A 55,617-nucleotide genomic window follows, 5' to 3' on the forward strand; every position below is an offset into this window, starting at 1 on the left:
GCGCGGTAATGGCAATGCAGATGGCCGCCGTCGCGCAGGGCTTTAACGGCATCTGGCGTACCGGGCCGCTGACCGGGAGCGCCGCCGTGCGGGAAGGCTTCTCCTGCGGTGAACACGATAAAATTGTCGGCTTCCTCTATCTCGGCACCCCGCAGCTTAAAGCCTCCAGCACCATTAGCGTGCCGGACACCACGCCTTTCGTCAGCCGTTTTTAATTACACGCGCTAAACTGTCTGGATTCTGAGCATCCGCCGCAGAATTCAGACAGTCATACTTACCTCTTTATGGAATGAGCGCTACCATAGCGCGATTGAGATGACAGGAGACGTCCATGAGTGAGCAAACCATTCGTTTAACGCAATACAGCCACGGAGCCGGTTGCGGTTGTAAAATTTCCCCGAAAGTGCTGGAGACCATCCTGCACAGTGAACAGGCGAAGTTTGTCGACCCGAACCTGCTTGTCGGTAACGAAACGCGTGACGATGCAGCGGTTTATGACTTAGGTAACGGCACCAGCATTATCAGCACCACTGACTTCTTTATGCCGATTGTCGACAACCCGTTCGACTTCGGACGCATTGCGGCCACCAACGCCATCAGCGATATCTTCGCGATGGGCGGTAAGCCGATTATGGCGATCGCCATTCTGGGCTGGCCGATTAACACCCTCCCGCCGGAGATTGCCCGCGATGTCATCGAAGGCGGACGCTTTGCCTGCCAGCAGGCGGGTATTGCCCTGGCCGGTGGTCACTCTATCGATGCGCCGGAGCCGATCTTCGGCCTGGCCGTCACCGGCGTGGTGCCGACCGAACGCGTGAAGCGCAACAGCACCGCGCAGGCGGGCTGCAAGCTGTTCCTCACCAAGCCGCTGGGCATTGGCGTACTGACAACCGCCGAGAAAAAATCCCTGCTGAAGCCCGAGCATATTGGTCTGGCAACGGAAGTGATGTGCCAGATGAACCTTGCCGGTGCGGCATTCGCCAGTATCGACGGCGTGAAGGCCATGACCGACGTGACCGGCTTTGGTCTGCTGGGACACCTCTCTGAAGTCTGTCAGGGCGCGGGCGTGCAGGCGCAGGTCCGGTATCAGGATGTGCCGAAGCTGCCGGGCGTGGAAGAGTACATTGCTCAGGGCGCCGTTCCGGGCGGGACGCAGCGCAACTTCGCCAGCTACGGCCATTTAATGGGCGAAATGCCGGAAGCGTGGCGCAATCTGCTGTGCGATCCGCAAACCTCCGGCGGCCTGCTGCTGGCGGTGACGCCGGAAGCAGAAGCTGACGTTCAGGCAACGGCGGCCGAGTTTGGCATCACCCTGACGGCCATTGGCGAGCTGGTGACCGCCCGCGGTGGCCGCCCGATGATTGAGATCCGTTAATTCGATGCGGTTGTTTATTGCCGAAAAGCCGAGTCTGGCGCGAGCCATCGCCGACGTGCTGCCCAAGCCGCATCGCAAAGGTGATGGCTTTATCGAATGCGGTAACGGGCAGGTGGTCACCTGGTGTATCGGTCACCTGCTTGAACAGGCGCAGCCGGATGTCTACGACAGCCGCTACGCCCGCTGGAATCTCAACGATCTGCCGATCGTGCCGGAAAAGTGGCGTCTGCAACCGCGTCCTTCCGTCACCAAACAGCTCAACGTCATTAAGCGTTTCCTGCATGAGGCGACGGAAGTGGTCCACGCGGGTGACCCGGACAGGGAAGGGCAACTGCTTGTCGACGAAGTGCTCGACTACCTGGAGTTGGCACCGGATAAGCGCCAGCAGGTGCAGCGCTGTTTAATTAACGACCTCAACCCGCAGGCGGTGGAGCGCGCGATTTCGCGCCTGCGCGCCAACAGCGAATTTATTCCCCTGTGTGTCTCCGCGCTGGCGCGTGCTCGCGCGGACTGGCTGTACGGGATCAACATGACCCGCGCCTACACCATCCTGGGACGCAATGCGGGCTATCAGGGCGTACTCTCTGTTGGGCGTGTTCAAACCCCGGTGCTGGGGCTGGTGGTGCGTCGCGACGAAGAGATCGAAAATTTCGTCGCCAAAGACTTCTTCGAAGTCAAAGCGCATATCGTCACGCCGAAAGACGAACGCTTTACCGCCGTCTGGCAGCCGAGCGATGCCTGTGAGTCATATCAGGACGAAGAGGGGCGGCTGCTACATCGTCCGCTGGCGGAGCACGTGGTTAACCGCATTACCGGCCAGCCCGCGATCGTTACCAGCTATAACGACAAACGGGAATCAGAGCCCGCACCGCTGCCGTTCTCCCTTTCGGCGTTGCAGATCGAGGCCGCGAAAAAGTTTGGCCTGAGCGCGCAGAACGTGCTCGATATCTGCCAGAAGCTCTATGAAACCCACAAGCTGATCACCTATCCGCGTTCGGACAGCCGCTATCTGCCGGAGGAACACTTCGCCGGACGCCACTCGGTGATGAATGCCATTGGTGTCCATGCGCCGGATCTGTTGCCGCAGCCGGCGGTAAACCCGGATACCCATAACCGCTGCTGGGACGATAAAAAAGTCGATGCCCACCACGCGATAATCCCGACGGCGCGCACCAGCAACGTCAACCTGACCGACAACGAAGCAAAGGTCTATAACCTGATCGCGCGTCAGTATCTGATGCAGTTCTGCCCGGACGCGGTTTTCCGCAAGTGCGTTATTGAGCTGGAAATTGCCAAAGGCAAATTTATCGCCAAAGCGCGTTTCCTCGCGGAAGCGGGCTGGCGCACGCTGCTCGGCAACAAAGAGCGTGACGAAGAGAACGACGGCACGCCGCTGCCGGTCGTAGCCAAAGGCGATGAACTGCTGTGCGAAAAAGGCGAAGTGGTTGAACGTCAGACCCAGCCGCCGCGCCACTTCACCGATGCGACGCTGCTTTCGGCCATGACCGGGATCGCCCGTTTTGTGCAGGATAAAGATCTGAAGAAGATCCTCCGCGCCACCGACGGTCTGGGTACGGAAGCAACCCGCGCGGGGATTATCGAGTTGCTGTTTAAGCGTGGTTTTCTCGAGAAAAAAGGGCGCTATATCCATTCGACAGAGCCGGGCCGGGCACTGATTCACTCCTTGCCAGAGCTGGCCGCCAGACCGGACATGACCGCGCACTGGGAGTCGGTGCTGACGCAGATCAGCGAAAAGCAGTGCCGTTACCAGGACTTTATGCAGCCGCTGGTGGGGACGCTTTATCAGCTGATTGATCAGGCGCGCAGCACGCCAGTGAAGCGATTCCGGGGGATGGTTGCCCCGGGTGGCGGGGCGAAGAAACCGTTCAAAAAGAAAAAAAGCGCAGCCAAAAATACCACCGCTTAAACCGTAGGCCGGGTAAGGCGAAGCCGCCACCCGGCAAAAAGCAGCTCTGCGGCCTGAAAAAAGCCCGGTGGCGCTAACGCTTACCGGGCCTGCAAGGGCGAGAATGCAGCGAAACTAAATCACACCCTGCCCGATCATCGCATCGGCCACCTTCACGAACCCGGCGATGTTGGCGCCGCGCACGTAATTGGTCTGTGAAGCCTCACCGCCGTACTCCACGCAGGCATGGTGAATATCAAGCATAATGTGGTGCAGACGGGCATCCACTTTCTCCGCCTTCCAGCCCATTCTCGCGGCGTTTTGTGCCATTTCCAGACCGGATGTTGCCACCCCGCCCGCGTTCGCCGCCTTGCCTGGCGCAAAGAGTACGCCCGCGTCCAGGAACAGATCGGTCGCTTCAATGGTGGTGGGCATATTTGCCCCTTCCGCTACCGCCTTCACGCCATTGCTAATCAGCGTCCGGGCGGCATCCACGTCCAGCTCGTTTTGCGTCGCGCACGGCAGGGCGATATCCACCGGCACACCCCACGGCTGTTTACCTTCCAGATAGGTCAGGCCAAACTCTCGGGCATAATCCGCCACGCGGCCGTCACGGCTGGCTTTGATTTCGCACAGACGCGCCAGTTTTTCTGCTGTGAAGCCAGCTTCATCCACCACGGTGCCGCTGGAGTCGGAGGCGGTCACTACGCGCGCGCCAAACGCCATCGCTTTCTCGATAGCGTACTGCGCCACGTTGCCGGAGCCGGAGACCGCCACGCGCATCCCCTCGAAGCTCAGCCCGTGACGCTTAAGCATCGCTTCAGTGAAATAGACCAGACCGTAACCCGTCGCTTCCGGACGAATCAGGCTGCCGCCAAACGACAGACCTTTGCCGGTAAAGACGCATGCGCTGTTGTTGGAGAGCTTTTTCATCATCCCGGCCATAAAGCCCACTTCACGACCACCCACGCCGATATCCCCGGCAGGAACGTCGGTGTTCGGCCCAAGGTGGCGATAGAGCTCAGTGACCAGCGCCTGGCAGAAGCGCATCACTTCGCCTTCGCTCTTGCCTTTCGGATCGAAATCACTCCCGCCTTTACCGCCGCCCATCGGCAGGGTAGTGAGCGCATTTTTAAAGGTCTGCTCGAAGCCGAGGAATTTCAGAATCGACAGGTTCACCGAGGGATGGAAGCGCATCCCGCCCTTAAACGGCCCAATGGCGGAGTTAAACTGCACGCGCCACGCGCGGTTGACCTGTACCTGATTGCGATCGTCCACCCACGCCACGCGGAACTGGATGACGCGCTCTGGCTCCACCAGACGTTCAAGCAGCGCCATCTGGCGGTAGCGCGGATTTTCCTCAAGGAAGGGCCACAGGGTGGTCATGACTTCACGAACGGCCTGGGCAAACTCGCTTTGGTGCGGGTCGCGCTGCTGTACATGGGCAAGAAAGCTTTCCAGAGAGCGTGTCTGATCCATAGATATAAGAACCTCTTATAATAATTTGTGCGTGTGGCGGAGATGTTTTGTGTCGTTTTTTTGACTATACCACCCGCACCGCTTTGAGAGGCAAGCAGAAATTTAGGCCGAAAGGGAAATTAATGACAAGGCGCGCGTCATAACCAAAAGCGATGACGAGATAAATTAAAGATCCCGTCAGGATCTACCGTTATAGATATAAACGATGCAAAGGAAATTAAGTCTATGAACCGTTTCGCAATGGCCGCGTTATGTTTGATGGTGTCCGCCGGGGCACAGGCTGATCGCATTCGCCCGGATGTCGAAGTTAACGTGCCGCCAGAGGTTTTTAGCGCTGGCGGCCAGCGTGCGCAGCCGTGTAATCAGTGCTGTATCTATCAGGATCAAAACTATTCCGAAGGCGCAGTGGTCAGGGCGGATGGCGTGCTGTTGCAGTGCCAGCGTGATGAACGCACCCTCAGTACAAACCCGCTGGTCTGGCGTCGCGTAAAAGAATAAACGCTTCCAGGAGCGGTATATCCGCCGGGGCTAAATCATACGTGAACGCGTCTTCTGGCGTGCACCACACCAGCGCCGAGTGGTAGTGCGCCTTCAGCTCGCCGCTAAATTCCGGCACGTGCCAGGCGTGGAGGTGGATCAGCCGCTGCGACACTTCCCGCTGGTGGCTTGCCACATACCGCGCGGGCACGGCTTCAATGCCGAGCTCTTCGCGTAGTTCGCGGATCAGCGCTTCCTGCTGGGTCTCACCGGCTTCAACCTTTCCGCCCGCAAATTCCCACATTCCTGGCTGATCGGCATGTTCGGGACGCTGCGCCAGCAAGATCTTGCCCTCTTTTTCGAGGATGGCCGCAACCACATCGAGTGTTTTCAGCATGTTCGTCAATAATTAATAGCGAAAAACGACATATTATCGTGCCCTTCCAAAGAGTCCAGTCATCAGGAGAATCAGGTGAAAGAGACATCCGCCTGGGTTGCGCCCATGGAAACCCTTCCCGTCAGCCTCAGCCCCATCGCCGCCATGCAGAAAAAACACTTCGGCGCGGTGCTGAACCCCACGCGCTGGTGGGGGCGTATGCCGCGTCTTTTCTGGCTGGTGGCGCTGTTTGTCGGCTATCTGGAGCGGCGCAATGCGCGATTGACCCCGGTTCTGCGTTCGTTACTAATGACGCGGATCTCGCAGATCTGCCACTGCGCATTTTGTATTGATGCCAACAGCCTGCGTCTGGCCGAGCGGAGCGGGGCGCTGGATAAAGTGCAGGCCGTCAACGACTGGCAAAATTCCACCCTGTTCAGCGAAGAGGAGCGCGCGGCGCTGGCCTATGCGGAGGCGGTCACCGCCACGCCGCCTCAGGTGGATGAAAATATCAAAAACCAGCTGAAGCGCCACTTTAGCGAAGAGACCATCACCGAAATGACGGCTCTGATTGCCTTTCAGAACCTTTCCGCCCGCTTTAACGCCGCGCTGGATATCCCGGCTCAGGGCCTGTGTGCCACGTTTAAAGGTGAACCGCATGCTGGATAAACATCTGCATCCACGGCTGAAGCCCGGGTTAAATCAGCTGGCCGCCGCGCTGGATAAACCGTTTATTACGCCTGATGGGTTAACGCTCGCCGGGTTTGCGATTGGCGTACTGGCGTTACCGTTTCTGGCGTTGGGCTGGTATCTGGCGGCGCTGGTCGCCATTGTGCTGAACCGGCTGCTGGATGGTCTGGACGGTGCGCTGGCGCGTCGCCGTGGCCTGACGGACGCGGGAGGATTTCTTGATATCGCCCTCGACTTCCTGTTTTACGCGCTGGTACCGTTTGGCTTCGCGCTGGCCGCTCCGGCTGACAATGCGATCGCCGCCGCCTGGCTGCTGTTCGCGTTTATGGGGACGGGCAGCAGTTTCCTGGCCTTTGCCGCGCTGGCGGGGAAGCATAATATCGACAACCCCGGCTACGCGCACAAGTCGCTTTATTACATTGGAGGATTAACGGAAGGAACGGAGACCATCGCGCTGTTTGTGCTGTGCTGCCTGTTTCCGGCACACTTCACACTGTTTGCCTGGGCGTTTGGCGCGTTGTGCTGGCTGACCACCACAACGCGCATCTGGAGCGGTTACGTGACGCTGAAGTCACTCCCCCGCTAGCGTGTACTCTCCGGTCCACGCTCCCCGGTGGAGACCGGGTTCTGCGGATGGCTGCTCCATTCGTACCAGCCGCCGTCGTAGACGGCAACGTTTTGCCAGCCCATGGCGCGGGCGTACATGAAGGCTTCAGACGCGCGCCAGCCGGTGCCGCAGTAAAACGCAACGTGCTGCTCCGGCAGGATATTCCACGTCTTCCACATGGCGGCAATATCATCGGCGCTGCGCATGGTGCCATCCGGATTGTGGAAATCTTCCATGTGGGTCGCGTCGCTACCCGCATGGCCCCAGCGCGCACCGGCAATGTCACCTTTTGGCTTGATATAACTGTAGCCGCTGGTTTCACCGATAAACTCTGGCCAGGAACGAATGCTCACCAGGGATGCATCCTGACGGTGCAGCATTCCCCGGGCCTGTTCCATATCCACCATCAGCCGGGGCTGGCCCGGGATCGGCGCGCCAAAATCAGGGGCTGGCTTCACGTTCTCAGGCGTTCCGCGCTCAACGGGCAGGCTGGCGTCTGACCATGCCTTCCAGCCGCCGTCCAGAATACGCACATCCTTCACGCCCGCGTAGAGCATGATCTGCGCCACGCGCGCGGCGGCATATACGTCGCGACCGTACAGAATGACGGTGGTATCGTGACGGATCCCGTGCTTCGCCAGCATCGCTTTCAACTTTTCGTCAGCGACCTTATTCCACAGCGGTTCGCTTTCCACTTCATTGGTGTCGATGTAGCCCGCGCCGGGAATGTGGCTCAGGAGATAAAGCTTCGGCGCACCCCAGCCAGCCTCGATCACCTTCCACTCTCCGGCTGGTGCGGCAGTAACGGGTTTGCCCTGCTGCAACAGGTGGATCCACTGCGGATAAACCAGCTGTTCAAAATGTGCCAGACGTTGCAAACGGTCGGATTGTTGCAGGGCATCGCTCAGGATGGAAACGTGGGTAAAACCCGCTTTTTCCAGCCGCGTTTTGACGGTCTGGTTGTCATCATCATTGCCATAGAGCGCAACCGGCATGTCAGGCGTAAGCCGATGCTGTTTTGCCCAGCCGCTGAGCTGTTCATCGCTCATTGCCCCAAGCCAGCCTGCAGAGAGATTAAGCGCGGCGGGTTCATGCCCGGACGTTCCGCGCAGCGCCTGCGGCCAGCCGTTATAGAACGCACTGATGCGCGTATCAATTACCGCGCCGTTTTGCGCCTGGAGCTGGTCCAGCGTGAGGGAGTGGGGCATATCAGCCGCCATGGAGGAGAGTGAGGCGAGGCCGCAGATCAGAGCCAGCGCGGTCAGTTGAGAAACACGTTTCATCGAAAAACCTGACGTCATTAAAAGAGGGTGGCATTGTCGTCTCTCCTGAAGCCAAAAACATTGCGTTAGCACATTATTGCCAGCGAGAAATCTCAATCACCTCTCCGCCGGGCGGGATATCTTCCTCATCATGCGTGACCAGCACCACCGGGATCTTGCGCTGGCGAGTGGTTTCGAATACCCACGCCCGGAATGAAGCGCGGAGCGTTTTATCCAGTCGGCTGAACGGTTCGTCGAGCAGCAATGCCTGCGGCTGGGCGAGAAGGGCGCGCAGCAGGCTGACCCGGGCGCGCTCGCCGCCGGAAAGGGTCGCCGGATCGCTGGCGTAGAGGTTTGCCAGCCCGGCAGATTCAAGAGACTGTTCTACCGCGTCGCGCCGCGCGCGTCCGGCAATGTGCGCCGGCAACGCCAGCATCAGGTTTTGCCCCACGCTGAAGGCGTCAAACAGCAGGGCATCCTGAAACAGAATGCCGATCCCGCGCGTTTCCACGGGGAGCATATCGCAGCGACGATCGTTCAGCCACAGCTCGCCGTGCGCCTTAAAATCAGCGGATAACGCGCCCACCATCCAGGCGAAAAGGGTCGATTTCCCGCTCCCGGAGGGTCCCATCAGCGTGAGAATCTCCCCTGCCGGGACGCGGAAGTTGACCTCACGTAAGAGTGGCGCAATGGTGAGATTTTTCACGTTCAGCATTAACGTAATCCTTGTCTGTGACGGCCCACGAGCCGGGCGAGCAGCGCGGCAAGGGCAAATACGCTGCTGGTTAACAGCAACAGACCCAGCGCCCGGCTGGCGAGGATCGGAACGCTGCCGCCGCTGCTGAGGGCGACCGCCTCCGTCGTCAGAGTAGTAAAACGACCCGCTCCCAGCCAGAGGGTGGGCATGTACTGGGCCATGCTCACGGAAAAGCCGGTCGCAAAGGCCAGCAGGGCCGGACGAACCATCAGGGGACATTTCACTAACCAGAAAATTTTCGCCTGTCGCCAGCCCAGCGTTCTGGCGGTGAGGATAAGCCGGGGATCGAGCCTGCGCCAGGCCGGTTGCAGCACCAGGAGCATCCACGGGAGAACCCAGAGCATATGGCTCCAGAGCACCGCAGCGTACTGGCCGTCGATGCCCAGCCACAGCGCCACGGCATACTGCCCGGACACGAGGGGCAGCGCCGGGAGGGCAAGCGGCAGCCAGATCCACACCGCGTCGCGCTGGGGTCCCCACTCAAGCCAGATCATGAGGATGGCCAGCGCTGTCAGGCTGGACAGCAGTCCCAGTGAAAGGCTGTCGCTGACGGGGCCGATGTCGCCCCGGCGTGCCAGCATCAGCAGAACCAGCGCACAGAGCACGCCGCACAACGGCAGTAACCCGCCCAGCGTCCGTGCGGGCAACGCGGTATGCGAAGCGCGACGTACCCCGGAGGGGTCAGGCTGGGCGCGCCGCCATGCCGTCCAGAGGCTGTATCCCACCGCGGCAAGTGCGGCCAGCAGCAGGAGCAACACCAGACACAGCAACGTTCCTTTTGTCTGCTGCTGCGCATCACCCTGGGTGAGCCACTGCCAGGCCAGCACCGCCAGCGTAGGTGGGTTGCCCGGCCCGAGCACGATCGCCACATCCACCACGGAAAGCGACCAGGCGAGCACCGCCAGCATCACGGCGCCCAGCGCGGGGGCGATAGCCGGGAGGACGAGCCAGTTGAGCGCCTGCATTCGTCCGTAGCCGAAGGTATGCAGGACAATTTTCTGCTGTGCGAGGCGCTTTTCAGGCAGTGCGGCGTAGATTGCCCACAGAACGAACGCGCTCTCTTTGACCGCAAGCGTCAGGCCAAGCCCGATACCGTAGCGGTCAAGCTGCGGCGAACAGACTGTACAGATCCGGTAAAACTGACCGCCTTCCGCAAACAGCAGCAGCGCGCTGGTGGCGAAGGCGACGTGCGGCACGGCTAACAGCCACGGCAGACGGGTGCTCAGGCGCTGCCAGCCATCACCCGGCCAGAGAAGCGCAAGCAGGCTCAGGGCGATAAACAGTGAACCCAGCGTCGCGATGAGGGTTGATACCAGCGTAGCGGCCAGCGCCTGCGGCAGCTGCGGGTCGGCAAACAGCGCCGCCCAGTTACTGAGAGAAAACGCCGGGGCCAGCAGCATGCCGCTGGCGGGAAGCAGTGGCAGATAGATGACCGCCATTGCCGCCCATACCAGCCCGCTTAGCGGGTTCCGTAGCGGCGAAGCCATTCCTGCTCCAGGGCGTTAACCCAGGCGGCGTGCGGTTCGGGAAGCACATCAGGCGTGCCTGAAGGGGTAAAGGCATGAAGCTGTTTTGCCGCTTTCGCAGGTAGTTTGGCACCATCCAGCACGCTCGGGTCACCCCAGACGGCAGGATCGGCTTTGCGGATCTGCGCCTGCGGTGACAGCAGGAAATTTGCCACCACTTTCGCCCCTGCGCTCGCACTGGCATTTGCCGGGATAGCGACAAAATGGACGTTGCCGATCATGCCTTTGAGAAAGCCGAAACTGTAGCTGTCGGCAGGCAGTTCACCGCTCGCCACCTTTTGCTGCGCGTGGGCGGGGTTAAAGGTGAGCGACAGGTTCAGGCTACCGCTGGCCAGCAGCGTATCCATGCGCGCAGGCGATGGCGGAAAATCGTTCCCTTCGCGCCACAGCAGGGGATGCAGCGTATCAAGATAGTCCCACAGCGGCGCGGTGATCTCTGCAAAGGTGCCGTCCGGCGCGTATATTAACGCCTCCGGATGGGCGGTCAATGCCAGCAGAAGCTGTTCAAGAAACGCCGTGCCGGTAAAATCCGGCGGTCGCGGATAGCTCACCTTGCCAGGGTGCTGCTGAGCGTAAGCCAGCAGCGCGTGGGGATCTGCCGGAGGCGTCGGCATACTCGCTTTACGGGCGATGAAGGTTAACTGCGCGCCGCCCCATGGGGATTCCGCCCCATCGGTCGGGATGGCAAAATCTTCCGTGACCGGTTTACGGGTATCGACGTAACGCCAGTTGGGCAGGGTTTGCGCCCAGCCGGTGAGCAGCAGGTTTGCCTCCTTCAGCGTGCGGAAGTTTTCCCCGTTTACCCAGAGTAGATCCACCGACCCGTTACTGCTGCGTCCTGCGGCCTGTTCCGTCTGGATCCGCTTCACCGCATCGGCGGCATCGGCCAGATGAACGATCTTCAGGTTAATGGCGTAGTGCGTTTTCATCTCGCCGCTCACCCAGTCGAGGTAGCGGTTAACGGCCTCGTCACCGCCCCAGGCGTTAAACCAGACGGTCTGCCCGGTGGCCTGTTGCTGAATGGATTGCCAGTTTTCTGCGGCGAAGGCAGAGGTTGCCAGCAGCAGACTCGTCAGAAACGCGCAAAAACGCACCCGGCGCATAATGCCTCACTTTTTAATCGAAGGGATGTAACGGGAAAACAGCCAGCGAGTGACCAGCGGTAATAACCCTAATAGTGTAAAGGCGAACAGCAGTCCCGGCGACAGAATATCGCGCAGCGTGGTGAGTTTTCCCAGCTCGCGTCCGGCGTTCAGATAAATGACGGTGGCAGGTAGCATCGCAAGCTGGCTGACCCACCAGTAGTGACGCACCTGGATACGGGTTAGCCCCATCAGCAAATTGACCAGAAAGAACGGAAACAACGGCATCAGGCGCAGGGCAAAAAGGTAGCGCGCGCCATCGCGAACCATCCCCACATCGATCGTGTTCATCTGTGCGGCAAAGCGCCGTTGCACCCAGTCACGCAGCAGATAACGGCTGACGAGCATGGCAAGCGTGGCGCCGAGCGTCGAGGCCAATGACACCAACAGCATCGCCTCCCACAGGCTGAAAATCGCCCCGCCGAGCAGCGTCAGAAGCGCAGCCCCGGGTATCGACAGCGCAGAGACCAGAACGTAAACCGCAAAATAGATCAGTGCGCTCTGAAGGGGCGCCTGCTCCACACGATCGAGCAATGTATGCTGGTGTATTTTTAACGTGTCGAGGGAGAGCATGCCCGGAGGAAGCAAAACAACGATCAAAACAAATGCGCCCAGAAGGGCGCACAGGAGACTGATTTTTTTAATATTCACTGAGGATTACAGCTTGAACGTTGCCCATACCGGCGCATGGTCGGACGGTTTTTCCATGCTGCGAATATCATAGTCGATACCGGTTTCGATGCAGCGTTCGGCCAGGGGGGCGCTCGCCAGCAGCAGATCAATACGCAGGCCCCGGTTGTCATCGAAGCCTTTAGAGCGGTAGTCAAACCACGAGAAGCGATCCTGCGTCTCCGGGTTAGCGGTGCGGAAGGTATCCACCAGCCCCCAGTCAAGCAAGCGCTGCATCCACTCGCGCTCTTCCGGCAGGAAGGAACATTTCCCGGTGCGCAGCCAGCGCTTGCGGCTGTCTTCGCCAATGCCAATGTCCAGATCAGTCGGGCTGATATTCACATCCCCCATGATCAGCACCGGATTATCTTTGTTGAGTTCGGTCGTAAGGTAGATTTGCAGATCCTGATAAAATTTGGCTTTGGCCGGGAATTTGGTCGGGTGGTCGCGGCTTTCACCCTGCGGGAAGTAACCATTAATCACTGTGATGTTACCCAGCGGGGAAGGCAGCTCAGCCATGATGAGACGACGCTGTGCTTCTTCACCGTCACCCGGAAAGCCACGACGCACCGACACCGGCGTATCTTTGGTCAGCAGCGCAACGCCGTAGTGGCCTTTCTGACCGTGGTAAAAAACGTTATAGCCCAGCTTCGCTACCTCTTCGAGCGGGAACATATCGTCGTGAACTTTTGTCTCCTGCAAGCCGATCACATCTGGCTGATGTTGCTCAACAATCGCTTCGAGCTGGTGAGGGCGGGCACGCAGGCCGTTGATATTAAAAGAGACAAATTTCATAGTCGCTGCCAATGCAAGGTGAATAGTGCAAGGATGGTAGCAGAATTTACGTCTTCTGTTATCCGCTTCGCCCAATTACTGCGACAGATAATGCCGACGGTGCAATATTTGCACCATTTCGACGCGTTTTGCCCTCGAACAGGGCGTAAAGGACCGATAAATTTCGCGAGCGATCACAATTCCAGAATTATATTTGGCATGTGCATACTCTTTCTTGTTTTCGTGCGGCAAAGCGCCGCTTGCTGTAAAAATATTCACTATCTATGCATTAATAGTGAATAACTCCATATTGTAACTCATTGATATTCTGTTACCCAAATCCGTTTATGCATTTTTATCGCTGGCTGGCACGAACGCTGCAATCTACATTCACAGTGCAAACACTCAATTATTTAACATTTAAACAACCTTTTATTTACCGGATGAGGTCGCTATGTCTCTGTCAGTTACGCGTGAAAATTTCGATGAATGGATGATGCCGGTATACGCTCCGGCGGCTTTTATTCCGGTACGTGGGGAGGGCTCTCGCCTGTGGGATCAGCAGGGCAAAGAGTATATCGACTTTGCGGGTGGGATTGCGGTGAATGCGCTGGGGCATGCAAACCCGGCTCTGCGGCAGGCGCTGAATGATCAGGCGGCGAAATTCTGGCATACCGGCAACGGTTATACCAACGAACCGGCGTTACGTCTGGCGAAGAAGCTGATCGACGCCACTTTCGCAGAAAAAGTCTTTTTCTGTAACTCCGGCGCGGAAGCGAACGAAGCGGCGCTGAAGCTGGCGCGCAAATATGCGCACGATAAATTCGGCCCGCACAAGAGCGGCATCGTAGCCTTTAAAAATGCCTTCCATGGCCGCACGCTGTTTACCGTCAGTGCGGGTGGTCAGCCCTCATATTCTCAGGATTTTGCGCCGCTGCCGCCGGATATCCGTCATGCGGCGTATAACGATTTACACTCTGCCAGCGAGCTGATTGACGACACCACCTGTGCGGTGATTGTCGAGCCCATGCAGGGGGAAGGCGGCGTCATGCCCGCCCAGAAAGCGTTCCTGCAAGGGCTGCGCGAGCTGTGCGATCGGCATAACGCGGTCCTGATTTTTGACGAAGTCCAGACCGGCGTGGGCCGCACGGGTGAGCTGTACGCCTACATGCACTATGGCGTGACCCCGGATGTGCTTTCAACAGCCAAAGCGCTCGGCGGCGGCTTCCCGGTGGGGGCGATGCTGACCACCGATACATTCGCCAGCGTGATGACCGTGGGCACCCATGGCACCACTTACGGCGGTAACCCGCTGGCAACCGCTGTCGCCGGACAGGTGCTGGATATCATCAATACTCCTGAGGTGCTTAGCGGCGTGAAGCAGCGTCACCAGTGGTTTGTTGAGCGTCTTACCGCCATCAATAACCAGACCGGCATGTTCAAAGAGATCCGCGGTCTGGGGCTGTTGATAGGTTGTGAGCTTGCCCCTGAGTTTGCTGGCAAAGCGAAGCTGATTTCACAGGAAGCGGCAAAGCAGGGCGTGATGGTGTTGATTGCCGGCGCTAACGTGGTGCGGTTTGCCCCTGCGCTGATCGTCAGTGAGGAAGAGGTCAGAACCGGGTTAGATCGTTTTGCGCTGGCCTGCGAACAGGTGAAGTCCGGGGTGTCATCATGATGGTCATCCGTCCCGTTGCGCACGGCGATCTCGCCGGGCTTATGCAGCTTGCCGGTAAGACAGGGGGCGGGCTGACCTCGCTGCCTGCCGATGAAAATACGCTGTCGGCGCGCATTGAGCGCGCCCTGCAAACCTGGCAGGGGACGTTGCCAAAAAGCGAACAGGGCTATGTGTTCGTGCTGGAAGAGACCGACACGGGAACCGTGGCGGGGATTTGCGCCATCGAGGTGGCCGTCGGGCTCAACGATCCGTGGTACAACTACCGCGTCGGCACGATGGTCCACGCCTCGAAAGAGCTGAACGTCTACAACGCGCTGCCGACGCTCTTTCTCTGTAATGACCATACCGGCGCCAGCGAACTCTGCACCCTGTTTCTCGATCCGGACTGGCGCAAAGAGGGTAACGGTTATCTGCTCTCCAAATCGCGCTTCATGTTTATGGCCGCCTTTCGCGACCGCTTCAACGAAAAAGTGGTCGCGGAGATGCGCGGCGTAATTGATGAGACGGGCTACTCGCCGTTCTGGGAAAGCCTGGGCGAACGCTTCTTCTCCATGGAATTTAGCCGGGCGGATTACCTGTGCGGTACCGGTCAGAAGGCGTTTATCGCCGAGTTAATGCCGAAGCATCCTATTTATACCCATTTCTTAACGCCGGAAGCGCAGGCGGTGATCGGCGAAGTTCACCCGCAAACCGCCCCGGCCCGTGCAGTGCTGGAGAAAGAGGGTTTTCGCTACCGCAATTACGTCGACATCTTTGACGGCGGTCCAACGCTGGAATGCGATATTGACCGCGTACGCGCCATCCGTAAAAGCCGCCTGGTTGAGGTTTCAGAAGGCCAGCCCGCGCCGGGCGAGTGGCCAGCCTGCCTGGTCTCGAACGAGAATTACGCCAACTTCCGCGCCATGCTGGTGCGAACCAACCCAACATGCGAGCGTCTGGTACTGACGGCTGCGCAACTGGATGCCCTGAAATGTAACGCTGGCGACACGGTTCGCCTGGTGCGGCTCTGCCCTGAGGAGAAAACAGCATGACTCTATGGATTAACGGTGACTGGGTAACGGGCGAAGGTGATGCGCGGACAAAAACTAACCCGGTCGGCCAGGAGGTGCTCTGGTCGGGGAGCGACGCCAGCGCCGGGCAGGTTGAGCAGGCCTGCCAGGCTGCACGCCGCGCGTTTCCGGCATGGGCGAAACGGCCATTCTCCGAGCGCCAGGCGCTGGTTGAGAAATTTGCTGCGCTGCTGGAGGCCAATAAAGCAGAGCTGACCCGCATCATTGCCTGCGAAACCAGCAAGCCGCGCTGGGAGGCAACAACCGAAGTGACGGCGATGATCAATAAAATCGGTATATCGGTGAAGGCGTACCATGCCCGCACCGGTGAGCAGCATACCGGGATGCCGGACGGCGCCGCCACGCTGCGCCACCGTCCGCACGGGGTGTTGGCGGTGTTTGGCCCGTACAACTTCCCCGGGCATCTGCCGAACGGGCATATTGTGCCTGCGCTGCTGGCGGGAAATACCGTTATCTTCAAGCCGAGTGAGTTAACCCCCTTAACCGGAGAAGCGGTGGTAAAACTCTGGGAGCAGGCAGGGCTGCCGCCGGGCGTGCTGAATCTGGTGCAGGGCGGGCGTGAAACCGGTCAGGCGCTGAGTGCGCTGAGCGACATTGACGGTCTGCTGTTTACCGGCAGTGCCGGAACGGGTTATCAGCTACATCGTCAGCTGGCGGGGCAGCCGGAAAAAATTCTGGCGCTGGAGATGGGTGGCAACAACCCGCTGATTGTGGAAGATCCGGATGATATCGATGCTGCGGTCCACCTGACCATTCAGTCGGCATTCATTACCGCCGGACAGCGCTGCACCTGCGCCCGCCGCCTGCTGGTTAAACGCGGCGCGCAGGGGGATGCGTTTCTTAAGCGTCTGGTGGAGGTGAGCGGGCGTCTGGTTCCCGCGAAATGGGATACCGAGCCGCAGCCGTTTATCGGCGGGCTGATCTCCGGGCAGGCGGCGCTGAACGTGCTGAAAGCGTGGCAGGAGCACGTGGCGCGAGGGGCGAAAACCCTGCTGGAGCCGAAGCTGGTTCAGCCGGGCACATCGCTGCTGACGCCGGGGATTATTGAGATGAGTGCGACGAGCAACGTGCCGGATGAAGAGGTCTTTGGCCCGCTGCTGTGCGTCTGGCGCTATGACGATTTTGCATCGGCGATCGAGATGGCCAACAACACCCGCTACGGCCTGTCGAGCGGCCTGATATCCCCGCATCGCGAGAAATTCGACCAGCTGCTGCTGGAAGCGCGCGCCGGGATCGTGAACTGGAACAAACCGCTGACCGGCGCGGCGAGCACCGCGCCGTTTGGTGGCGTAGGGGCATCGGGCAACCATCGCGCCAGCGCCTGGTATGCCGCCGATTACTGCGCGTGGCCGATGGCAAGCCTGGAAACCCCGGCGCTGACGCTGCCGGAGACGCTGAATCCGGGGCTGGATTTTACAGAGGGTGACGCCCATGAAAGCGCGTGAGGTTAACTTTGACGGACTGGTGGGGCTGACGCACCACTATGCCGGGCTGTCGTTCGGCAATGAAGCTTCGACGAAGCACCGTTTCCAGGTCTCGAACCCGAAGCTGGCGGCCAAGCAGGGGCTATTGAAAATGAAGGCGCTGTCCGATGCCGGTTTCCCGCAGGCGGTGATCCCGCCGCAGGAGCGGCCGAACGTGGCCGTGCTGCGCCAGCTGGGCTTCAGCGGTACGGATGAACAGGTGGTTGAAAAAGCCGGTACGCAGTCCCCACAGCTGCTTTCCGCGGCCAGTTCAGCCTCTTCAATGTGGGTTGCGAATGCCGCCACCGTCGCGCCGTCGGCGGATACGCTGGACGGCAAAGTGCATCTGACCGTTGCTAACCTGAACAACAAATTCCACCGCGCCAGCGAAGCGGAGACCACCGGGCGCGTGCTGCGCGCCATTTTTAATCATGATGCGCATTTTGAGGTGCATTCGGCGCTGCCGCAGGTCGCGATGTTTGGCGACGAAGGGGCGGCAAACCACAACCGTCTGGGTGGCGATTACGGCGATCCGGGTTTGCAGCTGTTTATCTATGGACGGGAAGAGGGCGGCCACGCCGCGCCGGTTCGTTATCCGGCGAGACAAACCTTAGCCGCAAGCCAGGCGGTTGCACGGCTGAACCAGGTTAATCCTACTCAGGTGATTTTTGCCCAGCAAAATCCGCAGGTGATCGACCAGGGCGTGTTTCATAACGACGTGATTGCCGTTTCCAACCGTCAGGTGCTGTTCTGCCACGAGCAGGCGTTTGCCCATCAGGAAAAGTTGCTGGCCACGCTGCGCGAACGCGTGCCGGGATTTATGCCGATTCAGGTGCCCACGCAGGCGGTAAGCGTGCAGGATGCGGTCGAAACGTATCTGTTCAACAGCCAGCTGCTGAGCCGGGATGACGGCAGCATGATGCTGGTGCTGCCGCAGGAGTCCCGCAACCATCAGGGCGTCTGGCGCTATCTCAGCGAACTGGTGCAGGCGGATAACCCGATTGATGAACTGCGCGTGTTTGATCTGCGGGAAAGTATGGCCAACGGCGGGGGACCGGCGTGCCTGCGACTGCGCGTGGTGTTAACGCCGGAGGAAATGCAGGCCGTGAATCCGTCGGTGATGATGAACGACACGCTGTTCAATACCCTCAATGACTGGGTGGACCGCTACTATCGTGACCGTCTGGTTCAGGCCGATCTGGTTGATCCGCAGCTGCTGCGCGAAGGCCGCGAGGCGCTGGATGCATTATCAACCATCCTGCAACTGGGATCGGTTTATCCGTTCCAGCGCTAAGGAGACGATATGGAAAACTTTCTGGCGCTGACGCTGGCTGAAGAGACACCGGAGCGGCACGAGGGGGAAGGCCCTTCGTTCCACTGGCGATGGCTGGGGCCGGGCGTGCTTGAACTGACGCCGACGGGGCAATATAACCTGTCGCTGCTGCTTTCTACCGGCATTCACGGGAATGAAACCGCGCCCGTGGAGATTGTCGATCTGTTGCTGCGCGCGCTGTATCGCGCAGAGATCACGCTGCACTGCCGTCTGCTGGTGGTACTGGGAAATCCGCCTGCGCTGGCGCAAAACAAACGGTATCTCGTGAGCGACATCAACCGAATGTTTGGTGGCCGCTGGGCGCAATTTCCACAGAGTGATGAAACGACACGTGCGCAATGGCTGGAGAAGGTGGTCACGGCGTTTTTTGCCGGGGCGGGGGAAACGCGCTGGCACCTCGATCTGCATACCGCCATCCGCGCCTCGTACCACGTACGTTTTGGCGTGTTACCGCAGCGCCATCAGCCGTGGGATGAGGCGTTTCTGACCTGGCTTGGCGACGCGGGACTGGAAGCGCTGGTTTTCCACCAGACGCCGGGCGGCACGTTTACCCACTTCACCTGCGAGAATTTCGGCGCGCTGTCCTGCACGCTGGAGCTGGGAAAAGCGCTGCCGTTCGGGCAAAACGACCTGACGCGTTTTGCCCCTACGCATCAGGCGCTTCGGGCGTTGCTCGCAGGGGTTGCGCCGGAACCCACCCGGGAACCCGTCGTGCGCTATCGGGTCGTACAGCAGATCACGCGTCAAAGTGAAGCTTTCCAGCTTCATATGGCGCCCCATACGCTGAACTTCACGCCGTTTCGCCAGGGCGTCCTGCTGGCGGAAGATGGTGAGACGCGCTATGCGGTACAGAACCCCACGGAATATGTTTTATTTCCTAACCCGTCAGTCGCGTTTGGTTTACGAGCCGGGTTGATGCTGGAAAAAATGCCCTGATCGTCTCCCCTCGCGCAGACCGGAGGGGAAACGAAGAATTAATTTCTTAACGTTAAAAGCGCTCTGGAAGTGTTTGCGGAATATTCCTGGAGAATTGCTTTATTATTAAACGGTACTTCGCTATACTCCTCCATAATCTCTTTAAAATCATGCTGTTGAATATTTTTGTTTCATCTCTCCACGCTTTTTCCTTAATTTCTCCATAATTGGCGAAAACGTGTTTTTTATACTTTCATTGTTTTACCGTTGCTCTGACTAATTGACGATAAACCCCGTAAAGTTAATCTCGTCAACACGGCATAGCGCCGAAGAATAACTGAAAGTAAGGAAAGACATTATGCGTAAATTAACTGCACTGTTTGTTGCCTCTACCCTGGCTCTGGGCGCTACCAGCATGGCGTTCGCCGCCGATACCGCGACCACTACCGCCGCGCCGGCAGAAGGCAAAATGATGATGCATCATAAAGGCAAGCCGGGTATGCATCATGAGATGATGATGTTTAAAGATCTGAACCTGACCGACGCGCAGAAGCAGCAGATCCGCGACATCAGGAAAAGTCAGCGTGACCAGATGAAACGTCCTCCGCTGGAAGAGCGCCGCGCGATGCATGACATCATTGCCAGCGACAGCTTCGACAAAGCAAAAGCAGAAGCGCAGATCGACAAAATGGCCGAGCAGCATAAAGCGCGCATGCTGGCCCACATGGAAACCCAGAACAAGATTTACAACATTCTGACGCCGGAACAGAAAAAGCAATTTAATGCCAATTTTGAGAAGCGTCTGACAGAACGTGCAGCGCCGGAAGGTAAAATGCCTGCACCAGCCGAATAATCGGTTCACTCTCTTAAGACCGCCGGGCTCCTGTCTACACAAGCGAAAACGCTGTGGACAGGACCGGCGGTTTTTCTTTTGCCCCATGCCTAAGGTCTGGCCTTACCGTTGCCGATAATACGTCTGTGAAAATGCCCTGGCGCACGGTGCGTCCTTCAGGAGTGGTCATGGAATTCTTTGATATCCGTAAAATACCCGTCAGTCTCTGGCGTAACGGCGCGGGCGAGACGCGTGAGATTTGCTGTTTCCCTCCCGCGACGCGGGATTTTTCCTGGCGGGCCAGCATCGCCTCCATCGCCAGTAACGGCGAATTCTCCGCGTTTCCGGGCGTTGACCGGGTGATTACGCTGCTGGAAGGCGGCGAGGTGACGCTGGATGCGGGGAGGGCGTTTTGCCATACCCTGAAACACCATCAGCCTTACGGCTTTGCGGGCGATTTGACGGTGAAAGCCGTGCTTACGGAGGGGCAGATGTCGATGGATTTCAATGTCATGACCCGACGGGAGCACTGCCAGGCAAAAGTGCGCGTTGCTACCCGGACGTTCACTACCTTCGCATCACGCGGTGGCGTGGCGTTCGTGTTAAGCGGCGCCTGGCAACTGGGCGATAAATTACTGACCGCCGATCAGGGCGCCAGCTGGCAAGAGGGCAGCCATACCCTCCGTCTACTGGAAACGAAGGGGTCGCTGCTGTTCAGTGAAATTACCTGGCTGCCGGGTCATTGAGCATGACTATCTCATATTTACCGGTTAACAGCGGCTTACAGAGAATTTTGTAGCCATCCTGATCGAACCCGGCAGGTGTGCGCAGCAGGGCGGCAGCGTCATCCAGACTTTCAACCGCGCCAAGCCAGAGCCAGTTGCGGATGACGTGATAGTGCGTCATCGCATCGCGGGTCTCTTTCAACGCCACCGCGCCTTCCCACGGCCAGCAGTTGACGCTGATTGAGGCCAGGCCAGCCATAAACCGGGCATGATGTTCTTCAACGCTCTCTTTTCCACAGCACGCCCCGGCGCAGCGTTTCAACGCGGAGCGGAAACAGGCGCGACCGCGGGTAGTCGCTTCCAGTCCTAACAGGCCGTAACAAAGCTGTAATTCATCAGCAAGGGATTGCAGAGTTTGCAGTGCGGCACGTTTGTTGGCAAACAGACCGTAAAGATTCGGTTCATGCGAAAAATCCACTTCCCGGGCATAAACGACCTGCGGTTTTCCCGCGTTAACCTGCAAGGAACACAGCTGGCGGTTGCGGCGCAGGCGTTTGTTAAACAGCGGCTGCTGTTCCTTGATGAGCCGGGCTTCGAGCAGAAGCGCGCCCAGTTCACCTGCCGTCTCGATCCAGGTGATCCGCCGGGACTGTCTGAGCATCGACGCTTCGTCCGGCGTACGCAGGTGCGACATCACCCGACTGCGGATATTTACGCTTTTGCCGATATAGAGCGGCATGGTGTCGCTGTCGCCGTGGAAGAAATAGACGCCAGGCTGTTTAGGCAGCGCCTCAAGCCAGGGGCGAAGATGCTCGGGATATTCGTAGATAGCCGCCGCTTCAAACTCAAGACGCGGGGCGGATTGACGCCTGCTCACATACTGCTCCATATACTGTTCAGGCATACAGTGTAGCAGGTGTTTGGTGGTTAAAAAAGAGCCGGGTGGCGGTTACGCCTTACCCGGCCTGCAAAACTGAGTTACCGTTTTGCTTTTACTTTTTCCAGAAATCATCAAACACCGTAATGGGTGGACGGCGTTTGTGCTCGGTTTTCAGATACCAGCCTTCAATAATTTTTGCGGTACCTTCGTCGAGCGTTTTGCCTTCCAGATAATCATCGATGTTGTCATAGGTCACACCCAGCGCGGCTTCATCCGGCAGGGAAGGGCGATCGTCTTCCAGGTCTGCCGTTGGCGCCTTCTTATACAGGTGCTCCGGGCAGCCCAACGCCGCCAGCAGTTGCTTACCCTGACGCTTGTTCAGGCGGAAGAGGGGGTTGATGTCCGTGCCGCCATCGCCGTATTTGGTGAAGAAACCGGTGATGGCTTCCGCGGCGTGGTCGGTGCCGACGACGACCCCTTTGGTCATCCCTGCGATACTGTACTGCGCTTTCATGCGCTCACGGGCTTTCTCGTTGCCACGAACAAAATCGCTCAGTTCAATACCGGCTTCACGCAAGGCCTGCTCGCTTGCCAGCACCGAACCTTTGATGTTTACGGTAAGAACACGGTCCGGCTGAATAAAGGCGATCGCATCCTGACAGTCCTGCTCGTCGGCCTGCACGCCATACGGCAGACGTACGGCAATAAATTGCAGTGCGGTGTCACCGGTCTCGTCACGCAGCTCGGTGATGGCCATCTGGCTAAGTTTACCGGCCAGAGTGGAGTCCTGACCGCCGCTGATACCCAGTACCAGCGTCTTCAGGAAAGGGTGTGCGGACAGGTAAGCTTTCAAAAAATCAACGCTACGACGGATCTCTTCATTGGCATTAATCGCAGGTTTCGCGCCCAGCGCCTGAATAATTTCTTGTTGCAGAGCCATTACGCCCTCCCTATGCAGAACCAAACAGAAAGTGTGATCTGTTAAAACTAACCCTTTGTCGGGGAAACGACAAGGATCACAGTTTTGAGTGTACTGTTTTACAGCGATTTAGCAGCTTATCGTTGTTTTATTAGAATTTTCCGAAATTCGTCTGGCGTAACTCGCAAAGTTGAACAATAGTAATTTTTATCCCATGCTTAGTTAACACGCTGATAAACAAGAGGACGGAATATGAACAAGAACGTAGCAGGAATTTTAAGCGCAGCGGCGGTACTGACTATGCTGGCTGGGTGTACAGCTTACGATCGCACCACAGATCAGTTCACACAGCCAGTGGTAAAAGACGTCAAAAAAGGCATGACGCGTTCCCAGGTTGCAGCCATTGCCGGTAAACCTTCTTCAGAAGTCACTATGATCCACGCGCGTGGCACCTGCCAGACCTATATTCTGGGTCAACGTAATGGTAAGGCAGAAACCTACTTTGTCGCCCTGGATGATACCGGTCACGTGATCAATTCGGGCTACCAGACCTGCGCTGAATACGACACCGATCCACAGGCACCTAAGGCGCAGTAACCGCGCTTGCCTGAAAGTGTTAACAAACCGGCCTGATGGCCGGTTTTTTTATGCATACGTAAATCTTATTTCTTAGCGCGAAATATTTGCCTGAAATGTGAAGGTAGTCAACAAGCCAGGTCAATGAGAGACAATTTGAGTCTATCCAGAATTATCCCCTCCCTGTACCATTGCGTATACTCACTTCAACGACAAACAATGTTCAGCACACTGCCCGTCAGCCAGGATAGCGAGTCGAGTGATAGCGCGACGGCGGTCAGACCAATAAGAGGGAAATTATCATGGAAAAGAAACATATCTACTTGTTCTGCTCTGCGGGCATGTCCACTTCGCTGCTGGTTTCAAAAATGCGCGCGCAGGCCGAAAAATATGAAGTCCCTGTGGTGATTGAGGCGTTTCCGGAAACGCTGGCGGGCGAAAAGGGCCAGACAGCAGATGTAATTTTACTCGGGCCGCAAATCGCTTATATGCTGCCAGAAATTCAACGTTTGCTCCCTAATAAGCCGGTCGAAGTGATCGATTCCGTTTTATACGGCAAGATTGATGGTTTAGGTGTATTAAAAGCTGCTGTTGCGGCGATTAAAAAAGCTGCTAATTAATTTTTTATTTTTCCCGTCAAAGAGTTATTTCACACACAATACGCCGTAACGGTCGTTGCGGCATTTAAGGGTATTTTCCTATGAGTAAAGTCATCGCTTCACTTGAAAAGGTACTCCTTCCTTTTGCTGTTAAAATAGGAAAGCAGCCTCACGTTAATGCCATTAAGAACGGCTTTATTAAATTAATGCCGTTGACATTAGCCGGGGCAATGTTCGTTTTAATTAACAACGTTTTTCTCAGCTTTGGAGAAGGTTCCTTTTTTTATTCATTAGGAATTAGGTTAGATGCTTCCACTATTGAAACCCTTAATGGTTTAAAAGCCATTGGCGGCAACGTATACAACGGTACGTTGGGTATTATGTCGCTAATGGCGCCTTTCTTTATTGGAATGGCCCTGGCGGAAGAGCGTAAGGTGGATCCGCTGGCGGCGGGCTTACTGTCCATTGCCGCGTTTATGACCGTCACGCCGTACAGCGTGGGCGACGCTTACGCCGTGGGCGCCAACTGGCTGGGTGGGGCAAACATTATTTCCGGTATTATTATCGGACTGGTGGTGGCCGAAATGTTCACCTTTATTATTCGCCGCAACTGGGTTATCCGCTTGCCGGATAGCGTTCCGGCCTCTGTTTCTCGTTCATTTTCCGCGTTGATACCGGGCTTCATTATCCTCTCCATCATGGGGATTATTGCCTGGGCGCTCTCTCACTGGGGGACTAACTTCCACCAGATCATTATGGACTCTATCTCAACGCCGCTGGCGTCGATGGGTAGCGTGGTCGGTTGGGCGTATGTCATCTTTACCTCCCTGCTGTGGTTCTTCGGCGTGCATGGTTCACTGGCACTGGCGGCGCTGGACAGCGGTATTATGACCCCGTGGGCACTGGAAAACGTCGCGCTTTACCAGCAGTACGGCTCCGTCGATGCGGCGCTGGCGGCCGGTAAAACCTTCCATGTGTGGGCGAAGCCGATGCTTGACTCCTATATCTTCCTGGGCGGTACCGGGGCGACGCTGGGTCTGATCATCGCGGTCTTTATTGTCTCTCGCCGCGCCGACCATCGTCAGGTTGCGAAGCTGGCCCTGCCGTCAGGCATCTTCCAGATTAACGAGCCGATCCTGTTTGGTCTGCCAATTATCATGAACCCGGTGATGTTCATTCCATTCATCCTGGTTCAGCCGCTGCTGGCCGCGATTACGCTGACGGCGTATTACCTGGGCATTATCCCGCCGGTGACCAACATTGCGCCGTGGACGATGCCAGCTGGTCTGGGCGCGTTCTTCAACACCAACGGTAGCGTGGCCGCCTTCCTGCTGGCGATATTCAACCTCGGGATTGCAACCCTGCTCTACATGCCGTTCGTGGCGATTGCGAACAAGGCTGCAACGGTTATCGATGAAGAAGAGAGCGAAGAGGATATCGCCCTCGCACTGAAATTCTAAAATTGCACGGCGCGGGGCAGCCCGCGCCAGCGTAAAGGAGCTTAAAGATGTTAGATTTAGAGAGTATCGTTGCCGAAGAAACCGCAGTGAACGATCTGGAAGAGGTGGTGATGGGGCTCATCATCAATTCCGGGCAGGCGCGAAGCCTGGCGTATGCGGCGCTTAAGCAGGCTAAGCAGGGCGATTTTGTTGCCGCGAAAACCATGATGGAGCAGTCCCGTACGGCGTTAAACGAAGCGCATCTGGTGCAGACGAAACTCATCGAAAGCGACCAGGGCGAAGGAAAGATGAAAGTGAGTCTGGTGCTGGTACATGCGCAGGATCACCTGATGACCTCCATGCTGGCGCGCGAGATGGTAGCGGAGCTCATCGAGCTTCACGAGAAGATGCAGTAAGTCTGAACAGGCACCAGGAGGTCAGCACGATGGAAATCAAAACCGCACATGAGCAGCAGCTGTTTAATGGCAAGAATTTTCACGTGGTGATTTACAACAAAACGGAGAGCGCCAGCGGTCTGCACCAGCATGACTACTACGAGTTCACGATTGTTCTGACCGGCCGCTACTATCAGGAGATTAACGGTAAGCGCGTCCTGCTTGAGCGTGGCGATTTCGTCTTCCTGCCGATGGGGTCCTATCACCAGAGCTTTTATGAGTTTGGTGCGACGCGCATTCTTAACGTAGGGGTGAGCAGGCGTTTCTTCGAGAAGCACTATCTGCCGCTGGTTCCGTTCTGCTTTGTGGCGTCACAGGTCTATCGCGTTAAAAATGAGTTTATGACCTGGATTGAAACGGTTATCGCCTCGCTGAATTTCCGCGACAATGAATTTGATGAATTTATTGAAACCGTGACGTTCTACGTCATGAACCGTCTTCGCCATCACCGTGAAGAACAGCAGGTGGTGGATGATATTCCTCAGTGGCTGCGCAGTACCGTGGAGCTGATGCACGACAAAGGACAGTTCAGCGATAACGCCCTGGAAAACATGGTGGCGCTGTCGGGTAAATCGCAGGAATATTTAACGCGTGCCACGCAGCGCTATTACCGTAAAACGCCTGTTCAAATTATTAATGAAATCCGCATCAATTTTGCCAAAAAACAGCTGGAAATTACTAACTACTCTGTCACCGATATCGCTTACGAATCGGGTTACAGCAGCCCCAGCCTGTTTATTAAAACCTTTAAGAAAATGACTTCATTCACACCGAACAGTTACCGCAAAAATTTAACGGTAATTAATTAACTTTCGGCGGTTATCCGCCAGGAATATTGACGTAATGGCTTGCCCAAATAGCGGGAAGAGTACGCTATACCTTGCAGGCGATTACCCTGATAAGCTAAGGGAGAGTTTATGCAAAAGAAATTAAAAGTCGTAACCATTGGTGGCGGCAGCAGCTATACCCCGGAATTACTTGAAGGTTTCCTGAAACGTTATCATGAATTACCGGTCAGCGAATTATGGCTGGTGGATGTTGAAGAAGGTCAGGAGAAGCTAAATATTATTTTTGAACTGTGCAAACGCATGGTTGAAAAAGCAGGCGTGCCTTTAACCGTGCATAAAACGCTGGATCGCCGCCTGGCGCTGAAAGATGCTGACTTCGTGACCACCCAGCTGCGCGTCGGCCAGCTGAAGGCGCGTGAGCTGGACGAGCGTATTCCGCTGAGCCACGGTTATCTGGGCCAGGAAACCAACGGGGCAGGTGGCCTGTTTAAAGGTCTGCGTACGATTCCGGTCATTTTTGACATCATTAAAGACGTGGAGGAGATCTGCCCGAACGCGTGGGTGATTAACTTTACCAACCCGGCCGGGATGGTCACCGAGGCAGTCTATCGTCACACCGGTTTCAAACGCTTTATCGGCGTCTGCAATATTCCGATCGGCATGAAGATGTTCATCCGCGATGTGCTGGCGCTGACCGATAACGATGAATTGTCCATTGACCTGTTCGGCCTGAACCACATGGTCTTTATCAAAGATGTGATTGTGAACGGGCAATCGCGCTTTGCGGAACTGCTTGATGGCGTTGCCTCTGGTCGCCTGACCGCGGCCTCGGTGAAAAACATCTTCGATCTGCCGTTCAGCGAAGGGCTGATCCGCTCCCTGAATCTGCTGCCGTGCTCGTATCTGCTTTACTACTTCAAGCAGAAAGAGATGCTGGCGATTGAAATGGGCGAATACTACAAAGGTGGCGCACGCGCTCAGGTTGTGCAGAAAGTAGAGAAGCAGCTTTTTGATTTGTATAAAGATCCGAACCTGAACGTCAAACCGAAAGAGCTTGAGCAGCGCGGTGGGGCATACTATTCAGATGCCGCGTGTGAAGTGATCAACGCCATTTACAATGACAAGCAGGCCGAGCACTATGTGAACGTTCCGCATCATGGGCACATCGACAATATCCCGGCAGACTGGGCCGTAGAGATGACCTGCATCCTTGGGCGCGAGGGTGCAAAACCGCATCCCCGCATTACCCACTTCGACGATAAGGTGATGGGGCTGATTCACACCATCAAAGGCTTTGAAGTGGCGGCGAGCAATGCGGCCCTGAGCGGCGAGCTGAATGACGTGCTGCTGGCGCTGAATCTCAGCCCGCTGGTGCATTCTGACCGTGACGCTGAAAAACTCGCGAGTGAGATGATCCTGGCGCATGAGAAATGGCTGCCAAACTTTGCTGCAACGGTTGAGAAACTGAAACTCACACACCGTTAAGAGGAGGCGCGATGGAAAACCTGCTGATCGTCAATGCCGATGATTTCGGCCTGTCAAAAGGGCAGAACTACGGCATTATCGAAGCCTGTCGCCGGGGCGTCGTGACCTCTACAACAGCGCTCATCAACGGTGAGGCGGTGGAACATGCGGCGCAGTTAAGCCGTGAGCTGCCCGAACTGGGCGTGGGCATGCACTTTGTGCTGACGCTTGGGTTGCCCCTTTCACCGATGCCGGGGCTGACGCGCGACGGGCAACTGGGTAAATGGATTTGGGAAATGGCGGAGCAGGACGCTTTGCCGCTTGATGAGATTGCCCGCGAGCTGGACTGCCAGTTTAACCGCTTTGTGGATGTGTTTGGCCGCGAGCCCACCCATATCGACAGTCATCATCATGTGCATATGATCCCGGCGATTTTCCCGCTTGTGGCAGAGTTTGCGCAACGTAAAGGCGTGGCGATGCGCGTGGATCGGGAGGTGCGCGGGTTGCCGGACGTCGCGGTGACGTCAACGGAGGGGTTCAGCAGCGCATTTTATGGCGACGAGATCGACGAAGCGCTGTTCCTGAAGGTGCTGGATGACTCCGCCGCAAAAGGGGAGCGCTCGCTTGAGGTAATGGCGCACCCGGCGTTTGTCGATGAGATAGTACGTAAGAGCGCCTACTGCTGGCCGCGTCTGGCAGAACTGGATGTGCTGACATCGGCGTCGTTAAAGTATGCGATTGCCGAGCGTGGGTATCGTCTGGGGACGTTCAGGGATCTTTGAGGCAAAGCCCGGTGGCGAGGTAAAAGCAAAACGGTAACCTTTTGGTTACCGTTTTTATTGTTTTCTCCCTCTCCCAGGGGAGAGGGCCGGGGTGAGGGCTTCAGGTTTTTTACGCCGGTATCTGGTCAATCTTACTGCTGCGCGACCACACGCGGTGCGCGGCGAGCAGGTCAAACAACCGGGTCATAAACGCATCGTCAATGTTATCACCTTCGACAATGCCTTCTTCCCCTTGATCCGGTACCTTCAGCAGAGATTTAAACTTCCGCGCATCGCCTGCCAGGGCGATTGGCTTCAGGTGCTTATAGGCTTCCAGCAGATAATAGGCGGCATCACCGTTACCGAGCAGGCTCTCAACGTCGCCGCACGGCATAATCACCGCGTCAACCGTCAGCGACGGTGCCCCGGCGAAGGTCGCGGCAATCGGCAGGACGGAGCCATCGTCGGCTGTCACTTCACCCATGCGGGAGTAAAGCAGTTTGGCATGTACGCCCTGGGTTTTGAGCGCCTTCATGATCCCCAGCACGTCGCTGGCGCGCGGTTTATCGTTCAGCAGGATAGCCACTACGCGGCCTTTGATCGTCCCGCCAGGTACCGCGTACAGGCTCAGGGACGGATCCTTCTTAAGCCCGTTCACGTCTTTAGGCGGTGCAGCATGGCATTGCTCGTCAGTCAGCGTAATGCCGAGATTATTCGCCACGCCCTGGGCAAGCTGGATATCAATATGCGCCAGATGGTCGACCACGCGCTCGCGAATGTAGGTACGCACCACTTTGCTCAGCTCGAAGCTGAAGCCGCCGATAATGTGCTGCTGTTCGATCGGGGTCTGGCTGTTCCAGAACAGGCGAGGCTGAGCGTAATATTCGCCGAATGACGGGCTGCGCTCGCGAATTTTTGTTCCGTCCACGCGCTCCTGATACGACTCGAATCCGCCACGTTTTGGCCCCGGCGGGGTTTCACGCGGCCAGTTATCGTTAATGGAGTTCGGCTCGTAGTTCGCCGGGTTGGTATCGATATCCTGGCGATGCATCCCGTCACGCTGAAAGTTATGGTACGGACAGGTCGGACGGTTGATTGGGAGCTCATGGAAGTTAGGTCCACCAAGACGGCTGATCTGCGTATCGGTGTAAGAGAACAGACGACCCTGCAGCAGCGGATCGTTGGTGAAGTCCAGCCCCGGCACAATATGGCCCGGGTGGAACGCTGCCTGCTCATTTTCCGCGAAGAAGTTATCCGGGTTGCGGTTAAGCACCATTTTACCCACCAGCTGAACCGGCACCAACTCTTCAGGAATAAGCTTGGTCGGGTCGAGCAGGTCGAAGTCGAATTTGAACTCGTCTTCTTCCGGGATCAGCTGTAACCCCAGCTCGTATTCCGGGAAATCACCGGCTTCAATGGATTCCCACAGTTCGCGACGGTGGAAGTCCGGATCGCGTCCGGTCAGCTTCTGCGCTTCATCCCACACCAGCGACGCTTTCCCCGCGACCGGTTTCCAGTGGAAACGCACAAACGTCGCTTTACCTTCAGCGTTAATCAGACGGAAGGTATGAATACCAAAGCCTTCCATGGTGCGATAGCTGCGCGGGATCCCCCGGTCAGACATCGCCCACATCACGTTGTGGAGGGTTTCCGGTTGCAGGGAGACGTAGTCCCAGAATGTGTCATGCGCACTTTGTCCCTGCGGTATGGCCCAGTGTGGTTCTGGTTTTACCGCATGGACAAAGTCAGGGAACTTATGCGCGTCCTGTATGAAGAAAACCGGGGTGTTATTCCCGACGAGGTCGAAAATGCCCTCTTCGGTATAGAATTTGGTGGCGAAGCCGCGGATATCACGCACCGTGTCGGCCGAACCCGCGCCGCCCTGTACGGTAGAGAAACGCACAAACACCGGTGTGATTTTGTTCGGATCGGAAAGGAAATCTGCTTTGGTGATCTCCTTCAGGCTCTTGTACGGCTGGAAATAGCCGTGCGCCGCGGAGCCGCGAGCGTGGACGATACGCTCAGGGATACGCTCATGGTCGAAATGGGTGATTTTTTCGCGCAGGATGAAATCTTCCAGCAGCGTCGGGCCGCGCGTTCCGGCGCGCAGGGAGTTCTGATCATCGGCAATGCGAACGCCCTGGTTCGTGGTCAGCGCATGGCCTTCACCGCCCTTGCGGTGAGGATCGAGCGATTTCAGCTTTTCGTTTTCCGTTTCCGGGGCTTTCATGCTGCCCGGGGCGGTAGGCTGTTCACCCGGTGCGGAAGGACCCGGTGATGGTTTGTGTGAGCCGTCGGCTGGGGCAAGTGAGTCCATTCCCGGTTGAGATTCTTCAGTCCCATGAATGGGTGACTGATGTGGTTTATCATTGTTCGACATTGCACGCTTCTCCTTTGTTCATTCCTAAAAACCCTATTAAGGATAGAACAATGTTAAGAATTAGCAGGCGAACTAAGCGTTTTCAGATATTGATTAGCGAAAGGAGCCATCTGCGATACGTCAGGCGCGACGGGCGGGGGGAGAATCGGCTATGATAGAAATTTCCTGCTTTAAGAATTTGCTTTAGTGAACCCGTCGCTTATGAAACCTCTTCGTCAACAAAACCGCCAGGTTATTAGCTATGTACCCCGCGTTGAGCCCGCGCCGCCAGACCATGCCCTGAAGGTGGATGGTTTTCGCGATGTCTGGATGCTGCGGGGTAAATACGTTGCCTTCGTGCTGATTGGCGAGCACTTCCGTCGCTCCCCTGCGTTTACGGTGCCGGAATCGGCGCAGCGATGGGCAATGCAGACCCGCCAGGATGAAGAGGTTGAAGAATAACAGCCATAAAAAAACCGCCCGATGGCGGTTTTTTTATTTCAGCAGTGATTAACGATGTGCCAGTTCGGCATCATCTTCACTGTCGAGAATCGTTTTGTCGGTCTGCTTCAGCCACTGGCTGGTCAGGGTACCGGCGGTCATTGAACCACTCACGTTCAACGCGGTACGACCCATATCGATCAGTGGTTCAACAGAGATCAGCAGGGCAACCAGCGTTACCGGCAGCCCCAGCGCAGGCAGAACGATCAGCGCAGCGAAGGTCGCGCCGCCGCCCACGCCCGCAACACCGGCGGAGCTAATGGTCACGATACCGACCAGCGTCGCAATCCAGACCGGATCCAGCGGGTTAATACCCACGGTTGGGGCAACCATCACGGCCAGCATCGCCGGGTAGAGACCCGCACAGCCGTTCTGCCCGATGGTGGCGCCAAAGGAGGCCGAGAAGCTGGCGATAGACTCGGGTACGCCCAGACGACGTGTCTGTGCTTCCACGTTCAGCGGAATCGATGCCGCGCTGGAACGGCTGGTGAAGGCGAAGGTCAGCACCGGCCAGACTTTGCGGAAATATTTCAGCGGGCCAACGCCGTTCACCGCCAGCAGGATGCCGTGCACAACAAACATGATGCCCAGACCGAGGTACGAGGCAATCACAAAGCTGCCAAGCTTGATGATGTCTTGCAGGTTAGAACCTGCCACGACTTTGGTCATCAGCGCCAGGACACCGTACGGCGTCAGCTGCATGACCAGACGCACCAGCTTCATTACCCAGCTTTGCAGGGTATCGATGGCAGTCAGAACCCGCTCGCCTTTCGGCGCATCGTCCTTCAGCAGCTTCAGCGCAGCCACGCCCAGGAACGCAGCGAAGATCACTACGCTGATAATGGAGGTTGGGCTTGCACCGGTCAGGTCAGCAAACGGGTTTTTCGGAATGAAGGAGAGCACCATCTGCGGAACGGTCAGATCGGCCACTTTACCCACGTAGTTGGTCTCAATCGCCGTCAGACGCGCGGTTTCAGCGCTACCCTGCACCAGACCTTCAGCAGTCAGGCCAAACAGATTGGTAACCAGCACACCCACCAGCGCCGCAATCAGCGTGGTGAAGAGCAGGGTGCCAATGGTCAGGAAACTGATTTTACCCAGTTGAGAAGCATTATGCAGCCGGGCTACGGCGCTCAGAATTGAGGCGAATACCAGCGGCATAACGATCATTTGCAGCAGCTGTACATAGCCGTTACCGACAATGTTGAACCACTGAATGGAATCTTTCAGTACCGGGCTGTCGGAGCCGTAAATAGCGTGTAAGGCCAGGCCAAACACCACGCCCATGACCAGACCAACCAGTACCTTTTTCGCCAGGCTCCACTGTTTGTGGCGAGCCTGGGCGAGAAGCAATAGCAATACGACGAACACAACAATGTTCGCGATGAGTGGAAAATTCATCCCCGTTCTCCTGATTTATTATACGGTCGGTTTTTACCGAACCTGTTGGCGCAAGGTTATCAGAAGTGTGATGTGGCGCTTATATCCATATGGAATGGTTTATGACAAAAGTGATTGTATTGCCGGTTTAATGCTCAATCTGGTGATTAATAAAACGATTGAACTGAAATTGCAGCGAGTTGATCATCTGCGATGACCAGCGCACTGCACCATTTTCGGGCAATGTCTGCGGCATCCAGACGGCATAGGCAAACAGCGCCATGCACAGAACGCGCTCCAGCTGGTTGCCTTTTTGCGGCACGAGGATTGGCAGGCGGAAACGCCAGCGGCAGGGCCAGAGCAGCGGAACGCCCGCTGGCGTCAGCATATCGGCGAGGATATGGCTTAAGTAGCCGAGCACCATGCCCTGAATGGCATCCGCCGGGACTATCCAACTCTCGGGAACCTTCAAATAGAAGAGTGTAAGCAGGCCAAATACGGCCAGCAGGCTGTGGGTAAACCCGCGATGACCAAAGGCTCTGGCGATGGGTTTTGAAATCCACTTCAGCCGCTGACCAAGGAATGATTTTGGATGGTCGATGTCCGGCAGCAGGCAGGTCAGCACGGCAGAAGGGACAATATGCCACCAGTCCCCCTGGGCCAGCACAGGGGTCAGTTCAGCGTTTTTAGCAAACACTGCACAGGCAAGTGAAAAAAGCAGGTGGCCTTCCGCCGTCATGATAAAACCCGGTAAACTGTCAATCCATACAGTATAGGGTTTTTATACAGTGTGTGAAAGAGGTGACGGTGTAACTCTTTGTCACAAACCGGCGGTTAGCGCGCCAGCCAGCCACCGTCTACGGCAAGGGTATGGCCGTTAACGTAATCCGACGCCGCCGAGGCCAGAAACACCACCGGACCCTGTAAATCCTCCGGAAGTCCCCAGCGGCCCGCCGGAATACGGTCGAGGATCGCCTGGCTGCGCTGCTCATCATCGCGAAGTTGTTGGGTGTTATTTGTCGCCATATAACCCGGCGCGATAGCGTTCACGTTAATACCTAGCGGCGCCCATTCGTTTGCCAGCAGGCGGGTGAGCCCGAGGACGCCGCTTTTCGAAGCCGTATAGGACGGCACCCGAATGCCGCCCTGGAAGGAGAGCATGGACGCAATGTTAATGATCTTGCCGCCCTGACCCTGCACGATAAACTGTTTCGCTATTGCCTGAGAGAGGAAAAAGACCGATTTCAGATTGAGATCGATGACCTCGTCCCAGTCCTTCTCGCTAAATTCCAGCGCATCGCACCGACGAATGGTGCCGGCATTGTTAACCAGAATATCGATGCGGCCCATCTCTGTGACGGCGGTATCCACGACGCTCTGAATACTCTCATGCTTGCCGAGATCGGCGCGAATTGCGATAAAGCGCCGTCCCAGCGCCGTGACGCGCGCAGCCGTTTCGTCAGGAACCTTGCGGTTTACCCCCACGATATCGCATCCTGCCTGGGCGAGGGCAATGGCCATGCCTTGCCCCAGACCGGTATCGCACCCGGTCACCATCGCCACTTTTCCTGCCAGAGTAAAAGCATCCAGTATCATACGCGCCTCAGAAGTCAGGTTATTGTCATTCTGCACGTAAGGATAGGAGTCTGGAATGAGAAAAGCAAATAAAGTAAAACGTTGTTTTGATTTTGTGATGCAGGCAGCCGAAGCTGCCTGAAAGAGCGTTACTCTCCGCGCAGATGGCGGGCAGTCAATTCTTCAAGAGACGTCAGCCTGACATCCGCGAGGGCAAAGCGGGGATCGTGTCGGCCTTCTTCAGCCGGCACAACGATGGAGCGCATACGTGCGGCTTTGGACGCCACCATGCCGTTAACCGAATCTTCCAGCGCCACACAGGTAAGCGGATCCAGCCCCAGTTTCGCGGCGCAGTCCATATACACCTGCGGATGTGGCTTGCTGTAAGGAAGCTTTTCGGCCGAGGCCAGCGCGTCGAAGCTGTCGCGCAGCCCGAACATCGTCAGCACTTTTTCCAGCATATGCAGAGGTGAGGCAGAGGCAAGCCCCACTTTCAGCCCTTGCGCCTTGCACAGGGCGATAGCGTCGCGTACGCCCGGTAACAGAGGCTTATTCTCTTCTACAAGGGAGATAGCACGGTTGATAATGCGCGCCGTAACTTCGTCGCGATCCGGGCCAACCCATGGCTGGTGGGCATACCAAAGGTCAACCACCATATCGATGCGCAGCCCCAGGGTATCGGGAAGCTCATTACGACGACTGATATCGACGCCGAGGCTGGCCATCACGTCCAGTTCAGCCCGATCCCACAGGGGTTCGGAATCAATCAACAATCCATCCATGTCAAAAATAGCGGCAAGTATCTGGCGCGGTGTCGACATTACAACATCTCCTTATCTTGGGGTAAGACGAACGGTGCTAAGCACAAGCAATTTAGCATATTGCATTCAAAGATCGGGCGAAAATGACCGACAGCAGGTAGACTTAGGCACAAATAACGCGTCTTTATGAAGAGGAACTAATGACGTATCAACAAGCTGGACGCATCGCAGTCTTAAAACGTATTGCTGGTTGGGTTATTTTCATTCCCGCCCTGATTTCAACGCTGATCTCCGTACTTAAATTTATGTACGATCACAGCGAAAAACAGCCGGGCATTAATGCCGTCATGCTCGATTTTGCCCACGTCATGATTGAGATGATGCGGTTTAACACCCCATTCCTGAACGTCTTCTGGTTCAACTCGCCCACCCCGGATTTTCACCACCAGCTGAATGTCGGGTTCTGGATAATCTATGCGTTGATCTTTATCGCGATGGCGTTGCAGGCCTCCGGCGCACGCATGAGCCGCCAGACCCGCTTTTTACGCGAAGGGGTAGAAGATCAGCTGATACTTGAGAAGGCGAAAGGCCCTGACGGGATGAGCCGCGAGCAGATCGAATCGCGCATTGTCGTTCCGCGTCATACCATTTTTGTGCAGTTTTTCCCGCTCTATATCCTGCCGGTTATTATCATTGTGGCCGGGTATTTCTTCTTTACGCTGCTCGGCTTCCTGTAATGTCAAAGGGGGCGTATTGCCGCCCCCTCCCGCTATGCCGCCAGGATACGATCCAGCGCTCGCTGGGCATTCACCAGATGACTCCCGCCAAACAAAATCGCCCGGTTTAGCAAGGTGTACAGCTGATAAACCGGCTGACGTTCAAGGAAACCCGCAGGTAACGGCGAGACAGACTGATAGCCATCATAAATTTGCGGCGGCTGTTCAGGGTGCAACGGCAGCATCGCGAGGTCACATTCTCTGTCGCCCCAGTAGCAGGCCGGGTCAAATATATAGGGACCATCAGGCCCAAGCGCGCAGTTGTTCGACCATAAATCACCGTGCAGAAGGGAAGCCTGAGGCTGATGCGAAGCCAGACGCTGCTGAATGTGTTCAACAATCGCGTCGATGTTGCCGAACGCTAGTCCCTTTTCAGCGGCCAGCTCCAGCTGCCAGCCTATGCGCTGCTCGGCAAAAAAAGTCGGCCAACGGCGTTGCCACGCGTTTGGCTGTGGGGTGGTTGAGAGGTCGTTATCGAAATCGAGCCCAAACTGAGGTTGATCGCTCCACTGGTGCAAACGGGCGATCTGTTGGCCGAGAATAAAGGCGTTGTGCGCATCCAGAGGGCGCGCCGGAAGATAGTTCATCACCAGAAAGCTGTAGTCACGATCGCTGCCAACGGCTAAAACCTGTGGAACGTTGACTGTTTTACTGCGCGATAACAACTCAAGCTGATCGGCTTCGGCCGTAAAAATGGGGAGCAATTCGCGCTCATCACATTTTACGAAGAGATCGCGCCCGGCGTAACGTAAATGCCATGCGGCATGGATCTCTCCGCCTGGCAGTTCGTTACGCAGTTCAATTTCACCTTCACCCAGTTGCTCACTTAAAAGATGACTGATAGCCTGCCACATGATGTCTCTCCCATGTTGTCTGCCAGATCATAAAGTTAGCGCAAAACGGCTATAAAAAAACAGGAACTAACGCACAACTGAGCGGTTTAATTTTGTACAGGGCACTTATTGCTCTTTTTTATGCCAGTTTTCCCAGCTATCCACATCAATTTCCGTGGCTTTGTCAGTCACGCTTTCCACCAGGCTACTGGCCAGCGCCTTCACCTCCTCCTGACTCAGCGGGCTTATCAGGCCAAAGGCCAGCGAGCCGAGATCGTGAATATTGCCCTCATCGTCCGTCAGCGTGAGCAGAAAATTCGCCCGCGTGAAAGCGTTGTTGAGTTCATTCAGTTCGGTCAGCGATGCTTCATGAATATTGACGGTTACGACGTAGCGGGTGATATCACCACTGCTCATAATTCACCTCGTTGTTATCCTGAAAGTTTTCTTAGCATAGTCGATAAGCCATATTTGGCGACTTCCCCCTCCACGGGAAGGGGAAGCACGTTCAGCTTCTCGCCAGGTAATCGACAATTTTCTGGGTATCCGCAAGCGAACACAGACGGGTTCCCTGATTGATGGTGGCAGCGCTCCCTGCCGCGACGCCATAGCGTGCCATCTCCAGAAGCGAAGCGCCCTGCGCCAGCTTCAGCACCATCGCGCCAACCATACTGTCACCGGCACCCACGGTACTCTGACTTTTCATCGGCGGTGGAACAACCTGCACGCAGCCCGTCTTGTCGACGGCCAGCGCACCCTGAGGACCGAGAGAGACTACAACGCGATGCGCTTTGCCCGTGCGTACCAACTCTTCTGCGGCAGTACGCACGTCATCAGGCTGGTTGAGCTCGCGATTGACAAGCGCACTGAGCTCTTTCTGGTTAGGTTTGACAAGTTCAAGTTGTCCGGGCTCTAACGCCGCCTTCAGGGCATCGCCTGAGCTATCGACAATGCAGCGGATGCCGCGCTGGAGCACCGCCTGAACCAGTGCCGTCAGCTTTTCTGTTTTGACGCCCGGCGGCAGGCTACCGCTGATCACCAGCAATGAGCCGCTTTCAATGGTCAGCACTTTCTCTTCCAGTTGACGAAACTCATCATCGCTCAACTTCGCCCCTGGCATCACAAAACGATATTGCTCGCCGCTGGATTCAACATGGACATGCAGGTTTTGCCGGGTCCAGTCTCTGGCGTCAACGGTATCTACGGCAACCTGTTCATCTGCCAGCAACGCAACCAGATGCTCACCCGTGGCGCCGCCAGCGGGGAAGATGGCGGTTGCTTTTCCGCCGAGATGGGTAATTGCGCGCGCCACGTTAATGCCGCCGCCGCCCGGCTCAAACACCGGCGCGCTACAGCGCAGCTTACCTTCCGGATAGATTTGCGGCGTCATGGTCGCAGAGTCGAGGGAAGGGGAGAGCGTCAGCGTGTAAATCGAAGCCATCATGACCTCCTTTTATCATGGGTTATTTTAAGCCTGGCACCGTTTGGCAGGAAGGCAACGTAAATAACAGTATGATTTTAAAAATGAATGCTGACAAAAAACCTTGGCCGGGTATATACATTAAATCGCGTTTTGGGATCGTTCTTATTCAAAAAATGAAAGAAGAAATTATTGCTATGTTATTTGCGGCTTTTTATAATTTGTTACCTTTCTATGGTCGCCTTGTCATTGATCCGCAAGAAAGTTTCCGAGACCGTGACGGTCTCTTTTTATGTTGTACGGACTCCTAAAATAAATGAAGCTTTTGAAGACAGTACCCGCAGCACTGATGCTGGCGGGTGGCGTATTTGCGTCACTGAATGCAACCGCCGATGATACCGTTTTTACTGTCATGGACGATCCCTCCACTGCCAAAAAACCCTTTGAAGGTAACGTGAATGCCGGGTATCTGGCGCAATCCGGTAACACGAAAAGCTCCTCCATGACCGCAGACAGCACCCTGACCTGGTACGGCAACACCACGGCCTGGTCGCTGTGGGGCAATGCCAGCAACACATCTGCTAACGATGAACGCTCCTCTGAGAAATACGCGGTAGGTGGGCGTAGCCGTTACAACATGACAGATTATGACTACCTGTTCGGGCAGGCGAGTTGGCTTACTGACCGCTACAACGGCTATCGCCAGCGCGATGTCATGACTGCGGGTTATGGTCGTCAGTTCCTGAATGGACCGGTGCACAGCCTCCGTTTTGAATTCGGTCCGGGTGTCCGTTACGACGAGTACACCAACGGCGAAGATGAAACCCAGCCGCTGGGTTATGCATCGGGCACCTACGCATGGCAAATGACTGACAACGCTAAATTCACCCAGGGTGTGTCGGTGTTTGGTGCTGAAGATACAACGCTGAACTCTGAAAGTGCGTTGAACGTGGCTATCAACGAACACTTTGGACTCAAGGTGGCGTACAACGTAACCTGGAACTCATCACCGCCTGATTCCGCGCCGGAACATACCGATCGCCGAACCACGATTTCTTTAGGTTATAAAATGTAATTTCTTCGGGCCGGGACTATTCTCGGCCTGTTTTTTATTTTTTGAAACTGTGCTTATTTATATTAAACGGCGTTTTGAAATAATAGGCATGCTTTCGTCTTCATAATTTCTCCATAATTAGGCGACCAGGCCTTATTCAGTTTATTTGACACGATTTGATAAATAATTTGACTAGGCAAAAGTGTGATCCAGATCTACACTTACGGCACAGGCAAAAAACTCGCCTCAGGCATTTCTGCATTAATTAAGTATGAGAACAGAATTATGAAAAAAATCAAAACCGCTACAGCAGCGATGGTGCTTTCCGCACTTTCATTTGGCGTATTTGCTGCTGATAATATGACGCAACCTGCCAGTGACGTTAACAGCCCAGTCGGGATCGCTAAAGCCTCTGATGTTGAAGCAGGCTCCAACATTGCCCCTGGCTCCCAGTCTACCGGCCAGTCAATGAATGATGCATTTGATGTACACAAGCTGGTGTCGGGTGAGTGGTCCTGATATTTCAACTGCCACATGTGATGGAATATATACGCTGTCACAGCCTGGCGAAAACCGGATTATGACGTACCGGTTTTGGACCATAAATTATCGTAAAGATAGTTAAGATTTATTCAGTAAATTCACGGCACGTTTTCGCTGACATAATATTAGCCCCAGATCATCGCGGCCCAGCGCAGCAGCAACATCGCGCCGCAAATAGCGATTAACACCACGACCATTTTCCAGTGCTTAACGGCAAATCTTTTTGTTGGCATAACCCAATCCTTGTCAGTTGATACCCTTAGTCTACCAAAGTCTGCGCCAGAAAGCGCTTTACCCGGGACAACAGGTTATGCCAGAACAGCGGTTCGGCTTAAAACCAGTGGAATCTGTCGGCCAGTATCAATACCAGACCAGCAGCGGAAAGTAGATTCAATATCACAACGGTTCTGCTCGATACATTCATGTGATACCCCTTCGATGTTTAAGGACCAGATCAAGAATAGCTCAGCACTTTCGGATTGCGAGCCCCCGTCAACAAAAGTTCATGAACGCAGACATAAGGATGAGCGGTTCAAATCGGTCGCGGGAAGGTGCATTCGCCCTGTTAATAGTGTTACCATTACGCTGCTTGCCGTAAATCCGCATTTATCTGAATCGGCAGGAGCATGATGACGAACCAATTTGACGATTGTTGGTCAGATGGTTTCGTAATCTACTGTTTAATCACGATTATTTTCTTTGTATATGCTCTTATGTGTGGGGCATCACTGCAAATAAGGATATAAAATGCCTGTAATTACTCTTCCTGATGGCAGCCAACGCCATTTCGACCACGCTGTAAGCCCAATGGATGTTGCACTGGATATCGGTCCTGGACTCGCAAAAGCAACCATTGCAGGCCGCGTAAACGGTGAACTGGTAGACGCGTCCGATCTGATTGAAAGCGATGCAACGCTTGCGATCATCACCGCGAAAGACGAAGAAGGTCTGGAGATCATTCGTCACTCCTGTGCGCACCTGTTAGGTCATGCTATTAAGCAGCTGTGGCCCAACACCAAAATGGCGATCGGCCCGGTTATCGACAACGGCTTCTACTACGACGTTGACCTTGACCACACCCTGACACAGGAAGATATCGACGCGCTCGAAAAACGTATGCATGAGCTCGCCGAAACGAACTATGACGTCATCAAGAAGAAAGTCAGCTGGCATGAAGCGCGTGAAACCTTCGTGAAGCGCGGCGAGAGCTATAAAGTCTCGATTCTTGATGAAAACATCGCTCATGATGACAAGCCTGGCTTGTACCATCACGAAGAATATGTCGACATGTGCCGTGGACCGCACGTGCCGAATATGCGCTTCTGTCATCACTTCAAACTGATGAAAATCGCAGGCGCCTACTGGCGTGGCGACAGCAACAATAAAATGTTGCAGCGTATCTATGGTACCGCATGGGCCGATAAGAAAGCCCTGAACGCGTACCTGCAACGCCTGGAAGAGGCGGCTAAGCGTGACCACCGTAAAATCGGTAAGCAGCTTGACCTGTATCATATGCAGGAAGAAGCGCCGGGGATGGTGTTCTGGCATAACGACGGCTGGACAATCTTCCGTGAACTGGAAACGTTCGTGCGCTCCAAGCTGAAAGAGTACCAGTATCAGGAAGTGAAAGGCCCGTTCATGATGGACCGTGTGCTGTGGGAAAAAACCGGCCACTGGGACAACTATAAAGATGCGATGTTCACCACTTCGTCTGAGAACCGTGAATACTGCATCAAGCCAATGAACTGTCCGGGCCACGTTCAGATCTTCAACCAGGGTCTGAAATCCTACCGCGATCTGCCGCTGCGTATGGCGGAGTTCGGTAGCTGCCACCGTAACGAGCCATCAGGTGCGCTGCACGGTCTGATGCGTGTTCGTGGCTTTACTCAGGATGATGCGCATATCTTCTGTACTGAAGATCAGGTACGTGATGAAGTTAACGCCTGTATTCGTATGGTCTACGATATGTACAGCACCTTTGGCTTCGAGAAGATCGTGGTCAAACTCTCAACGCGTCCGGAAAAACGTATCGGTAGCGATGAGACATGGGATCGCGCAGAGGCGGATCTCGCCGTGGCGCTGGAAGAGAACGGTATTCCGTTCGAATACCAGCTGGGCGAGGGCGCATTCTACGGTCCAAAAATTGAATTTACCCTGTATGACTGCCTCGATCGCGCATGGCAGTGCGGAACGGTACAGCTGGACTTCTCCCTGCCGCAGCGTTTAAGCGCCTCTTATGTTGGCGAAGACAACGAGCGTCAGGTGCCGGTTATGATTCACCGTGCGATTCTCGGTTCACTGGAGCGCTTCATCGGCATCCTGACTGAAGAGTTCGCGGGCTTCTTCCCAACCTGGCTTGCGCCAGTGCAGGTAGTTGTGATGAACATTACCGATTCTCAGGCGGATTACGTTAAAGAATTGACGCAGAAACTACAAAATGCGGGCATTCGCGTAAAAGCAGACTTGAGAAATGAGAAGATTGGCTTTAAAATCCGCGAGCACACTTTACGTCGTGTCCCGTATATGTTGGTCTGTGGTGATAAAGAGGTGGAAGCAGGCAAAGTTGCCGTTCGCACCCGCCGTGGTAAAGACCTGGGGAGCCTGGACGTAAGTGAAGTGATTGAGAAGCTGCAACAAGAGATTCGCAGCCGCAGTCTTCAACAACTGGAGGAATAAGGTATTAAAGGCGGAAAACGAGTTCAAACGGCACGTCCGAATCGTATCAATGGCGAGATTCGCGCCCAGGAAGTTCGCTTAACAGATCTTGAAGGTGAACCACTGGGGATTGTGAGTCTGAGAGAAGCGATCGAAAAAGCTGAAGAAGCTGGAGTAGATTTAGTTGAAATCAGCCCTAACGCCGAACCGCCAGTTTGTCGTATTATGGACTACGGCAAGTTCCTTTATGAAAAGAGTAAATCTTCTAAGGAACAGAAGAAGAAGCAAAAAGTTATCCAGGTTAAGGAAATCAAATTCCGTCCTGGTACCGACGATGGCGATTATCAGGTAAAACTCCGCAGCCTGATTCGCTTTCTGGAAGATGGCGATAAGGCCAAGATCACGCTGCGTTTCCGCGGTCGTGAGATGGCCCACCAACAGATTGGTATGGAAGTGCTTAACCGCGTCCGTGAAGATCTGAGTGAACTGGCAGTAGTCGAATCCTTCCCAACGAAGATCGAAGGCCGCCAGATGATCATGGTGCTCGCTCCTAAGAAGAAACAGTAAGGCCTTCAAGCAGCAAAATCTGTGGAGCCTTCGGGCCCCATAGGTTTTGTTCGCCTATGTTTCGTTTATTTAACAATGCGAAGTGGAAGTTATTAAAATGCCAAAAATTAAGACCGTACGCGGTGCTGCTAAGCGCTTCAAAAAAACCGGTAAAGGTGGTTTTAAGCACAAGCACGCTAACCTGCGTCACATTCTGACTAAGAAAGCTACCAAGCGTAAACGTCACCTGCGTCCAAAAGCCATGGTTTCTAAAGGCGATCTGGGCCTGGTCATCGCGTGCCTGCCGTACGCATAAGTCGTTAACGTTTAACTTTTTTAACTTAGAATAGATACAGGAGAGCACACATGGCTCGCGTAAAACGTGGTGTAATTGCACGTGCACGTCACAAGAAAATTTTGAAACAAGCTAAAGGCTACTACGGTGCGCGTTCACGCGTATACCGCGTTGCCTTCCAGGCTGTTATCAAAGCAGGTCAGTACGCTTACCGTGACCGTCGTCAGCGTAAGCGTCAGTTCCGTCAACTGTGGATTGCGCGTATCAACGCAGCAGCACGTCAGAACGGTATTTCTTACAGCAAATTCATCAACGGCCTGAAAAAAGCCTCTGTTGAAATCGACCGTAAGATCCTGGCTGACATCGCAGTATTCGACAAAGTAGCGTTCACCGCTCTGGTCGAAAAAGCGAAAGCAGCACTGGCATAAGCCAGTTGAAAGAGGGGGCTTTGCTCCCTCTTTTCATATCGCCTTATCAGAAGATTGACATTTACCCGTCCAGGCTTTTCAATAAGGTCTTAACGGTTTTTACCCTACAAGGTAACGCAAGCATGAATGCTGCTATTTTCCGCTTCTTCTTTTACTTTAGCACCTGACTTCAGGAGGCTAGCGCGTGAAAGATGAAACGAAAAACAGCGCCAGATAAGCCTCCCGATGGAGGCTTTTTTTGTGCCTGAATTTGAGAGATTACGTCCAACAATTCGGTGTCTGCACCGACATAATGAGGAAAACCATGTCACATCTCGCAGAGCTGGTTGCCAGTGCAACGGCCGCCATTAACCAGGCCTCAGATGTTGCCGCGTTAGACAATGTCCGCGTCGAATATCTGGGCAAGAAAGGGCATCTGACCCTTCAGATGACTACCCTGCGTGAACTGCCAGCAGAGGAGCGCCCGGCAGCAGGTGCGGTGATTAACGAAGCCAAAGAGCAGGTACAACAGGCGCTGAACGCACGTAAAGCCGAGCTGGAAGGCGCAGTAATGAATGCGCGTCTGGCGGCAGAAACGATTGACGTTTCTCTGCCGGGTCGCCGTATCGAAAACGGCGGTCTGCATCCGGTTACCCGTACTATCGATCGTATTGAAAGTTTCTTCGGTGAGCTCGGCTTTACCGTGGCGACTGGCCCGGAAATTGAAGATGACTACCACAACTTCGATGCCCTTAACATTCCTGGCCATCATCCGGCACGCGCTGACCACGACACTTTCTGGTTTGACGCCACCCGTCTGCTGCGTACTCAGACTTCTGGCGTTCAGATCCGTACCATGAAGGAGCAGGCTCCACCGATCCGCATCATCGCGCCGGGTCGCGTATACCGTAACGACTACGATCAGACCCACACCCCAATGTTCCACCAGATGGAAGGTCTGATTGTTGATAAAAACATCAGCTTCACCAACCTGAAAGGCACACTGCACGATTTCCTGAACAACTTCTTTGAGGAAGATTTGCAGGTTCGTTTCCGTCCGTCCTACTTCCCGTTCACTGAACCTTCTGCGGAAGTTGACGTGATGGGTAAAAACGGTAAATGGCTGGAAGTGCTGGGCTGCGGCATGGTGCATCCAAACGTACTGCGCAACGTAGGTATCGATCCGGAAGTATACTCCGGCTTTGCGTTCGGTATGGGCATGGAGCGTCTTACCATGCTGCGCTACGGCGTAACCGACTTACGTGCGTTCTTCGAAAACGATCTGCGTTTCCTCAAACAGTTTAAATAAGGGCAGGAAAGAACAATGAAATTCAGTGAACTGTGGTTACGCGAATGGGTTAACACCACGCTGGACAGCGACGCGCTTTCTAACCAGATCACCATGGCGGGTCTGGAAGTTGATGGCGTGGATCCTGTTTCTGGCGCCTTTACCGGCGTCGTGGTAGGTGAAGTGGTTGAGTGTGGCCAGCACCCTAACGCCGACAAACTGCGCGTAACAAAAGTCAATGTGGGCGGTGACCGTCTGCTGGATATCGTCTGCGGTGCGCCAAACTGCCGACAGGGCCTGAAGGTAGCCGTGGCGACCGTCGGCGCGGTACTGCCGGGCGATTTCAAAATCAAAGCGGCTAAGCTGCGCGGTGAGCCGTCTGAAGGCATGCTGTGCTCCTTCTCCGAGCTGGGCATTTCCGACGATCACTCCGGGATTATCGAGCTGCCGCAGGATGCACCAGTGGGTACCGATATCCGCGAATACCTGAAGCTTGATGACAACACCATCGAAATCAGCGTGACGCCAAACCGTGCCGACTGCTTAGGTATCATCGGTGTGGCCCGCGACGTGGCCGTTCTGAACCAGACCGAACTGAACGAGCCGGAGATCGCTCCGGTTGAGGCAACCATCAGTGATGTGCTGCCGATTCAGGTTGACGCGCCTGAGGCCTGCCCGCGCTACCTCGGTCGCGTGGTGAAAGGCATCAACGTTAAAGCGCCAACCCCGCTGTGGATGAAAGAGAAACTGCGTCGCTGTGGTATCCGTTCTATCGACGCTGTGGTTGACGTGACCAACTATGTTCTGCTGGAGCTGGGCCAGCCAATGCACGCCTTCGATAAAGATCGTATCGAAGGGGGTATTATTGTGCGCATGGCGAAAGAGGGCGAAACCCTGGTTCTGCTGGACGGCAGCGAAGCGAAACTGAACGCCGACACTCTGGTAATTGCCGATCACAACAAAGCGCTGGCGATGGGCGGGATCTTCGGCGGCGAGCACTCTGGCGTCAACGACGAAACGCAAAACGTCCTGCTGGAATGCGCGTTCTTCAGCCCGCTCTCCATCACTGGCCGCGCACGCCGTCACGGTCTGCACACTGACGCTTCTCACCGCTATGAGCGTGGCGTGGATCCTGCGCTGCAATACAAAGCGATGGAGCGTGCGACTCGCCTGCTGATCGACATCTGCGGCGGCGAAGCGGGTCCGGTTATCGATGTGACCAACCAAGCGGCGCTGCCGAAGCGTGCGACCATTACTCTGCGCCGCAGCAAGCTGGATCGTCTGATTGGTCACCACGTTGCCGATGCGCAGGTGACCGACATTCTGACGCGTCTGGGCTGCGAAGTGACTGAAGGTCAGGATGAGTGGAAAGCCGTTGCGCCATCCTGGCGTTTCGACATGGAGATCGAAGAAGATCTGGTGGAAGAAGTGGCCCGCGTTTACGGCTACAACAATATCCCTGACGAGCCGGTGCAGGCGGGTCTGGTGATGGGCAGCCATCGCGAAGCCGATCTGTCACTGAAGCGTGTGAAAACCATGCTGAACGACAAAGGCTACCAGGAAGTGATCACCTACAGCTTCGTTGATCCTAAGCTGCAACAGCTGATCCACCCGGGTCAGGAAGCCCTGATCCTGCCAAGCCCGATCTCCAGCGAGATGTCAGCGATGCGTCTGTCCCTGTGGACGGGACTGCTGGGTACTATCGTTTATAACCAGAACCGTCAGCAGAACCGCGTGCGTATTTTCGAAAGCGGTTTGCGCTTTGTACCGGATACTCAGGCCAATTTAGGCATCCGTCAGGATCTCATGCTGGCCGGCGCCATCAGCGGTAACCGCTATGAAGAGCACTGGGACCTGGCAAAAGGGACGGTTGATTTCTACGATATGAAGGGCGATCTGGAAGCGATTCTCGATCTGACCGGTAAATTATCCGAAATTGAATTCCGCGCAGAAGCGATTCCAGCCCTGCATCCGGGCCAGAGTGCGGCGATCTATTTAGACGGCAAACGTGTTGGTTTTATTGGGGTTGTTCACCCGGAGCTGGAACGTAAACTGGATCTGAATGGCCGTACCATCGTATTCGAGCTGGAGTGGAACCCGGTTGCAGACCGCGTCATTCCTCAGGCAAAGGACGTCTCACGCTTCCCGGCAAACCGCCGTGATATCGCGGTTGTGGTCGCTGAAAATGTGCCCGCAGCAGATATTTTGGCCGAATGTAAGAAAGTTGGCGTAAATCAGGTAGTTGGCGTAAACTTATTTGACGTGTACCGCGGCAAGGGCGTAGCAGAAGGTTTCAAGAGCCTCGCTATTAGCCTTATCCTTCAGGATACCAGCCGTACACTCGAAGAAGAGGAGATTGCCGCTACCGTCGCCAAATGTGTAGAGGCATTAAAAGAGCGATTCCAGGCATCATTGAGGGATTGAACCTATGGCGCTTACAAAAGCTGAAATGTCAGAATATCTGTTTGATAAGCTTGGGCTTAGCAAACGGGATGCCAAAGAGCTGGTAGAGCTGTTTTTCGAAGAGATCCGTCGTGCTCTGGAAAATGGTGAGCAGGTTAAACTCTCCGGCTTTGGCAATTTTGATTTGCGAGACAAAAACCAACGTCCGGGCCGTAACCCGAAGACGGGGGAAGATATTCCCATTACAGCCCGCCGCGTGGTGACCTTCAGACCCGGACAGAAGTTAAAAAGCCGTGTCGAAAACGCAACGCCCAAAGCAGAGTAATATGAACTAACTAAAAAGGCCGCTCACGCGGCCTTTTTTCTTTGCGCTATTTGCTAAACCCGCCGTAAAATCAATGATATCTCAACCGGATAACCTATCGTCTATGCTTGATCTTGCCCGTCTTCAGCACCGCTCCGATCTCCGCCGCCTGTGTCTGCTCGGGGTGCTGATGATTGTCGCCACCACCGTCAGCCTGTGTGCGGGCGATCGGTGGCTGGGACCGGAAAGCTGGTTTACGCCTGAGGGACAGCTCTTTGTCTGGCAGATCCGCCTGCCACGGACGCTGGCTGTGCTTTTAGTCGGCGCTGCGCTGGCGCTGTGCGGCACGATCATGCAGGCATTATTTGAAAACCCTCTGGCGGAACCCGGACTTCTCGGGGTGTCGAATGGCGCAGGCGTCGGGCTTATCGCCGCCGTGATGCTGGGGGGAGGCGAGCTCTCCGCCTGGGGGATTAGCCTCAGCGCCATCCTTGGCGCGCTGTTGATAACCCTTATCCTTCTGCGCTTTGCTCGTCGCCATTTATCCACCAGCCGGCTGCTGCTTGCCGGGGTAGCGTTGGGGATCATCTGTAGTGCGCTGATGACCTGGGCCGTCTACTTCTCCACCTCCTTCGATCTGCGCCAGTTAATGTACTGGATGATGGGGGGATTTGGGGGTGTTGACTGGCATCAGGGGTGGCTGATGGTGCTCCTGATCCCGGTCATCCTGTGGACGGCGTTCCAGGCGCAGCCTCTTAATATTCTCGCGCTGGGCGAAACGTCTGCTCGCCAGCTCGGGATGCCGATTGGATTCTGGCGCAACGTGCTGGTTATCGCCATTGGCTGGATGGTGGGCGTAAGCGTGGCGCTGGCGGGGGCGATTGGCTTTATTGGGCTGGTGATCCCGCATATGCTGCGCCTGTGCGGTATTACGGACCACCGAACCCTGCTTCCGGCCTCGGCGGTTGCCGGGGCGGCAACGCTGCTGATTGCCGATATCATCGCCCGGCTTGCGCTGACGGCCGCTGAGTTGCCAATAGGCGTGGTGACCGCAACGCTGGGCGCACCGGTCTTTATCTGGCTACTATTAAAAGCTGGACGTTAAAACACAACCTGTAAGTCAACCTGAGGGAATGCTATGCAGTCTGATATTCTGAATACCGAAGTGACTACCATTGACGGCGAGAAAACCACGCTGGAAGGCTACAAGGGCAAGGTACTGCTCATCGTGAACGTGGCATCGAAATGTGGCCTTACGCCGCAGTATGAACAGCTGGAAAACATTCATAAAGCCTGGGAAAAAGACGGCTTTACCGTACTCGGCTTCCCGTGCAACCAGTTCCTGGGCCAGGAGCCGGGCAGCGAAGAGGAGATTAAGACCTTTTGCAGCACAACCTATGGTGTGACGTTCCCGATGTTCAGCAAAATTGATGTGAACGGGGAAAATCGTCATCCGCTGTATGCCAAACTGGTGGCTGCGGCGCCGACCGCCGTTGCGCCTGAAGAGAGTGGTTTCTATGAGCGTATGGCGAGCAAAGGTCGCGCGCCGCTCTATCCGGACGATATTCTGTGGAACTTCGAAAAATTCCTGATTGGCCGTGACGGTCAGGTCGTGCAGCGTTTCTCGCCTGACATGACGCCTGAAGATCCTATCGTGATGGAATCAATCAAGCTGGCGCTGGCGAAATAATGACGCTGCTGATGCAGCTCACAGGCGTTGCCGGGAAGGGACGTCTTGAGCCTGTTACCGCCGCAGTCAACGCAGGTGAAATCCTTCACCTGGTTGGGCCTAACGGCGCCGGAAAAAGCACGCTGCTGGCGCGCATGGCGGGGCTGACCCGCGGGGAAGGGGAGATTACCTTTCTCGGGCAATCGCTCGTCAACTGGCTACCCTCTACACTCGCCTCCCGTCGAAGCTATCTGGTTCAGCAGCAGGTTCCGCCCTTTGCAATGCCCGTCTGGCACTACCTGACGCTGCACCTGCCTGATAAAAATCAGGTAGCATTGCTCCATGACGTTGCTGCGGCGCTCGGGTTAGACGATAAGCTCACCCGACAGGCCAGCCAGCTTTCCGGTGGCGAATGGCAGCGCGTGCGTCTGGCCGCCGTCATCCTTCAGGTTCATCCGGTGGGAAATCCTCACGGGCGGTTGCTGCTGCTGGACGAGCCGATGAGCGGACTGGACGTTGCCCAGCAGGCAGCGCTGGATACTCTGCTCAGCGCGCTGTGTCGCAAGGGCATCGCCATTGTGATGAGCAGCCATGATTTAAACCATACGTTGCGCCACGCGCATCGGGTGTGGTTGCTGGCGCGTGGCAAACTGATTGCCAGCGGAACGCGCGACAGCGTGCTGACGGCCCCCAATCTTGCGAGTGCTTACCACATGTCGTTCCGGAGGCTGGATATTGAAGGCCACAAGATGCTCATTTCCACGGCGCAGGAATAACCTTTCTTGCACAGCCGCATAGATGCACGCTAAATTACCGAAAGAACAAAAAAAGCAGAGGATTCGTCTGAAATGCGATTCTGGTTTCTCCTTGTTGCGGCGCTATTTCTTGCAGGATGCAGCAGCCATCGTGCACCTCCGCCTAACCCACGGCTTTCTGACTCCATTACGGTCATTGCCAGCCTGAACGATCAGCTCAGCAACTGGCGCGGCACCCCTTATCGCTACGGCGGGATGAGCCGGGGCGGGGTGGATTGCTCGGGATTTGTGCTAATGACTTTCCGCGATAAATTTGACCTACAGCTTCCGCGTGAAACGCGTATGCAGGCGAAAATCGGCACTGAAATTGATAAAGACGAGCTCCTGCCCGGCGATCTGGTCTTTTTTAAAACAGGTTCCGGTGAAAGCGGCCTTCATGTCGGCATTTATGACACCGATAATCAGTTCATTCATGCCTCGACCAGCCGCGGCGTGATGCGCTCCTCTCTCGATAATGTTTACTGGCGTAAAAATTTCTGGCAGGCCAGGCGTATTTAACCGCTGCATAAAGATGCAGTGCGGAAGGCCTGGCGGTGAAAATAGCCGTCAGGCTTTTCTTGCGGGTGGATTAAAGTAAAATTTTTGCCCACTTATTTTTGTCAGCATGTGCCTGTTTTATCTAAAACTGGCTATTATTCAATAACCAGGATAAGATTATTTTAGATTCAGGGAAAAATCTGAAAATTAATACGGAAAGAATGAAATTAATCTTATTAAAATCAAGACAGTGGAATTGTGCCTGCAATTGCTCCAGGATGTTCTCTCTCATCTTTAATGCAGGACAAGGGCGATGATTATTACGCTAGATAATGCTTACCAGTCTGAACTTTTACTCCTTCCGGCGCGTGATAGTGCAGGTTTGCTTAAAGGTTTAGAGATTTTGGTTAACTTTACTGGCGTGGGTACGGACGTACGAATGCCGACTGAACTGGTTATCCCTCATCTTTCTCAGGAAGATGAATTAGTGCTGTTTCAGGAAAAACTGCAATTACTCGATACCTGTAAGCTATTTTTTATTCAGCATCAGTTAATTGCATGGATCAATATTACACCTGCAATTGTTGAGTTTTTATTAACTAATGAGAACGCTGTTTCAATCCTTGATCGTTATCCGTTTCTTGAGTTTACTGTTAATGAGAACTATCCAGGTTTAAATAACGGGAAAGACGATCTGACGCTTGCAAGAATGGCGATCCATTTCCCCTTAGTGCTGGCTAACTTTGGTGCAGGGGCTGCATCCCTTAAACCGGTTTATGATGGTCTGTTCAAACGGGTGATTCTGGATAAAAACTTTATTCATCAGCGCGTCTCGGCGCTCTCTTTCGAGCCATTTATGCGCGCCATTCTCTGGCAGATCGCGCCGCATTGTCAGTCGGTCATGGTCTCGGGAATTGACGATCACGGCATCTTACAACGCGTGCTGCCCTTCAATTTTGGCGCAATGCAGGGAACCCTGTGGCCTGCCGTCCCGGCAGAACGCGTAACGACCCTCGTTCAGCAATAACCCCTTTCTTCGCCCGTGTTTACGTCAAGGGAAACCCTCTACACTTAAAGCAGGAGGACTTATGACCCTGTCTTTTACTGCTCACTGGCACGATGAATTACCCGGCTTTTACACCGCGCTTAAGCCCACGCCTTTACAGAACGCGCGTCTTATCTGGCATAACGATGCATTAGCGGATTCGCTTGGCATCCCTTCGACACTTTTTCAGCCAGAAAAGGGCGCCGGTGTCTGGGGCGGCGAAACGCTGCTTCCGGGCATGAAGCCTCTGGCTCAGGTCTACAGCGGACATCAGTTTGGCGTCTGGGCGGGACAGCTCGGCGATGGTCGCGGCATCCTGCTGGGTGAACAGGTTCTGCCGAATGGCGAAACGCTCGACTGGCACCTGAAAGGGGCAGGGTTAACACCGTACTCACGCATGGGGGATGGCCGCGCGGTGCTGCGTTCAACCATTCGTGAAAGTCTGGCTTCCGAGGCGATGCATGCCCTGGGGATCCCCACCTCACGCGCGCTGTCCATTGTCACCAGCGACACGCCGGTGGCCCGTGAGACGATAGAGCAGGGGGCGATGCTGATCCGCGTGGCGGAAAGCCATCTGCGTTTCGGCCATTTTGAACACTTCTACTATCGCCGCGAGCCGGATAAAGTCCGCCAGCTTGCCGATTACGCCCTTCGACGTCACTGGCCGCACCTGCAAGACGAACCGGACCGCTATGTTCTCTGGTTCCGTGATATTGTCGCGCGCACCGCCTCAATGATTGCCCGCTGGCAGGCCGTTGGCTTTGCCCACGGGGTGATGAATACCGACAACATGTCCCTGTTAGGGCTGACGTTTGACTACGGTCCGTACGGCTTCCTTGATGACTATCAACCGGGTTACATCTGTAACCATTCGGACTATCAGGGGCGTTACCGTTTCGACAACCAGCCTGCGGTGGGGCTGTGGAACCTTCAGCGGCTTGCGCAAAGCCTGTCGCCGTTTATCGACGTCGATGCCCTGAACGATGCGCTCGACACCTATCAGGAGGTCTTGCTGCGGGAATATGGTGTGTTAATGCGCAACAAGCTGGGGCTGATGACGCAGGAAAAAGGCGATAACGCGCTGCTGAATGGGCTGTTTGCCATCATGGCGCGTGAAGGCAGCGACTATACCCGAACCTTCCGTATGCTAAGCCAGACTGCGCAGCAGAGCGCCGCTTCACCGCTGCGTGACGAGTTCATCGATCGACAGGCGTTTGATGACTGGTTTGCCACTTACCGGGCGCGTTTACAGCAGGAACAGATTGATGACGATACCCGCCAGGCGCGGATGAAGGCGGTTAACCCGGCGATGGTGTTGCGCAACTGGCTGGCGCAGCGGGCTATTGAGCAGGCAGAGCAGGGGGATTATGCCGAGCTGCATCGGCTGCATATCGCCCTGCGCACGCCGTTTGCCGACCGGGAGGATGACTATGTCAGCCGCCCGCCGGACTGGGGCAAGCGACTGGAAGTGAGCTGCTCAAGCTAAGGGGCGAGAAAAACCTGCGGCGCGGCGTGCGCCGGATGTCTGCCGACGTGCACCTGCGCACCGTACCAGCGCGCCAGCGCGTCGGCCTGCAATACCGTCTCCGGTATGCCCTGAGAAACAATCCTGCCGTTGTGTAACAGCAGGATCCGGTCCGACCATAACGCGGCGAGATTAAGATCGTGCAGCACCACGCAGACGTGAAGATGACCCAGACGGGTCAGCGATTTCAACAGGCGCAGCAAATGCTGCTGGTGGTAGAGATCCAGCGCTGAAGTGGGTTCGTCGAGAAACAGCCAGCCGCGCGGCGTTCCCTCACGCCACAGCTGCGCCAGCGCGCGGGCGAGCTGAACGCGCTGCTGCTCGCCCCCCGAGAGGGAATGATAACGTCTGCCAGCCAGCGGCAGGCAACCGGTCAGCTGCATCACCTCACGCACAATCGACGGTTCAGGTTGAGGCGACCAGGGCGCACGCCCCATTCCAACGATCTCCTCCACCAGCCAGTCAAATCCAGGCTGAGTATGCTGACGCATCACTGCCCGATAGCGGGACAGCGTCTCCGGGTGCCATTCATCCAGCGCTTTCCCCGCCAGCGAACAGCCGCCGCTGTCGGGTTTCAGGTAGCCGGTCAGCAGTCGCAGCAGCGTGGATTTCCCCGCGCCGTTGGGACCGATCAATGTAACCAGCTCTCCCTGCGACAGTGACAGCGAAACGTTATCTGTCAGCGTGCGGCCAGACCGGGTAAAAGTCAGATTTTCAGCCGTATAACGTTCAGCCATGCTGTTCTCCACGACGAAAAATGAGCCATAAGAACCAGGGGGCGCCAAGGATGCTGGTGAGCAACCCGACCGGCATTTCTGCCGGGGCGACCAGAGTGCGGGCTACCGTATCCGCCACCAGCAGCAGAAAAGCGCCCGCGAGAACCGTGCCGGGGAGGGTTGCCCGGTGATCGGCGCCCAGCCACATGCGCATCAGGTGCGGCACCACGAGTCCGAGAAAGCCAATCACGCCGCTGACGGCGACAGCCGCAGCGACCAGCAGAGCGCTGCATAACAGTAATATTCGCTGTACAAGGGCAACGTCCACGCCGAGATAATGCGCTTCCTCTTCACCCAGTTGCAGTAAATTTAACGCGCTGGCACAACGCCAGATCGCCAGAGCGGCAGGCACCATCAGCGAGATCACGGCGAGCAGCGTTGACCACTGCGCCTGACCGAGACTTCCCATTCCCCAGAGTGAAAGCTGACGCAACTGGGCGTCATTGCTGACCCACGAAAGCACACCCACTGCCGCACCGCACAGGGCATTGATGGCGATACCCACCAGCAACAGACGTGACAGAGAGGTGTCACGCTGCTTGCTGAGCAGGAAGATCACGCCTGTGGCTGCCAGCGCCCCAAAAAATGCCGCCAGCATCGGAGCATAAAGCATCACCAGCGCGGGCAGCGATAGCGGGAGCACCACCCACAGGGCGACGGCCAGCGCCGCACCGCTGCTGATCCCGAGCAGGCCCGGGTCGGCCAGCGGATTGCGGAACAGCCCCTGCATGACGCAGCCGGCGAGCGCCAGCGACCCGCCAATCACCAGCGCCAGCAGCACGCGGGGCAGACGGATGGTGAGCCAGATCTGGCGTAGCGTCTCATCGCTGCCGCTCCACAGCACGTTCACCGGCAGGCGTAACGCCCCAAAACCGGTAGCCATGAACGTCATGACGGTAAGCAACCCCGCCAGAAGCCATAACGATAACGTGATGCGCCGGGACATCAGGGCAGTTGCTCCGCTCTGGCACGCAGTTGTTGTATGGCTTTCGGCGTGCGGACGCTGAAGCCCAGCAGGGCCATGTCATCAATAGCCAGCACCTGCTTGCTTCGCCCCGCTGGCGTTTGCGCCAGGCCGGGCAGTTTCCACAGATTTTGTTCGCCGCCCAGCGCGTTAAGGCCGTCCTGCGAAATCACCACCAGATCCGGCTGGCTGGCCATTACCCCCTCCTGGGAGAGCGGCTGATAGCGGGTAAAGCCCTGCATGGCGTTCTGCAACCCGGCGGCGCGTATTGCCGCATCCGCGCCGGTCTGTTGCCCGGCCGCCATTGCGGTC

At 55.8% G+C, this 55,617-nt stretch carries 62 protein-coding genes and 1 other annotated feature (2 of these 63 cut by a window edge); of the genes, 39 read left to right on the forward strand and 23 right to left on the reverse strand.

The features are described 5' to 3' along the window. The 3 genes from BFV65_RS08350 to BFV65_RS08360 form a co-directional block, all read left to right on the forward strand. Nucleotides 1-215, forward strand: the final stretch of a protein-coding gene (locus tag BFV65_RS08350) for an NAD(P)H nitroreductase (protein ID WP_022647795.1). 337 nt of this gene lie to the left of the window's left edge; the window shows 215 of its 552 coding nt (coding positions 338-552); its start codon lies beyond the left edge, outside the window; it ends in the stop codon at nt 213-215. Nucleotides 216-331: 116 nt separating this feature from the next. Beyond that, on the forward strand, nt 332-1,375 hold the full coding sequence (selD, locus tag BFV65_RS08355) for a selenide, water dikinase SelD (protein WP_069596454.1): 1,044 nt from the start codon (nt 332-334) through the stop codon (nt 1,373-1,375). A gap of 4 nt (nt 1,376-1,379) precedes the next feature. After that, nucleotides 1,380-3,302 (forward strand): DNA topoisomerase III, encoded by a 1,923-nt coding sequence (locus BFV65_RS08360; protein WP_069596455.1) that lies wholly within the window; start codon nt 1,380-1,382, stop codon nt 3,300-3,302. A gap of 114 nt (nt 3,303-3,416) precedes the next feature. On the opposite strand, the gene gdhA is transcribed toward BFV65_RS08360, so the two are convergent. Next, nucleotides 3,417-4,760, reverse strand: coding sequence for an NADP-specific glutamate dehydrogenase (gene gdhA / locus BFV65_RS08365; protein ID WP_069596456.1), 1,344 nt, complete (start codon nt 4,758-4,760; stop codon nt 3,417-3,419). A 225-nt stretch (nt 4,761-4,985) separates the two neighbouring features. Between gdhA and BFV65_RS08370 the strand changes: the two genes are divergently transcribed. Next, on the forward strand, nt 4,986-5,258 hold the full coding sequence (locus tag BFV65_RS08370) for a YnjH family protein (protein WP_022647799.1): 273 nt from the start codon (nt 4,986-4,988) through the stop codon (nt 5,256-5,258). On the opposite strand, the gene BFV65_RS08375 is transcribed toward BFV65_RS08370, so the two are convergent. Then, complete coding sequence (locus BFV65_RS08375) at nt 5,218-5,634, reverse strand: pyrimidine (deoxy)nucleoside triphosphate diphosphatase (RefSeq protein WP_022647800.1); 417 nt, start codon at nt 5,632-5,634, stop codon at nt 5,218-5,220. The two genes, BFV65_RS08370 and BFV65_RS08375, sit on opposite strands and share 41 nt — an antisense overlap. Nucleotides 5,635-5,709: 75 nt before the next feature. Between BFV65_RS08375 and BFV65_RS08380 the strand changes: the two genes are divergently transcribed. Then, complete coding sequence (locus tag BFV65_RS08380; protein WP_069596457.1) at nt 5,710-6,282, forward strand: carboxymuconolactone decarboxylase family protein; 573 nt, start codon at nt 5,710-5,712, stop codon at nt 6,280-6,282. Then, nucleotides 6,272-6,889, forward strand: a complete 618-nt coding sequence (locus BFV65_RS08385) for a CDP-alcohol phosphatidyltransferase family protein (RefSeq protein ID WP_022647802.1) — start codon at nt 6,272-6,274, stop codon at nt 6,887-6,889. The genes BFV65_RS08380 and BFV65_RS08385 overlap by 11 nt, the downstream gene beginning before the upstream one ends. On the opposite strand, the gene BFV65_RS08390 is transcribed toward BFV65_RS08385, so the two are convergent. From BFV65_RS08390 to xthA, 6 genes are all read right to left on the reverse strand, one after another. Continuing rightward, nucleotides 6,886-8,193, reverse strand: a complete 1,308-nt coding sequence (locus BFV65_RS08390) for a rhodanese-like domain-containing protein (RefSeq protein ID WP_069597093.1) — start codon at nt 8,191-8,193, stop codon at nt 6,886-6,888. The genes BFV65_RS08385 and BFV65_RS08390 overlap by 4 nt on opposite strands. A 73-nt stretch (nt 8,194-8,266) precedes the next feature. Beyond that, nucleotides 8,267-8,887: an ATP-binding cassette domain-containing protein gene (locus tag BFV65_RS08395; protein WP_045307965.1), complete on the reverse strand. Its 621-nt coding sequence runs from the start codon at nt 8,885-8,887 to the stop codon at nt 8,267-8,269. Continuing rightward, nucleotides 8,887-10,416, reverse strand: coding sequence for an ABC transporter permease family protein (locus BFV65_RS08400; protein ID WP_063152004.1), 1,530 nt, complete (start codon nt 10,414-10,416; stop codon nt 8,887-8,889). The genes BFV65_RS08395 and BFV65_RS08400 overlap by 1 nt, the downstream gene beginning before the upstream one ends. Further along, on the reverse strand, nt 10,389-11,549 hold the full coding sequence (locus tag BFV65_RS08405) for an ABC transporter substrate-binding protein (protein WP_069597094.1): 1,161 nt from the start codon (nt 11,547-11,549) through the stop codon (nt 10,389-10,391). The genes BFV65_RS08400 and BFV65_RS08405 overlap by 28 nt, the downstream gene beginning before the upstream one ends. 15 nt (nt 11,550-11,564) lie before the next feature. Beyond that, nucleotides 11,565-12,248, reverse strand: a complete 684-nt coding sequence (locus BFV65_RS08410; RefSeq protein ID WP_045307967.1) for a TVP38/TMEM64 family protein — start codon at nt 12,246-12,248, stop codon at nt 11,565-11,567. A 6-nt stretch (nt 12,249-12,254) separates the two neighbouring features. Then, a complete protein-coding gene (xthA, locus tag BFV65_RS08415; protein ID WP_069596458.1) occupies nt 12,255-13,061 on the reverse strand; it encodes an exodeoxyribonuclease III in 807 nt (268 codons plus the stop codon). 433 nt (nt 13,062-13,494) lie between these two features. Here xthA and astC point away from each other — a divergent pair, with 433 nt between their 5' ends. From astC to ves, 7 genes are all read left to right on the forward strand, one after another. Further along, nucleotides 13,495-14,715, forward strand: coding sequence for a succinylornithine/acetylornithine transaminase (gene astC, locus BFV65_RS08420; RefSeq protein WP_022647809.1), 1,221 nt, complete (start codon nt 13,495-13,497; stop codon nt 14,713-14,715). Next, entirely contained in the window at nt 14,712-15,746 is a 1,035-nt protein-coding gene (gene astA / locus BFV65_RS08425; RefSeq protein ID WP_069596459.1) for an arginine N-succinyltransferase, read from the forward strand. The genes astC and astA overlap by 4 nt, the downstream gene beginning before the upstream one ends. After that, nucleotides 15,743-17,230 (forward strand): succinylglutamate-semialdehyde dehydrogenase, encoded by a 1,488-nt coding sequence (gene astD / locus BFV65_RS08430; protein ID WP_045307970.1) that lies wholly within the window; start codon nt 15,743-15,745, stop codon nt 17,228-17,230. Before astA ends, astD begins: the two co-directional genes overlap by 4 nt. After that, the gene (gene astB / locus BFV65_RS08435; protein ID WP_045307971.1) at nt 17,217-18,542 is read left to right on the forward strand and encodes an N-succinylarginine dihydrolase; all 1,326 of its coding nucleotides are present in this window, start codon (nt 17,217-17,219) and stop codon (nt 18,540-18,542) included. The genes astD and astB overlap by 14 nt, the downstream gene beginning before the upstream one ends. Before the next feature lie 9 nt (nt 18,543-18,551). Then, entirely contained in the window at nt 18,552-19,517 is a 966-nt protein-coding gene (gene astE / locus BFV65_RS08440; RefSeq protein WP_038415886.1) for a succinylglutamate desuccinylase, read from the forward strand. Nucleotides 19,518-19,854: 337 nt separating this feature from the next. Then, entirely contained in the window at nt 19,855-20,349 is a 495-nt protein-coding gene (gene spy / locus BFV65_RS08445) for an ATP-independent periplasmic protein-refolding chaperone Spy (protein WP_022647814.1), read from the forward strand. A 167-nt stretch (nt 20,350-20,516) separates the two neighbouring features. Then, nucleotides 20,517-21,074: an environmental stress-induced protein Ves gene (gene ves, locus BFV65_RS08450; RefSeq protein WP_022647815.1), complete on the forward strand. Its 558-nt coding sequence runs from the start codon at nt 20,517-20,519 to the stop codon at nt 21,072-21,074. On the opposite strand, the gene cho is transcribed toward ves, so the two are convergent. Both cho and nadE read right to left on the reverse strand, forming a co-directional pair. Next, nucleotides 21,052-21,930: an excinuclease Cho gene (gene cho / locus BFV65_RS08455; RefSeq protein ID WP_032624399.1), complete on the reverse strand. Its 879-nt coding sequence runs from the start codon at nt 21,928-21,930 to the stop codon at nt 21,052-21,054. The two genes, ves and cho, sit on opposite strands and share 23 nt — an antisense overlap. Before the next feature lie 115 nt (nt 21,931-22,045). Continuing rightward, complete coding sequence (gene nadE, locus BFV65_RS08460) at nt 22,046-22,873, reverse strand: NAD(+) synthase (RefSeq protein WP_022647817.1); 828 nt, start codon at nt 22,871-22,873, stop codon at nt 22,046-22,048. A 231-nt stretch (nt 22,874-23,104) separates the two neighbouring features. On the opposite strand from nadE, the gene osmE reads away from it, so the two are divergent. From osmE to chbG, 7 genes are all read left to right on the forward strand, one after another. Continuing rightward, the gene (osmE, locus tag BFV65_RS08465; protein WP_022647818.1) at nt 23,105-23,449 is read left to right on the forward strand and encodes an osmotically-inducible lipoprotein OsmE; all 345 of its coding nucleotides are present in this window, start codon (nt 23,105-23,107) and stop codon (nt 23,447-23,449) included. Between the two features lie 275 nt (nt 23,450-23,724). Next, nucleotides 23,725-24,048 carry a PTS N,N'-diacetylchitobiose transporter subunit IIB gene (gene chbB / locus BFV65_RS08470; protein ID WP_225303350.1) on the forward strand — a complete coding sequence of 108 codons (324 nt, stop codon included), beginning with the start codon at nt 23,725-23,727 and terminating at the stop codon, nt 24,046-24,048. An 80-nt stretch (nt 24,049-24,128) separates the two neighbouring features. Next, nucleotides 24,129-25,487, forward strand: coding sequence for a PTS N,N'-diacetylchitobiose transporter subunit IIC (chbC, locus tag BFV65_RS08475; RefSeq protein WP_017384664.1), 1,359 nt, complete (start codon nt 24,129-24,131; stop codon nt 25,485-25,487). A 47-nt stretch (nt 25,488-25,534) separates the two neighbouring features. Beyond that, the gene (gene chbA, locus BFV65_RS08480) at nt 25,535-25,882 is read left to right on the forward strand and encodes a PTS N,N'-diacetylchitobiose transporter subunit IIA (RefSeq protein WP_022647820.1); all 348 of its coding nucleotides are present in this window, start codon (nt 25,535-25,537) and stop codon (nt 25,880-25,882) included. A 2-nt stretch (nt 25,883-25,884) separates the two neighbouring features. After that, nucleotides 25,885-26,730 carry a transcriptional regulator ChbR gene (gene chbR / locus BFV65_RS08485; RefSeq protein WP_255248587.1) on the forward strand — a complete coding sequence of 282 codons (846 nt, stop codon included), beginning with the start codon at nt 25,885-25,887 and terminating at the stop codon, nt 26,728-26,730. Nucleotides 26,731-26,838: 108 nt separating this feature from the next. After that, nucleotides 26,839-28,194: a 6-phospho-beta-glucosidase gene (locus tag BFV65_RS08490; protein WP_022647822.1), complete on the forward strand. Its 1,356-nt coding sequence runs from the start codon at nt 26,839-26,841 to the stop codon at nt 28,192-28,194. Between the two features lie 11 nt (nt 28,195-28,205). After that, nucleotides 28,206-28,955, forward strand: coding sequence for a chitin disaccharide deacetylase (gene chbG / locus BFV65_RS08495; RefSeq protein WP_069596460.1), 750 nt, complete (start codon nt 28,206-28,208; stop codon nt 28,953-28,955). A gap of 109 nt (nt 28,956-29,064) precedes the next feature. Here the strand turns inward: chbG and katE are convergent, their stop codons facing one another. Further along, nucleotides 29,065-31,314: a catalase HPII gene (gene katE, locus BFV65_RS08500; RefSeq protein WP_069596461.1), complete on the reverse strand. Its 2,250-nt coding sequence runs from the start codon at nt 31,312-31,314 to the stop codon at nt 29,065-29,067. A gap of 201 nt (nt 31,315-31,515) precedes the next feature. On the opposite strand from katE, the gene cedA reads away from it, so the two are divergent. Next, complete coding sequence (gene cedA, locus BFV65_RS08505) at nt 31,516-31,755, forward strand: cell division activator CedA (RefSeq protein ID WP_022647825.1); 240 nt, start codon at nt 31,516-31,518, stop codon at nt 31,753-31,755. A 48-nt stretch (nt 31,756-31,803) separates the two neighbouring features. On the opposite strand, the gene tcyP is transcribed toward cedA, so the two are convergent. From tcyP to hxpB, 4 genes are all read right to left on the reverse strand, one after another. Next, nucleotides 31,804-33,195 (reverse strand): cystine/sulfocysteine:cation symporter, encoded by a 1,392-nt coding sequence (gene tcyP, locus BFV65_RS08510; RefSeq protein WP_022647826.1) that lies wholly within the window; start codon nt 33,193-33,195, stop codon nt 31,804-31,806. Nucleotides 33,196-33,322: 127 nt separating this feature from the next. Then, entirely contained in the window at nt 33,323-33,913 is a 591-nt protein-coding gene (locus BFV65_RS08515) for a metal-dependent hydrolase (protein WP_015570742.1), read from the reverse strand. Nucleotides 33,914-34,008: 95 nt separating this feature from the next. Beyond that, a complete protein-coding gene (kduD, locus tag BFV65_RS08520) occupies nt 34,009-34,770 on the reverse strand; it encodes a 2-dehydro-3-deoxy-D-gluconate 5-dehydrogenase KduD (protein ID WP_045621432.1) in 762 nt (253 codons plus the stop codon). 128 nt (nt 34,771-34,898) lie between these two features. Then, entirely contained in the window at nt 34,899-35,570 is a 672-nt protein-coding gene (gene hxpB, locus BFV65_RS08525) for a hexitol phosphatase HxpB (RefSeq protein ID WP_022647828.1), read from the reverse strand. A gap of 140 nt (nt 35,571-35,710) precedes the next feature. Between hxpB and BFV65_RS08530 the strand changes: the two genes are divergently transcribed. Continuing rightward, on the forward strand, nt 35,711-36,247 hold the full coding sequence (locus BFV65_RS08530; RefSeq protein WP_015570741.1) for a YniB family protein: 537 nt from the start codon (nt 35,711-35,713) through the stop codon (nt 36,245-36,247). Nucleotides 36,248-36,279: 32 nt separating this feature from the next. Here the strand turns inward: BFV65_RS08530 and BFV65_RS08535 are convergent, their stop codons facing one another. The 3 genes from BFV65_RS08535 to pfkB form a co-directional block, all read right to left on the reverse strand. After that, nucleotides 36,280-37,140 carry a fructosamine kinase family protein gene (locus tag BFV65_RS08535; protein ID WP_069596462.1) on the reverse strand — a complete coding sequence of 287 codons (861 nt, stop codon included), beginning with the start codon at nt 37,138-37,140 and terminating at the stop codon, nt 36,280-36,282. Nucleotides 37,141-37,245: 105 nt separating this feature from the next. After that, nucleotides 37,246-37,536 (reverse strand): type V toxin-antitoxin system endoribonuclease antitoxin GhoS, encoded by a 291-nt coding sequence (ghoS, locus tag BFV65_RS08540; protein WP_003857822.1) that lies wholly within the window; start codon nt 37,534-37,536, stop codon nt 37,246-37,248. A gap of 91 nt (nt 37,537-37,627) precedes the next feature. Beyond that, complete coding sequence (pfkB, locus tag BFV65_RS08545) at nt 37,628-38,560, reverse strand: 6-phosphofructokinase II (RefSeq protein WP_022647831.1); 933 nt, start codon at nt 38,558-38,560, stop codon at nt 37,628-37,630. A gap of 17 nt (nt 38,561-38,577) precedes the next feature. On the opposite strand from pfkB, the gene BFV65_RS08550 reads away from it, so the two are divergent. From BFV65_RS08550 to BFV65_RS08560, 3 genes are all read left to right on the forward strand, one after another. Then, nucleotides 38,578-38,850, forward strand: coding sequence for a hypothetical protein (locus BFV65_RS08550; RefSeq protein WP_022647832.1), 273 nt, complete (start codon nt 38,578-38,580; stop codon nt 38,848-38,850). A 5-nt stretch (nt 38,851-38,855) separates the two neighbouring features. After that, nucleotides 38,856-39,614 (forward strand): DUF481 domain-containing protein, encoded by a 759-nt coding sequence (locus BFV65_RS08555; protein WP_022647833.1) that lies wholly within the window; start codon nt 38,856-38,858, stop codon nt 39,612-39,614. A gap of 264 nt (nt 39,615-39,878) precedes the next feature. Continuing rightward, entirely contained in the window at nt 39,879-40,112 is a 234-nt protein-coding gene (locus BFV65_RS08560; protein WP_069597095.1) for a YdgH/BhsA/McbA family protein, read from the forward strand. 149 nt (nt 40,113-40,261) lie between these two features. On the opposite strand, the gene yniD is transcribed toward BFV65_RS08560, so the two are convergent. Together yniD and yncL are read right to left on the reverse strand one after the other, a co-directional pair. Continuing rightward, nucleotides 40,262-40,369, reverse strand: coding sequence for a small membrane protein YniD (yniD, locus tag BFV65_RS23075; RefSeq protein WP_003857815.1), 108 nt, complete (start codon nt 40,367-40,369; stop codon nt 40,262-40,264). 98 nt (nt 40,370-40,467) lie between these two features. Further along, nucleotides 40,468-40,560 (reverse strand): stress response membrane protein YncL, encoded by a 93-nt coding sequence (gene yncL / locus BFV65_RS22380; protein WP_071785204.1) that lies wholly within the window; start codon nt 40,558-40,560, stop codon nt 40,468-40,470. 323 nt (nt 40,561-40,883) lie between these two features. Between yncL and thrS the strand changes: the two genes are divergently transcribed. From thrS to selO, 14 genes are all read left to right on the forward strand, one after another. Beyond that, entirely contained in the window at nt 40,884-42,812 is a 1,929-nt protein-coding gene (gene thrS / locus BFV65_RS08565) for a threonine--tRNA ligase (protein ID WP_006809077.1), read from the forward strand. Nucleotides 42,813-42,815: 3 nt separating this feature from the next. Further along, on the forward strand, nt 42,816-43,358 hold the full coding sequence (gene infC / locus BFV65_RS08570) for a translation initiation factor IF-3 (protein ID WP_059443439.1): 543 nt from the start codon (nt 42,816-42,818) through the stop codon (nt 43,356-43,358). Between the two features lie 97 nt (nt 43,359-43,455). After that, nucleotides 43,456-43,653 carry a 50S ribosomal protein L35 gene (gene rpmI / locus BFV65_RS08575; protein WP_001124225.1) on the forward strand — a complete coding sequence of 66 codons (198 nt, stop codon included), beginning with the start codon at nt 43,456-43,458 and terminating at the stop codon, nt 43,651-43,653. A 50-nt stretch (nt 43,654-43,703) separates the two neighbouring features. After that, on the forward strand, nt 43,704-44,060 hold the full coding sequence (gene rplT, locus BFV65_RS08580; protein ID WP_000124850.1) for a 50S ribosomal protein L20: 357 nt from the start codon (nt 43,704-43,706) through the stop codon (nt 44,058-44,060). A 117-nt stretch (nt 44,061-44,177) separates the two neighbouring features. Then, nucleotides 44,178-44,302: a sequence feature (Phe leader region), on the forward strand. After that, nucleotides 44,183-44,227: a pheST operon leader peptide PheM gene (gene pheM, locus BFV65_RS23325; protein ID WP_001386830.1), complete on the forward strand. Its 45-nt coding sequence runs from the start codon at nt 44,183-44,185 to the stop codon at nt 44,225-44,227. Its footprint overlaps the feature before it by 45 nt. A gap of 62 nt (nt 44,303-44,364) precedes the next feature. After that, nucleotides 44,365-45,348, forward strand: a complete 984-nt coding sequence (gene pheS / locus BFV65_RS08585) for a phenylalanine--tRNA ligase subunit alpha (protein ID WP_069596463.1) — start codon at nt 44,365-44,367, stop codon at nt 45,346-45,348. 15 nt (nt 45,349-45,363) lie between these two features. Next, a complete protein-coding gene (gene pheT / locus BFV65_RS08590) occupies nt 45,364-47,751 on the forward strand; it encodes a phenylalanine--tRNA ligase subunit beta (protein ID WP_046618268.1) in 2,388 nt (795 codons plus the stop codon). A gap of 4 nt (nt 47,752-47,755) precedes the next feature. Beyond that, nucleotides 47,756-48,055: an integration host factor subunit alpha gene (gene ihfA / locus BFV65_RS08595; RefSeq protein ID WP_003857805.1), complete on the forward strand. Its 300-nt coding sequence runs from the start codon at nt 47,756-47,758 to the stop codon at nt 48,053-48,055. Between the two features lie 103 nt (nt 48,056-48,158). After that, the gene (gene btuC, locus BFV65_RS08600) at nt 48,159-49,139 is read left to right on the forward strand and encodes a vitamin B12 ABC transporter permease BtuC (RefSeq protein ID WP_069596464.1); all 981 of its coding nucleotides are present in this window, start codon (nt 48,159-48,161) and stop codon (nt 49,137-49,139) included. Between the two features lie 33 nt (nt 49,140-49,172). Further along, a complete protein-coding gene (locus tag BFV65_RS08605; protein ID WP_022650905.1) occupies nt 49,173-49,724 on the forward strand; it encodes a glutathione peroxidase in 552 nt (183 codons plus the stop codon). Next, complete coding sequence (gene btuD / locus BFV65_RS08610; protein ID WP_022647841.1) at nt 49,724-50,479, forward strand: vitamin B12 ABC transporter ATP-binding protein BtuD; 756 nt, start codon at nt 49,724-49,726, stop codon at nt 50,477-50,479. Before BFV65_RS08605 ends, btuD begins: the two co-directional genes overlap by 1 nt. A gap of 72 nt (nt 50,480-50,551) precedes the next feature. Continuing rightward, nucleotides 50,552-51,016, forward strand: coding sequence for an NlpC/P60 family protein (locus BFV65_RS08615; RefSeq protein ID WP_015570730.1), 465 nt, complete (start codon nt 50,552-50,554; stop codon nt 51,014-51,016). A gap of 292 nt (nt 51,017-51,308) precedes the next feature. Continuing rightward, a complete protein-coding gene (locus BFV65_RS08620) occupies nt 51,309-52,022 on the forward strand; it encodes an EAL domain-containing protein (RefSeq protein ID WP_069596465.1) in 714 nt (237 codons plus the stop codon). Nucleotides 52,023-52,083: 61 nt separating this feature from the next. After that, nucleotides 52,084-53,526 (forward strand): protein adenylyltransferase SelO, encoded by a 1,443-nt coding sequence (gene selO, locus BFV65_RS08625; protein WP_069596466.1) that lies wholly within the window; start codon nt 52,084-52,086, stop codon nt 53,524-53,526. Here the strand turns inward: selO and BFV65_RS08630 are convergent. The 3 genes in view from BFV65_RS08630 to BFV65_RS08640 are tightly spaced (each overlapping or abutting the next) and all read right to left on the reverse strand, a layout consistent with a single transcriptional unit that may run on beyond the window. Next, entirely contained in the window at nt 53,523-54,302 is a 780-nt protein-coding gene (locus BFV65_RS08630; protein WP_069596467.1) for a heme ABC transporter ATP-binding protein, read from the reverse strand. The two genes, selO and BFV65_RS08630, sit on opposite strands and share 4 nt — an antisense overlap. Next, complete coding sequence (locus tag BFV65_RS08635; protein WP_069596468.1) at nt 54,295-55,287, reverse strand: FecCD family ABC transporter permease; 993 nt, start codon at nt 55,285-55,287, stop codon at nt 54,295-54,297. The genes BFV65_RS08630 and BFV65_RS08635 overlap by 8 nt, the downstream gene beginning before the upstream one ends. After that, on the reverse strand, nt 55,287-55,617 hold the end of the coding sequence (locus BFV65_RS08640; protein ID WP_023299914.1) for a heme/hemin ABC transporter substrate-binding protein. It continues 488 nt past the right edge of the window; the window shows 331 of its 819 coding nt (coding positions 489-819); its start codon lies off the right edge, out of view — the gene reads right to left on this strand; it ends in the stop codon at nt 55,287-55,289. The genes BFV65_RS08635 and BFV65_RS08640 overlap by 1 nt, the downstream gene beginning before the upstream one ends.

Source organism: Enterobacter hormaechei subsp. hoffmannii (assembly GCF_001729745.1).
GTDB lineage: Bacteria > Pseudomonadota > Gammaproteobacteria > Enterobacterales > Enterobacteriaceae > Enterobacter > Enterobacter intestinihominis.

Bases quoted from the DNA above. Each gene is read 5' to 3' on its own strand.
- selD (WP_069596454.1), top strand. From the start codon at position 332: ATGAGTGAGCAAACCATTCGTTTAACGCAATACAGCCACGGAGCCGGT.
- BFV65_RS08360 (WP_069596455.1), top strand. From the start codon at position 1,380: ATGCGGTTGTTTATTGCCGAAAAGCCGAGTCTGGCGCGAGCCATCGCC.
- gdhA (WP_069596456.1), bottom strand. From the start codon at position 4,760: ATGGATCAGACACGCTCTCTGGAAAGCTTTCTTGCCCATGTACAGCAG.
- BFV65_RS08370 (WP_022647799.1), top strand. From the start codon at position 4,986: ATGAACCGTTTCGCAATGGCCGCGTTATGTTTGATGGTGTCCGCCGGG.
- BFV65_RS08375 (WP_022647800.1), bottom strand. From the start codon at position 5,634: ATGCTGAAAACACTCGATGTGGTTGCGGCCATCCTCGAAAAAGAGGGC.
- BFV65_RS08385 (WP_022647802.1), top strand. From the start codon at position 6,272: ATGCTGGATAAACATCTGCATCCACGGCTGAAGCCCGGGTTAAATCAG.
- BFV65_RS08390 (WP_069597093.1), bottom strand. From the start codon at position 8,193: ATGAAACGTGTTTCTCAACTGACCGCGCTGGCTCTGATCTGCGGCCTC.
- BFV65_RS08395 (WP_045307965.1), bottom strand. From the start codon at position 8,887: ATGCTGAACGTGAAAAATCTCACCATTGCGCCACTCTTACGTGAGGTC.
- BFV65_RS08400 (WP_063152004.1), bottom strand. From the start codon at position 10,416: ATGGCTTCGCCGCTACGGAACCCGCTAAGCGGGCTGGTATGGGCGGCA.
- xthA (WP_069596458.1), bottom strand. From the start codon at position 13,061: ATGAAATTTGTCTCTTTTAATATCAACGGCCTGCGTGCCCGCCCTCAC.
- astC (WP_022647809.1), top strand. From the start codon at position 13,495: ATGTCTCTGTCAGTTACGCGTGAAAATTTCGATGAATGGATGATGCCG.
- astA (WP_069596459.1), top strand. From the start codon at position 14,712: ATGATGGTCATCCGTCCCGTTGCGCACGGCGATCTCGCCGGGCTTATG.
- astD (WP_045307970.1), top strand. From the start codon at position 15,743: ATGACTCTATGGATTAACGGTGACTGGGTAACGGGCGAAGGTGATGCG.
- astB (WP_045307971.1), top strand. From the start codon at position 17,217: ATGAAAGCGCGTGAGGTTAACTTTGACGGACTGGTGGGGCTGACGCAC.
- astE (WP_038415886.1), top strand. From the start codon at position 18,552: ATGGAAAACTTTCTGGCGCTGACGCTGGCTGAAGAGACACCGGAGCGG.
- spy (WP_022647814.1), top strand. From the start codon at position 19,855: ATGCGTAAATTAACTGCACTGTTTGTTGCCTCTACCCTGGCTCTGGGC.
- ves (WP_022647815.1), top strand. From the start codon at position 20,517: ATGGAATTCTTTGATATCCGTAAAATACCCGTCAGTCTCTGGCGTAAC.
- nadE (WP_022647817.1), bottom strand. From the start codon at position 22,873: ATGGCTCTGCAACAAGAAATTATTCAGGCGCTGGGCGCGAAACCTGCG.
- osmE (WP_022647818.1), top strand. From the start codon at position 23,105: ATGAACAAGAACGTAGCAGGAATTTTAAGCGCAGCGGCGGTACTGACT.
- chbC (WP_017384664.1), top strand. From the start codon at position 24,129: ATGAGTAAAGTCATCGCTTCACTTGAAAAGGTACTCCTTCCTTTTGCT.
- chbA (WP_022647820.1), top strand. From the start codon at position 25,535: ATGTTAGATTTAGAGAGTATCGTTGCCGAAGAAACCGCAGTGAACGAT.
- BFV65_RS08490 (WP_022647822.1), top strand. From the start codon at position 26,839: ATGCAAAAGAAATTAAAAGTCGTAACCATTGGTGGCGGCAGCAGCTAT.
- chbG (WP_069596460.1), top strand. From the start codon at position 28,206: ATGGAAAACCTGCTGATCGTCAATGCCGATGATTTCGGCCTGTCAAAA.
- katE (WP_069596461.1), bottom strand. From the start codon at position 31,314: ATGTCGAACAATGATAAACCACATCAGTCACCCATTCATGGGACTGAA.
- cedA (WP_022647825.1), top strand. From the start codon at position 31,516: ATGAAACCTCTTCGTCAACAAAACCGCCAGGTTATTAGCTATGTACCC.
- tcyP (WP_022647826.1), bottom strand. From the start codon at position 33,195: ATGAATTTTCCACTCATCGCGAACATTGTTGTGTTCGTCGTATTGCTA.
- BFV65_RS08515 (WP_015570742.1), bottom strand. From the start codon at position 33,913: ATGACGGCGGAAGGCCACCTGCTTTTTTCACTTGCCTGTGCAGTGTTT.
- kduD (WP_045621432.1), bottom strand. From the start codon at position 34,770: ATGATACTGGATGCTTTTACTCTGGCAGGAAAAGTGGCGATGGTGACC.
- hxpB (WP_022647828.1), bottom strand. From the start codon at position 35,570: ATGTCGACACCGCGCCAGATACTTGCCGCTATTTTTGACATGGATGGA.
- BFV65_RS08530 (WP_015570741.1), top strand. From the start codon at position 35,711: ATGACGTATCAACAAGCTGGACGCATCGCAGTCTTAAAACGTATTGCT.
- BFV65_RS08535 (WP_069596462.1), bottom strand. From the start codon at position 37,140: ATGTGGCAGGCTATCAGTCATCTTTTAAGTGAGCAACTGGGTGAAGGT.
- ghoS (WP_003857822.1), bottom strand. From the start codon at position 37,536: ATGAGCAGTGGTGATATCACCCGCTACGTCGTAACCGTCAATATTCAT.
- pfkB (WP_022647831.1), bottom strand. From the start codon at position 38,560: ATGGCTTCGATTTACACGCTGACGCTCTCCCCTTCCCTCGACTCTGCG.
- BFV65_RS08550 (WP_022647832.1), top strand. From the start codon at position 38,578: ATGGGTTATTTTAAGCCTGGCACCGTTTGGCAGGAAGGCAACGTAAAT.
- BFV65_RS08555 (WP_022647833.1), top strand. From the start codon at position 38,856: ATGAAGCTTTTGAAGACAGTACCCGCAGCACTGATGCTGGCGGGTGGC.
- BFV65_RS08560 (WP_069597095.1), top strand. From the start codon at position 39,879: ATGAAAAAAATCAAAACCGCTACAGCAGCGATGGTGCTTTCCGCACTT.
- yniD (WP_003857815.1), bottom strand. From the start codon at position 40,369: ATGCCAACAAAAAGATTTGCCGTTAAGCACTGGAAAATGGTCGTGGTG.
- yncL (WP_071785204.1), bottom strand. From the start codon at position 40,560: ATGAATGTATCGAGCAGAACCGTTGTGATATTGAATCTACTTTCCGCT.
- thrS (WP_006809077.1), top strand. From the start codon at position 40,884: ATGCCTGTAATTACTCTTCCTGATGGCAGCCAACGCCATTTCGACCAC.
- rpmI (WP_001124225.1), top strand. From the start codon at position 43,456: ATGCCAAAAATTAAGACCGTACGCGGTGCTGCTAAGCGCTTCAAAAAA.
- rplT (WP_000124850.1), top strand. From the start codon at position 43,704: ATGGCTCGCGTAAAACGTGGTGTAATTGCACGTGCACGTCACAAGAAA.
- pheS (WP_069596463.1), top strand. From the start codon at position 44,365: ATGTCACATCTCGCAGAGCTGGTTGCCAGTGCAACGGCCGCCATTAAC.
- pheT (WP_046618268.1), top strand. From the start codon at position 45,364: ATGAAATTCAGTGAACTGTGGTTACGCGAATGGGTTAACACCACGCTG.
- ihfA (WP_003857805.1), top strand. From the start codon at position 47,756: ATGGCGCTTACAAAAGCTGAAATGTCAGAATATCTGTTTGATAAGCTT.
- btuC (WP_069596464.1), top strand. From the start codon at position 48,159: ATGCTTGATCTTGCCCGTCTTCAGCACCGCTCCGATCTCCGCCGCCTG.
- BFV65_RS08605 (WP_022650905.1), top strand. From the start codon at position 49,173: ATGCAGTCTGATATTCTGAATACCGAAGTGACTACCATTGACGGCGAG.
- btuD (WP_022647841.1), top strand. From the start codon at position 49,724: ATGACGCTGCTGATGCAGCTCACAGGCGTTGCCGGGAAGGGACGTCTT.
- BFV65_RS08615 (WP_015570730.1), top strand. From the start codon at position 50,552: ATGCGATTCTGGTTTCTCCTTGTTGCGGCGCTATTTCTTGCAGGATGC.
- BFV65_RS08620 (WP_069596465.1), top strand. From the start codon at position 51,309: ATGATTATTACGCTAGATAATGCTTACCAGTCTGAACTTTTACTCCTT.
- selO (WP_069596466.1), top strand. From the start codon at position 52,084: ATGACCCTGTCTTTTACTGCTCACTGGCACGATGAATTACCCGGCTTT.
- BFV65_RS08630 (WP_069596467.1), bottom strand. From the start codon at position 54,302: ATGGCTGAACGTTATACGGCTGAAAATCTGACTTTTACCCGGTCTGGC.
- BFV65_RS08635 (WP_069596468.1), bottom strand. From the start codon at position 55,287: ATGTCCCGGCGCATCACGTTATCGTTATGGCTTCTGGCGGGGTTGCTT.